The organism is Paradesulfitobacterium ferrireducens (genome assembly GCF_017310645.1).
GTDB lineage: Bacteria > Bacillota > Desulfitobacteriia > Desulfitobacteriales > Desulfitobacteriaceae > Paradesulfitobacterium > Paradesulfitobacterium ferrireducens.
In genome coordinates, this window is sequence record NZ_JAFLRH010000040.1 from 1 (window position 1) to 57,671 (window position 57,671).

General features: G+C 49.2%; 59 protein-coding genes and 2 rRNA genes (1 of these 61 running past the window's edge). 48 read left to right on the forward strand and 13 right to left on the reverse strand.

What is annotated here, in order from left to right:
* Together J0X21_RS12695 and rrf are read left to right on the forward strand one after the other, a co-directional pair.
* Positions 1–119: ribosomal RNA gene (locus tag J0X21_RS12695) — 23S ribosomal RNA — on the forward strand; the annotation flags it as partial.
* A gap of 230 nt (positions 120–349) precedes the next feature.
* Positions 350–466: ribosomal RNA gene (gene rrf / locus J0X21_RS12700) — 5S ribosomal RNA — on the forward strand.
* A 456-nt stretch (positions 467–922) separates the two neighbouring features.
* Here rrf and hypF read toward each other — a convergent pair.
* From hypF to J0X21_RS12760, 12 genes are all read right to left on the reverse strand, one after another.
* A complete protein-coding gene (gene hypF, locus J0X21_RS12705; protein ID WP_328812883.1) occupies positions 923–3,247 on the reverse strand; it encodes a carbamoyltransferase HypF in 2,325 nt (774 codons plus the stop codon).
* A 50-nt stretch (positions 3,248–3,297) separates the two neighbouring features.
* A complete protein-coding gene (gene hypB / locus J0X21_RS12710) occupies positions 3,298–3,969 on the reverse strand; it encodes a hydrogenase nickel incorporation protein HypB (RefSeq protein WP_206812579.1) in 672 nt (223 codons plus the stop codon).
* Position 3,970: 1 nt separating this feature from the next.
* The gene (locus J0X21_RS12715; RefSeq protein WP_206812580.1) at positions 3,971–4,324 is read right to left on the reverse strand and encodes a hydrogenase maturation nickel metallochaperone HypA/HybF; all 354 of its coding nucleotides are present in this window, start codon (positions 4,322–4,324) and stop codon (positions 3,971–3,973) included.
* Positions 4,325–4,446: 122 nt separating this feature from the next.
* Positions 4,447–5,484, reverse strand: coding sequence for a hydrogenase expression/formation protein HypE (gene hypE / locus J0X21_RS12720; protein WP_206812581.1), 1,038 nt, complete (start codon positions 5,482–5,484; stop codon positions 4,447–4,449).
* On the reverse strand, positions 5,453–6,649 hold the full coding sequence (gene hypD, locus J0X21_RS12725) for a hydrogenase formation protein HypD (protein WP_236006249.1): 1,197 nt from the start codon (positions 6,647–6,649) through the stop codon (positions 5,453–5,455). Before hypD ends, hypE begins: the two co-directional genes overlap by 32 nt.
* Positions 6,630–6,857, reverse strand: a complete 228-nt coding sequence (locus J0X21_RS12730; RefSeq protein WP_206812582.1) for a HypC/HybG/HupF family hydrogenase formation chaperone — start codon at positions 6,855–6,857, stop codon at positions 6,630–6,632. The genes hypD and J0X21_RS12730 overlap by 20 nt, the downstream gene beginning before the upstream one ends.
* A 20-nt stretch (positions 6,858–6,877) precedes the next feature.
* Positions 6,878–7,348, reverse strand: a complete 471-nt coding sequence (locus J0X21_RS12735; RefSeq protein WP_206812583.1) for a HyaD/HybD family hydrogenase maturation endopeptidase — start codon at positions 7,346–7,348, stop codon at positions 6,878–6,880.
* A gap of 48 nt (positions 7,349–7,396) precedes the next feature.
* Complete coding sequence (gene cybH, locus J0X21_RS12740) at positions 7,397–7,999, reverse strand: Ni/Fe-hydrogenase, b-type cytochrome subunit (protein ID WP_206812584.1); 603 nt, start codon at positions 7,997–7,999, stop codon at positions 7,397–7,399.
* 21 nt (positions 8,000–8,020) lie between these two features.
* A complete protein-coding gene (locus J0X21_RS12745; protein WP_206812585.1) occupies positions 8,021–9,580 on the reverse strand; it encodes a nickel-dependent hydrogenase large subunit in 1,560 nt (519 codons plus the stop codon).
* Positions 9,580–10,677, reverse strand: a complete 1,098-nt coding sequence (locus tag J0X21_RS12750; RefSeq protein WP_206812586.1) for a hydrogenase small subunit — start codon at positions 10,675–10,677, stop codon at positions 9,580–9,582. The genes J0X21_RS12745 and J0X21_RS12750 overlap by 1 nt, the downstream gene beginning before the upstream one ends.
* A gap of 485 nt (positions 10,678–11,162) precedes the next feature.
* Positions 11,163–13,373, reverse strand: coding sequence for a sigma 54-interacting transcriptional regulator (locus J0X21_RS12755; protein WP_206812587.1), 2,211 nt, complete (start codon positions 13,371–13,373; stop codon positions 11,163–11,165).
* Between the two features lie 154 nt (positions 13,374–13,527).
* Positions 13,528–13,746, reverse strand: coding sequence for an alpha/beta-type small acid-soluble spore protein (locus J0X21_RS12760; protein ID WP_206812588.1), 219 nt, complete (start codon positions 13,744–13,746; stop codon positions 13,528–13,530).
* 487 nt (positions 13,747–14,233) lie between these two features.
* Here J0X21_RS12760 and J0X21_RS12765 point away from each other — a divergent pair, with 487 nt between their 5' ends.
* The 27 genes from J0X21_RS12765 to hemZ all read left to right on the forward strand — a co-directional run bounded on the left by J0X21_RS12765 (position 14,234) and on the right by hemZ (position 40,878).
* Positions 14,234–14,659, forward strand: a complete 426-nt coding sequence (locus J0X21_RS12765; protein ID WP_206812589.1) for a DUF3842 family protein — start codon at positions 14,234–14,236, stop codon at positions 14,657–14,659.
* A 111-nt stretch (positions 14,660–14,770) separates the two neighbouring features.
* Entirely contained in the window at positions 14,771–15,685 is a 915-nt protein-coding gene (cysK, locus tag J0X21_RS12770) for a cysteine synthase A (protein ID WP_206812590.1), read from the forward strand.
* Positions 15,686–15,747: 62 nt separating this feature from the next.
* Positions 15,748–16,503 carry a YebC/PmpR family DNA-binding transcriptional regulator gene (locus J0X21_RS12775; RefSeq protein ID WP_206812591.1) on the forward strand — a complete coding sequence of 252 codons (756 nt, stop codon included), beginning with the start codon at positions 15,748–15,750 and terminating at the stop codon, positions 16,501–16,503.
* 215 nt (positions 16,504–16,718) lie between these two features.
* Complete coding sequence (gene ruvC, locus J0X21_RS12780) at positions 16,719–17,216, forward strand: crossover junction endodeoxyribonuclease RuvC (RefSeq protein ID WP_206812592.1); 498 nt, start codon at positions 16,719–16,721, stop codon at positions 17,214–17,216.
* Complete coding sequence (gene ruvA / locus J0X21_RS12785; RefSeq protein ID WP_206812593.1) at positions 17,213–17,818, forward strand: Holliday junction branch migration protein RuvA; 606 nt, start codon at positions 17,213–17,215, stop codon at positions 17,816–17,818. The genes ruvC and ruvA overlap by 4 nt, the downstream gene beginning before the upstream one ends.
* A gap of 13 nt (positions 17,819–17,831) precedes the next feature.
* Positions 17,832–18,854, forward strand: a complete 1,023-nt coding sequence (gene ruvB / locus J0X21_RS12790) for a Holliday junction branch migration DNA helicase RuvB (RefSeq protein ID WP_206812594.1) — start codon at positions 17,832–17,834, stop codon at positions 18,852–18,854.
* 86 nt (positions 18,855–18,940) lie between these two features.
* Positions 18,941–20,266, forward strand: coding sequence for a SpoIID/LytB domain-containing protein (locus tag J0X21_RS12795; protein ID WP_328812893.1), 1,326 nt, complete (start codon positions 18,941–18,943; stop codon positions 20,264–20,266).
* Between the two features lie 82 nt (positions 20,267–20,348).
* Positions 20,349–21,374 (forward strand): tRNA preQ1(34) S-adenosylmethionine ribosyltransferase-isomerase QueA, encoded by a 1,026-nt coding sequence (gene queA / locus J0X21_RS12800; RefSeq protein WP_206812595.1) that lies wholly within the window; start codon positions 20,349–20,351, stop codon positions 21,372–21,374.
* Between the two features lie 52 nt (positions 21,375–21,426).
* The gene (gene tgt, locus J0X21_RS12805; protein WP_206812596.1) at positions 21,427–22,581 is read left to right on the forward strand and encodes a tRNA guanosine(34) transglycosylase Tgt; all 1,155 of its coding nucleotides are present in this window, start codon (positions 21,427–21,429) and stop codon (positions 22,579–22,581) included.
* A 101-nt stretch (positions 22,582–22,682) separates the two neighbouring features.
* Positions 22,683–23,039 carry a preprotein translocase subunit YajC gene (gene yajC / locus J0X21_RS12810; protein WP_206812597.1) on the forward strand — a complete coding sequence of 119 codons (357 nt, stop codon included), beginning with the start codon at positions 22,683–22,685 and terminating at the stop codon, positions 23,037–23,039.
* 125 nt (positions 23,040–23,164) lie between these two features.
* Positions 23,165–23,920: an EcsC family protein gene (locus J0X21_RS12815; protein WP_236006250.1), complete on the forward strand. Its 756-nt coding sequence runs from the start codon at positions 23,165–23,167 to the stop codon at positions 23,918–23,920.
* Complete coding sequence (locus J0X21_RS12820; protein WP_206812599.1) at positions 23,913–24,575, forward strand: HD domain-containing protein; 663 nt, start codon at positions 23,913–23,915, stop codon at positions 24,573–24,575. The genes J0X21_RS12815 and J0X21_RS12820 overlap by 8 nt, the downstream gene beginning before the upstream one ends.
* An 84-nt stretch (positions 24,576–24,659) precedes the next feature.
* Positions 24,660–25,892, forward strand: a complete 1,233-nt coding sequence (gene secD, locus J0X21_RS12825) for a protein translocase subunit SecD (protein WP_206812600.1) — start codon at positions 24,660–24,662, stop codon at positions 25,890–25,892.
* Positions 25,892–26,866 carry a protein translocase subunit SecF gene (gene secF, locus J0X21_RS12830; RefSeq protein WP_206812601.1) on the forward strand — a complete coding sequence of 325 codons (975 nt, stop codon included), beginning with the start codon at positions 25,892–25,894 and terminating at the stop codon, positions 26,864–26,866. Before secD ends, secF begins: the two co-directional genes overlap by 1 nt.
* Positions 26,867–27,077: 211 nt before the next feature.
* The gene (ilvB, locus tag J0X21_RS12835) at positions 27,078–28,772 is read left to right on the forward strand and encodes a biosynthetic-type acetolactate synthase large subunit (RefSeq protein ID WP_206812602.1); all 1,695 of its coding nucleotides are present in this window, start codon (positions 27,078–27,080) and stop codon (positions 28,770–28,772) included.
* 3 nt (positions 28,773–28,775) lie between these two features.
* Entirely contained in the window at positions 28,776–29,270 is a 495-nt protein-coding gene (gene ilvN, locus J0X21_RS12840; protein ID WP_206812603.1) for an acetolactate synthase small subunit, read from the forward strand.
* Positions 29,271–29,411: 141 nt separating this feature from the next.
* The gene (locus J0X21_RS12845; RefSeq protein ID WP_206812604.1) at positions 29,412–30,062 is read left to right on the forward strand and encodes a DUF1638 domain-containing protein; all 651 of its coding nucleotides are present in this window, start codon (positions 29,412–29,414) and stop codon (positions 30,060–30,062) included.
* Between the two features lie 328 nt (positions 30,063–30,390).
* Positions 30,391–30,528, forward strand: a complete 138-nt coding sequence (locus J0X21_RS12850) for a hypothetical protein (protein ID WP_206812605.1) — start codon at positions 30,391–30,393, stop codon at positions 30,526–30,528.
* 655 nt (positions 30,529–31,183) lie between these two features.
* Positions 31,184–31,630: a hypothetical protein gene (locus J0X21_RS12855; protein WP_206812606.1), complete on the forward strand. Its 447-nt coding sequence runs from the start codon at positions 31,184–31,186 to the stop codon at positions 31,628–31,630.
* Between the two features lie 217 nt (positions 31,631–31,847).
* Positions 31,848–32,774, forward strand: coding sequence for a cation diffusion facilitator family transporter (locus J0X21_RS12860; protein WP_206812607.1), 927 nt, complete (start codon positions 31,848–31,850; stop codon positions 32,772–32,774).
* A gap of 12 nt (positions 32,775–32,786) precedes the next feature.
* Positions 32,787–33,056, forward strand: a complete 270-nt coding sequence (locus J0X21_RS12865) for a LapA family protein (RefSeq protein ID WP_206812608.1) — start codon at positions 32,787–32,789, stop codon at positions 33,054–33,056.
* A gap of 95 nt (positions 33,057–33,151) precedes the next feature.
* Entirely contained in the window at positions 33,152–35,155 is a 2,004-nt protein-coding gene (gene recJ, locus J0X21_RS12870) for a single-stranded-DNA-specific exonuclease RecJ (RefSeq protein WP_206812869.1), read from the forward strand.
* A gap of 20 nt (positions 35,156–35,175) precedes the next feature.
* A complete protein-coding gene (locus J0X21_RS12875; protein WP_206812609.1) occupies positions 35,176–35,688 on the forward strand; it encodes an adenine phosphoribosyltransferase in 513 nt (170 codons plus the stop codon).
* A 118-nt stretch (positions 35,689–35,806) separates the two neighbouring features.
* Positions 35,807–37,987, forward strand: a complete 2,181-nt coding sequence (locus tag J0X21_RS12880; RefSeq protein ID WP_206812870.1) for a RelA/SpoT family protein — start codon at positions 35,807–35,809, stop codon at positions 37,985–37,987.
* Position 37,988: 1 nt separating this feature from the next.
* Positions 37,989–38,438 (forward strand): D-aminoacyl-tRNA deacylase, encoded by a 450-nt coding sequence (gene dtd, locus J0X21_RS12885; RefSeq protein WP_206812610.1) that lies wholly within the window; start codon positions 37,989–37,991, stop codon positions 38,436–38,438.
* Between the two features lie 125 nt (positions 38,439–38,563).
* Positions 38,564–39,181 carry an MBL fold metallo-hydrolase gene (locus J0X21_RS12890; protein ID WP_206812611.1) on the forward strand — a complete coding sequence of 206 codons (618 nt, stop codon included), beginning with the start codon at positions 38,564–38,566 and terminating at the stop codon, positions 39,179–39,181.
* A gap of 134 nt (positions 39,182–39,315) precedes the next feature.
* Positions 39,316–40,878 carry a coproporphyrinogen dehydrogenase HemZ gene (gene hemZ, locus J0X21_RS12895; RefSeq protein WP_206812612.1) on the forward strand — a complete coding sequence of 521 codons (1,563 nt, stop codon included), beginning with the start codon at positions 39,316–39,318 and terminating at the stop codon, positions 40,876–40,878.
* A 219-nt stretch (positions 40,879–41,097) separates the two neighbouring features.
* Here the strand turns inward: hemZ and J0X21_RS12900 are convergent, their stop codons facing one another.
* The gene (locus tag J0X21_RS12900; protein WP_206812613.1) at positions 41,098–41,352 is read right to left on the reverse strand and encodes a hypothetical protein; all 255 of its coding nucleotides are present in this window, start codon (positions 41,350–41,352) and stop codon (positions 41,098–41,100) included.
* Between the two features lie 338 nt (positions 41,353–41,690).
* Here J0X21_RS12900 and J0X21_RS12905 point away from each other — a divergent pair, with 338 nt between their 5' ends.
* The 19 genes from J0X21_RS12905 to cysC form a co-directional block, all read left to right on the forward strand.
* Entirely contained in the window at positions 41,691–42,401 is a 711-nt protein-coding gene (locus tag J0X21_RS12905) for a PspA/IM30 family protein (RefSeq protein ID WP_206812614.1), read from the forward strand.
* A gap of 1 nt (position 42,402) precedes the next feature.
* Positions 42,403–43,074: a PspA/IM30 family protein gene (locus J0X21_RS12910; protein WP_206812615.1), complete on the forward strand. Its 672-nt coding sequence runs from the start codon at positions 42,403–42,405 to the stop codon at positions 43,072–43,074.
* A gap of 117 nt (positions 43,075–43,191) precedes the next feature.
* Positions 43,192–44,283 (forward strand): PepSY domain-containing protein, encoded by a 1,092-nt coding sequence (locus J0X21_RS12915; protein WP_206812616.1) that lies wholly within the window; start codon positions 43,192–43,194, stop codon positions 44,281–44,283.
* Positions 44,284–44,324: 41 nt separating this feature from the next.
* Positions 44,325–44,600 carry a CopZ family metallochaperone gene (locus tag J0X21_RS12920; RefSeq protein ID WP_206812617.1) on the forward strand — a complete coding sequence of 92 codons (276 nt, stop codon included), beginning with the start codon at positions 44,325–44,327 and terminating at the stop codon, positions 44,598–44,600.
* Positions 44,601–44,830: 230 nt separating this feature from the next.
* Positions 44,831–45,601, forward strand: coding sequence for a helix-turn-helix domain-containing protein (locus J0X21_RS12925; RefSeq protein ID WP_206812618.1), 771 nt, complete (start codon positions 44,831–44,833; stop codon positions 45,599–45,601).
* A gap of 371 nt (positions 45,602–45,972) precedes the next feature.
* Positions 45,973–48,678 (forward strand): FAD-binding and (Fe-S)-binding domain-containing protein, encoded by a 2,706-nt coding sequence (locus J0X21_RS12930; protein ID WP_206812619.1) that lies wholly within the window; start codon positions 45,973–45,975, stop codon positions 48,676–48,678.
* 204 nt (positions 48,679–48,882) lie between these two features.
* Positions 48,883–49,296, forward strand: coding sequence for a helix-turn-helix domain-containing protein (locus tag J0X21_RS12935; protein ID WP_206812620.1), 414 nt, complete (start codon positions 48,883–48,885; stop codon positions 49,294–49,296).
* A 72-nt stretch (positions 49,297–49,368) separates the two neighbouring features.
* Positions 49,369–49,857: a hypothetical protein gene (locus tag J0X21_RS12940; protein WP_206812621.1), complete on the forward strand. Its 489-nt coding sequence runs from the start codon at positions 49,369–49,371 to the stop codon at positions 49,855–49,857.
* Positions 49,858–49,872: 15 nt separating this feature from the next.
* Positions 49,873–50,625: a cytochrome c biogenesis CcdA family protein gene (locus J0X21_RS12945; protein WP_206812622.1), complete on the forward strand. Its 753-nt coding sequence runs from the start codon at positions 49,873–49,875 to the stop codon at positions 50,623–50,625.
* Between the two features lie 48 nt (positions 50,626–50,673).
* Positions 50,674–50,871: a hypothetical protein gene (locus tag J0X21_RS12950; RefSeq protein ID WP_206812623.1), complete on the forward strand. Its 198-nt coding sequence runs from the start codon at positions 50,674–50,676 to the stop codon at positions 50,869–50,871.
* Between the two features lie 223 nt (positions 50,872–51,094).
* Entirely contained in the window at positions 51,095–51,889 is a 795-nt protein-coding gene (locus J0X21_RS12955) for an FTR1 family iron permease (protein WP_206812624.1), read from the forward strand.
* A 307-nt stretch (positions 51,890–52,196) separates the two neighbouring features.
* Positions 52,197–52,985: an ABC transporter permease gene (locus J0X21_RS12960; RefSeq protein ID WP_236006251.1), complete on the forward strand. Its 789-nt coding sequence runs from the start codon at positions 52,197–52,199 to the stop codon at positions 52,983–52,985.
* 29 nt (positions 52,986–53,014) lie between these two features.
* Positions 53,015–53,227 (forward strand): sulfur carrier protein ThiS, encoded by a 213-nt coding sequence (gene thiS, locus J0X21_RS12965; RefSeq protein WP_206812625.1) that lies wholly within the window; start codon positions 53,015–53,017, stop codon positions 53,225–53,227.
* Positions 53,227–54,033 (forward strand): molybdopterin-synthase adenylyltransferase MoeB, encoded by an 807-nt coding sequence (moeB, locus tag J0X21_RS12970; RefSeq protein WP_206812626.1) that lies wholly within the window; start codon positions 53,227–53,229, stop codon positions 54,031–54,033. The genes thiS and moeB overlap by 1 nt, the downstream gene beginning before the upstream one ends.
* 21 nt (positions 54,034–54,054) lie before the next feature.
* On the forward strand, positions 54,055–54,501 hold the full coding sequence (locus J0X21_RS12975; protein ID WP_206812627.1) for a M67 family metallopeptidase: 447 nt from the start codon (positions 54,055–54,057) through the stop codon (positions 54,499–54,501).
* 24 nt (positions 54,502–54,525) lie between these two features.
* Positions 54,526–55,392, forward strand: a complete 867-nt coding sequence (locus J0X21_RS12980) for a 4Fe-4S binding protein (protein ID WP_206812628.1) — start codon at positions 54,526–54,528, stop codon at positions 55,390–55,392.
* A gap of 199 nt (positions 55,393–55,591) precedes the next feature.
* Complete coding sequence (locus tag J0X21_RS12985) at positions 55,592–55,831, forward strand: sulfurtransferase TusA family protein (RefSeq protein ID WP_206812629.1); 240 nt, start codon at positions 55,592–55,594, stop codon at positions 55,829–55,831.
* Positions 55,831–57,060: an O-acetylhomoserine aminocarboxypropyltransferase/cysteine synthase family protein gene (locus J0X21_RS12990; protein ID WP_206812630.1), complete on the forward strand. Its 1,230-nt coding sequence runs from the start codon at positions 55,831–55,833 to the stop codon at positions 57,058–57,060. Before J0X21_RS12985 ends, J0X21_RS12990 begins: the two co-directional genes overlap by 1 nt.
* Positions 57,061–57,078: 18 nt before the next feature.
* Positions 57,079–57,671, forward strand: the 5' portion of a protein-coding gene (gene cysC / locus J0X21_RS12995; protein WP_206812631.1) for an adenylyl-sulfate kinase. The gene runs 16 nt beyond the window's last position; 593 of the gene's 609 nt are visible here — the first part of the coding sequence; its start codon is at positions 57,079–57,081; its stop codon lies off the right edge, out of view.

Sequence of the window (57,671 nt, forward strand, 5' to 3'; positions counted from 1 at the left end):
AGATTTCCCACAGCATAAGCTGGTAAGACCCCTGAATGATGATCAGGTTGATAGGCCCGATGTGGAAGTCCCGTGAGGGATGGAGCTGACGGGTACTAATCGGTCGAGGGCTTGACCTAGATCGAAGTCCGTGGTCTGAGGTCCGAAGTCCGAGAGGACTGAAGGCGGAAGACGAAAGACTTCGAAAGACAACACGAAATAAGGTTTGGCTCACTGGGGCTCAAACGAAAGTGAGTGCGTGATCCTTTGATAAGAAAGATCTGTGCAGTTTTGAGAGAATGCCTCTCAAAAACTAAAAAGAATACTCAAGTTCGGACTTCGGACGACGGATTTCGGACTGCGAGTAAGATCTGGTGACAATGCCGGAGGGGTTCCACCCGTTCCCATCCCGAACACGGAAGTTAAGACCTCCAGGGCCGATGATACTTGGACCGAAGGGTCCTGGGAAAGTAGGTCGTTGCCAGGTAAACAAAAGAGACTATCTTTAAGAGATAGTCTCTTTGTCTTTCACAACGTGAAAACTTAATTACGTGCAAGAGACTCTGGGGTCGTTCCACCCGTACATCCTCCGCGCGAAGTGATTCTCACCAGAACAGCGCTCCGGCGAAATGATCCACTGGATCATTTCGTATCCCGAACACGGAAGTCAAGCATCCTCAGCCGTCTAGAAAGTTTTGTAGCAGGCGGCTTCGGCGATGCTCTGACCGGAGAGCATTGTCTCCAGGGCCGATACGAAACCATCCAGTGGATGGTTTTGCGGCGAGCGCGCTGCCAACAGATATTTACTGAGGCGCGCCGCCTTACTTGGACCGAAGGGTCCTGGGAAAGTAGGTCGTTGCCAGGTAACACGAAGAGTACTTATCTTATCCAGATAAGTACTCTTTAATTATTTTAAGGAAGTTCGAGTAAGATGGTTCCCATGTCAGTTCTTGGATAGCCACATATGGTACGCTGCGGCAGCTTGTCCTAAGGCAAGCCCTCCATCATTTGCAGGTACTTTACGATGAGTAAATACCGAAAAGCCCCGTTTTATCAAAGCTTCCGATCCTAATTCCAAAAGCAAAGGGTTTTGCCAGACTCCACCGCTTAAAACCACTCGTTTAAGATTGGTTGCGGAATGTGCGTGCTGAATGCTCGCGACAATCATTTCCGCGATGGTGTAATGAAATTTCAAAGCGATGTGTTTTGCAGAATGTTTACGGTATCGGTCCTGGATTATTTCCCGCAACAGTCCGCTAATTTCAAGAATGCCTTGATTAAGATAAAAAGGATATGGGGTTTTGATCCAGTTTGCTTGGCTTAAGGGCATCTTCCTATAAACTGTACGGGCCAATTCTCCCAACTCTATGGCTGCTTGACCGTCATACGTATTTTCTAAACATACCCCTAAAAGAGCCGCCACAGCATCAAATAATCTGCCTGCGCTTGAAGCGCCAGGGGTATTGATATGTTCAATAATCATGCGTTCCAGCATGGGGATCTTTGCGGCATGATCAGGAAATAGTCTGGTTACCAGGCTTTTTCCTTCTTTACCTAAGTTCGTTAAAAGGTAAGCTGTAGCCACAATCCAAGGATTACGAATGGCTTTTTCTCCTCCGGGAAGTGGGACATTGGCGAGGTGAATAAGCCTGGTAAAGTGGGTGTAATTTCCGACAAGGATTTCAAAACCCCAAAGTGTATTGTCTAATCCGTAACCGGTGCCATCCAAAATAGCCCCAATGACATCTCCTTCTAAGCCGTTGTCAGCCATAACGGAAGCCATATGGGCATGATGGTGCTGAATCGGGAATGTTGCCAGCGGTTTTTTCGAAAGGTCTGCTTTAGCTGTCATTTCTTTTAAGATCATATGCAGCGTGGAGTTGGGGTGTGGGTCATAGCCGATTACCAATGGTTCGATCTCGAATAATGTCTTCAGATGGTGAAGAATTTCTTGGTAGTTAGCCAGGTTTTCCAGACTGCTCATCTCTCCGATATGCTGGCTTAAGAAAGCATTGTTGTCTTTGAGTAAGCAAAGTGTATTTTTTATTTCGCTGCCCATGCCCAAAACATGCGCATTTACAGAAAACGCCAATTGAAATGGACTGGGTACATAACCTCTTGATCGTCTAAGATACTGTATTCCTCCTGAGATTTCACGTACAACTGAGTCATCACAGCGGCTGATAATTTCGCGGTCGTGCATCAAAAAATAGTCTGCAAATGGTGCAAGATGCCTGAATGCTTCATCATTGTCTTTTACTATTGGCAATCCGCGAGCATTTCCGCTTGTCATGACTAAAAGATCGACATGCTCAGAAAAAAGCAGGAGGTGCAAAGGACTATAAGGTAGCATGAGGCCGAGGGTTGGATTGTTGGGGGCGAGTACAGGTATAGTTCCTTCGATGGTATCCAGTATTACAATTGGGGCAGCAGGACTGGTTAGAAGAGCAGCTTCTTCCCGAGAGACATGGCAATAACGTTTTGCGGTCTCTAAATCCTTGGCCATAACAGCGAATGGGCGAAAAGGACGTTTTTTGGCCCTGCGCAGGCTTTGAACTGCATCTGTGTTTAAGGCAGAACAGACCAGGTGAAAACCGCCGATGCCTTTGACCGCTACAATTTTTCCATCTTCAATAAACTGATGGAGGTTTGCGAGCCAGTCTCCGCTTACCGGAAAGCCATGCTTATTAAATAAAGTGACTTGAGGGCCGCAGAAATTACATGCCGTGGGTTGGGCATGAAAACGCCTGTGCCCTGGATTGTGATAGTCTTGATGACACTCCGGACACATCGGAAATTCGGCCATTGAAGTGCGATCCCTGTCATAAGGCAAACTCTTAATGACTGTAAAGCGAGGACCACAGTGGGTGCAATTCGTGAAAGGATAGTAGTGATAACGTTCAGCCTCGGCCAAAACCTCGGCACGACATTCGGGGCAGATGGCCAAATCCGGAGGCACAAGCACTTGGGAATCCCCAGTTCTTTGGCTTTCAAGAATGCGAAAGTCCGAGTAGTCGTTGAGGGGGACACTCTTGTAATTAAAACTCACAATCTCGGCTAATGGGGGTTTCTTTGCGGGCAAATCGCGGCAAAAACCCTCAATGCTCATGGCAGGACCTTGAATCTCAATGGTGACACCTTGACCGGAGTTAAGAACCCAGCCTTTTAACCCCCAGGTTTGAGCGAGGCGGTAAATGTATGGACGAAATCCTAAACCTTGGACCATCCCTGTGACCACAATTTGCCGGCAAGTTGCTTCGGCCATCATTCCGCTCCTTTCCGCTAATCTTATATCTTTTTCTAAATAACCATGCTTGGTTAAGATTCAGATCGCCGGTGATTTCTTACAATACTAATAAGACGGTTGCTCCAAGCTTCAATGCCTAGACCCAGGCGGGCGGATACATGAAATACTTCCAACTCAGAATTTATGGTCCTCAGATCTTTCTCTAATTCTGCCAAATTGAAATCCGTATAAGGTAAAAGATCGATTTTATTCAGAAGAAACATTTGCGCATCTCTAAACATTACAGGATATTTAACGATCTTATCATTACCTTCAGTTATGCTTAAAAGAACGATACGGAGGTTTTCGCCGAGGTCAAATTCTGCTGGGCAGACCAGGTTGCCTATGTTTTCAACGAGAATTAAGTCTAAAGCGCTTAAGTCCAGTTTTTGGAAAGCTTGATAAACCATACGGGCATCTAAATGGCAGGCACCATTTGTATTGAGTTGTACGGCGTTGATACCTTGCGCAGAGATGCGGTCGGCATCGCGGGTCGTGGCGATGTCTCCCTCAATAACCGCGACTTTTATGTGTGTTTTTAAAAAGTTTAGACTCTTTTCCAAGAGCGTGGTTTTACCGGCTCCCGGTGAGCTCATGATATTCACAAGAAAGATATTGTTGTCTTGGCATAAATAGCGAATCTCTGCGGCCATTTCTTCGTTACGAGCCAACAAAGAAGTGCCAAGTTCCACCCTGATGGTCATATTAGGCCTCCTCTCCTTCGAAACTGGCGATATACAATTCTCTTCCGGAAATGATTTCTATGCGAAGCCCCTGACAAGTGGGGCAGATAAAGAGATAATTGTCCGGAGCGGAAAAGGTGCTTCCGCAGGTACGGCACTTAGCGATGGTTTCACGTTGCTCAATAGTCAACTCAGCGGAGGGGGCAAATATATCCTCGGTTTTGAAAACATCAAAGGCCATCGTTAAAGCGTCAGGAAGAGCCATAGTCATTTTCCCCACCACAAGGTGTACTTTAATGATTTTGTCAATATTGTTCTCCCGCGCGCTGCAGCCTAACAATTCGATCATTTCAGCCATCAGGCTCATTTCATGCATTTTTTTTGCTCCTTGTCTGACAACCAACTTAAAATGATTCGAGGTATGTGATACTCTTGAGAGCAAATGGCCGGAAAACTCCGGCCATGCTCACTATGTCCATACTTAGCCATAGATCCACACTAGCATATACGCGGTAAAGGAGCCCCGGCCAGCATATCCAGGATTCGGGTGCCTCCCAGGGGAGTTTGTAAGAATACCTGCCCCTGACCGATTCGGACTTCTCCGATAATGGCCGCGTCCTTGCCTTCCGGCAATTGATGCATAAAGCGAACGATTTCTGCTGCCCGCTCGGGAGCGGCAATGGTCAAGACTTTTCCCTCGTTAGCCAAGTAGAGCGGGTCAAGCCCCAAAAATTCTGTGGCACCCCGAACCTCATCCCGCACGGGAATGGCGGTTTCCTCCAGCCATAGATCGCAGCTGCCGGATAAGGCAATTTCCTTAGCTGTTGTGGCCAAACCCCCGCGGGTCGGATCGCGCATAAACTTGATGTCTGTCCCAAACTGATCCAACAGTGGAGTGATTAGGGCATTTAAGGGCATACAGTCGCTCTGAATGCTTTCGCTAAACCGAAATTGGTTCCGCTCTATCAAGACGGCCAGGCCATGTTCCCCAATGCCGCCGTTGAGGATAATTTTGTCTCCGGGTTGAATCCTGTGATAACCAAGTTCCTTCTTGCGCACGAGGCCTAAGCCGGTTGTATTGATATAGATCCCGTCTCCTTTACCCCGTTCCACGACTTTAGTATCTCCGGTGACAATACTGACTCCGGCGGTCCGGGCGGTGGAAGCCATCGAGGCAACAACCTTTTCCAGGAGGGAAATCTCCAGGCCTTCTTCGAGGATGAAAGCGGCTGTTAGGTATTTTGCTTGGGCACCGCTGACGGCCAGGTCGTTGACCGTACCGGCGATCGCCAGTTTGCCGATATCCCCGCCGGGAAAAAACAGGGGATTAACCACGAAGGAATCTGTGGTGAGAGCCAAATCCGGGGCACCGGATAAGACTGCTGCATCCGTGAGGGCCATAAGTTCCGGCGCCCTGAAATATTTTTGAAAAAGGCCCTGTATCAGTTGATGGGTGAGAATCCCTCCGTCCCCATGGGCGAGAAGGAGTCTTTCCTCAGCCGGTTCATTCAGCAGCGAGGGCGGTGTGTGTGTCATAGCCGCTGCCATCCCTTCTCTCATATTTGTAATAAGTGGAGCAGGTTCCCTCCCCGGACACCATGCATGGGCCCACAGGATGGACGGGAGTGCAGGAAACGGCAAAATGCCTGCAATCAAACGGTAGGTTTTTTCCTTTGAGCACATTGCCGCAAAGGCAACCCTTGGGGGTATGCGATGCCGGCAGGGTCAGAGGAAAACGTTTGCTGGCGTCGAAACGGGCGTACGGTGGGCGCAAGACTAGTCCGCTTTCCGGAATTTCGCCTAAACCTCGCCATTTGACGGTATCCCCTGTAAAGAAGCGTTCGACTAAGCCCCAGGCTTTGCGGTTGCCATTTTCCCGCACAACCCGGGGGTAGCAGTTAGTTACCCGAGGCGTGAGCTGGGAATACTGGTCGAGGATATCTTTGAGCCCGGCTAAGATGTCTAAAGCATCAAAGCCCGTTATGGCTGCCGGCAAGGCGTATTGATCGGCCACAAATGAAAAGTAGGATCGTCCGGTTATCACTGAAACATGACCGGGGAGTATGAGACCATCCAGCTTGAGCTCCGGATCCTGAAGAAGTGTCTCGACAGCAGGAGCGGTGAGCTTGTGCGCGGCGTAAACGCTGAAATTATCCAGGTTCTCGGCTTCGGCTCTTTCCAGGGCTGCCGCAATGGTGGGAACGGTGGTTTCAAAACCGATGCCCATAAAGACAACGTGGCGTTGTGGTTCGGATTTAGCTATCTCCACAGCCTCAAGCGGAGAATAGACAACTTTGACATCTGCGCCATTGGCTTTGGCCCGGGCTAAATCACCCCGGCTGCCCGGAACGCGCATCATGTCGCCGAATGTTGTGACTGTAACCCCGGGCAGGGTAGAGAGTTCCAGCATATAATCGATATCGGCTTGGTCGGTTACACACACGGGACAGCCGGGGCCGCTGCGCAAGTCTACCCAAGGACGCAGGGCATCCCTGATGCCGCTTTTAGAAAGAGCTACAGTATGGGTGCCGCAGACTTCCATGAGAACCAGCTTGCGTCCATGCTCTTCCTGCCAACTATTTAAGCGTTCTTTAATCTCGGTAAGCATATTTTTGCCGATTTGCACGTGGTTAAAGCGCATACCGGGATTGACGGATGCTTGTGTTCCTTTAGATTGACTATTAGATGGAATCTGCTGCATAGAGTTCCCTCCAGAGAGCCAGGCTTTCTGCGGCCGATTGATTATCCACGATTTCAATGGCGAAGCCGGCGTGAACCAAAACATAGTCATCCAACTTAACATCCTCAATCAGACTTGTATTGACTTGGGCGATGTTGCCGAATGTTTCAACCTCTACCGTAAAATCATTTAGAATGTTTATCACCTTCGCAGGTACAGCCAGGCACATTTAAGTTATTCCCCCTATAGTTATGAATTAAGCTCACGATAAACTAAATCTGTGAAGTGACGCAAACGGCTCTGTATTTCCGGTGAGAGTTGCAGGCCCCAAGCAATGCTTGCCGGTTGCATGGCAAAAACCTCCGCCTCAAACTCCCGTCCCAAGAAGTCAGCTACTTGCAGGACTTCCAAAAGCCCGACATCATGAATTGAAGCCGTATAATCCCGGGGAAAGGAACCTAAATCTCCAGGCTTAAAACGGAAAATGGAACCGGGAGCAGCTTGGGCATCGATGCAATCAAGTACGATTAAACGTTCCACATCATCCAGGTAGGACAGGAGCTGAGGCCCTGCCGTACCACCTTCAATGACATCCACTTCCGGAGGGAGGCCGTAGGTCTGCAACAGGCGCACGGCGTGGATTCCGAGCCCTTCATCCTGAAGAAGTTCGTTTCCAACTCCTAGGATCAAGGTTCTTTTCTTAGGTTTCCCTGCAAACATGACTTCATCTCCTTGAGCTCAGGCGAACCACTTAAGCGTAATCCTTTGTTAGATCCTTTCCCGCGCTACTTTTTTGTTCAAACCGGTGTTTAAGTTTGTTTCCTTTCCACGCCAAAACATTTCAACCAAGGCTTGCGGTGCTTCGGTGAAAATGAGGTAGAGGTGAATAATTATAAAGGTAATAAACACCCAGGTGAACAGGTAGTGAATGGCACGGATTTCGGCCAGGCCAAGCAGGTTCACCAAAAAGGCCATGGCCCCGCCCGGCCAGCCCAGCGCAAAACCGGTTATTCCCTGAAGAACGATGAGCAAGACTACTCCCAGATAGGCAAGACGTTGCAGAGGGTTGTAAAGGCCGTCTTTTACTTCATGTTTAGTTAAGAAAAAATAATATTTGATTTGTTGGAGTAAACCGCGCCAGTTAGGCTTGAATTCCTGATAGTCCCGGTAGCGTCCGAAAAAAGCATAGTAGACGCGAACGGCCAAATTCAGCAGGAGGACAAAACCTGCTATATAATGCAGGTAGCGAACCTGGCCCATGAGACCCGGGGAGGAAGGCCTGTGGATATAAAAGCCGCTGGCAGTGAGCGCTAAAATAGCCAGGAGATTTAGTGCGTGGGCAACCCTTTGGGGAAAGTGATGGGTGTTCATTACGCATTCCTCCTTCATAAATTAACCAATTTGGAATTCCAGTATCCGGTTGGATTCGGGTTGGATGATGTGGATGGCGCAGGCCAGGCAGGGGTCATAGGAGCGAACGACGCGCACAACGTTCACTGGGTTTTCCGGGTCGGGTACGGGCACTCCGATGAGAGCCTGTTCGAGGGGGCCGGGTTGGTCGTGTTCGTCGCGGGGGGAATGGTTCCAGGTAGTAGGGACAACCATCTGGTAGTTGGCAATTTTATGACCGGAAATTTGAATCCAATGGCCAAGAGCGCCCCTTGGGGCGTCAATTAAGCCGCTGCCTTCACCAGTTGCCGGGGGATCCCAGTGCTCGGTGTCGTGGATTCTCGTTTCCCCGTGTTTAATTAGATCTTCCAACTCATCTAACCAGGCCGGCATGGCTTTGGCCAGGAGGACCGTTTCATAGGCGCGGGCAGCATGGCGGGCTACGGCCCCTGGTTTAATCCCGTATCTTGTCACAAGATCCATGAAGGGCTGAGGTTTAAGCACAAGCATTCGCGCTAACGGGCCGACTTCCATTGGTTTTCCGTTATAACGGGGAGCCTTGACAAAAGAATAGGCTTCAGGCTTATTGAGATCAAAGATGGTTTCGCCCTCACTAGGATTTTTGGATCCTGTTTGCTCCGAGTACCAGGAATATTTTACGGCCTCCGAGATTTGAGCGGGGTCGACTGGGAGGACATTGCCAAACTGATTGTCGAAAATCACTCCTGCAGGGAACAGGAATTTACCTTTATCGTCCAGAGGGAATCCTCCATAGGTAAGGTAATGCCCATGACCACCGCCTACTCCTGCACGGGCCAAGGGCAGAAGCGGTCCGGCCCCGAAAGTAAGTACATCCTGCCAATAAACTTTTTCGACATAGTCGCTTTGTTCAGCCAAAAGGCTGCGGAATTGCTCAATTTTACTAAGATCAGGGAGCATGGTCACGCCACCTGCCACAATACTGGATTGATGCGGCTGTTTGCCGGAGAAAATTGCCGACATCTTTTTGGCTTTGGCTTGCATTTCTAAGGCCATCAGATAGTGCGACACAGCAGTGGTAACCAGATCTGGGTCGTTAACGCTGAATTCATCCGGTTTGTACCGGGGGAGGAGAGGGGAAGTATCCCCGGCTTTAACCAGTTTCACAATTTTATCTTTGACAGCGAGCAATTTGGGATCTTGGCCTTGGTAATATGCTACCATAGTCACATCCAGATAATCCAAGGCGGAGAGGTGATAAAAATGCAAAGGATGATCATGAAGCCACATCGCTCCCAGAATAAGATTGCGCAGAACCCGGGCCGTTTGCGGCAGCTTTGCTCCTTGGGCGTTTTCCACAGCCACTGAGGAAACCCAACCGTGCGATCCGGCACACACTCCGCAGACCCGTTCCGTGACATAGGTTGCATCCCTCGGATCCTTGCCTTTGAGTAAAGTTTCAATTCCCCGGGCCATTGTCCCGCTGGCTTTAGCATTCACGACTTTGCCATTTTCTATTTCCACTTCGACTTTGAGGTGCCCCTCAATGCGAGTAATGGGATCAATCACGATTTTCTGGGCCATTATTTATCCCGCCTTCCTTCTTCTGCTTTTTCTTGCTTGAGTCGTCCGGTTGCTATATTTCCAACCAGATGAATGCCTGCGCCGGCAACCGAAGCTCCAGCCATTACTTTTCCTGCAGTTTCCGGATTAACCCCGCCGATTCCCGGCAGGCTCATCGTGTCAGTCCGCACATACAGGGGAGCTAAGCCTGCACGGTTATCAGATAAACCTGCGGCGTAGAACTCGGGTTGGGTGCATCCGGCACAGGGAGAGGAAGCGTTTATGCAGAAGTTGACACCGTCATTCCACCAGCTCTGGGCGCAATCCGTATAGGTTTTTGGTCCTTTGCAACCACGCAGAAGCAAGCAAAAATCCTTTTGAGCCGGATCGTTCCAATCCGTGAGAAATTCTCCCTTTTCAAAGTGGCCCCGGCGCGGGCAGTTGTCGTGGAGCAGACCCCCGAAATATGCCAGAGGGCGCTTATTGCTGTCCAACTCTGGAACTTGATTAAATACCAAATAATGGAGAATTGTTCCCAAGAGCCAGTTGGGTTTAACGGGGCACCCTGGTAAATTGATAATTGGTTTGCCGCTGATAATGTCCTGGACCCCTTTGGCTTCTGTCGGGCCGGCAGCCGGGATGCCTCCATAGCAGGCACAGGCTCCGATAGGTACCACAGCAGCCGCATTGGCGGCAGCTTCTTGCAGAATTTGTCGGAAGGGTCGTCCTCCGATGGTTAGAAAACGGTCATCTGCAGTCGGAATGGAACCTTCAACAACGAGCAGGTAGCCACCTTGTTTAATGTTTTCGGCCAGCCAGGATTCTGCTGTTTCACCTGCTCCGGCCATGATGGTTTCATGGTAACGGATGGAGAGTAAATCAAGAACGATTTCCGTAGGGCCGGGATTGAATGAGGACAAGATGGACTCGGTACATCCTGTGCAGTCTTGACCCTCCAGCCAAATTACAGCGGGTTTGTTGGCGGCATTTTCGACCGCTTGCGCGATACGCGGCTGATAGATCGCGGGTAATTGTAGAGCAGCAGTAACGGTTCCAATTAATTTGATAAAATCGCGCCTGCTTAACCCTCTCGCTTCAAGACGAGATTGAAAATCCATTGGCACACCTCCTAAAAATTAACCCCTCAATAGCAATTATTAATTTTCTGAATTGTCTGCTATTTGAGTTATCTGATTATTGCATTCAAGCAAGAACCATACCAATGAATGAAATTGTGTAGCTACTCACGAGTTAGGAGTGAGGAGGCAGACACAAGGAGGGAGAAACCAGGAGTCTGCATGAGAGACGGTTTATCCTTACCTGGATAAGAGTTATAGCTAAATCGTAGATTTAGCTATAACTCTTTATCAAGAACATAAGAACAATCTTATCGTCTGGAAATATTCTGACTACTGGATCCTTAATACCTGAAAGAAAGGGTTTCCTCATAAAAATCTGTCAAAAAACTAGACACATAAGAGTGCCCATGAATGAATTTCCCGGTTGCAAAGCCCGGAAAACAAAAACTGTCTAACTTCTAGACATGTCAAAAAGTTAGACAGTAGAAAATGCAGAATGATTGATTTTGAATTTAAGTAAGTTTTTAATTCTTTTCCAACAAGCCATATTCTTTAAGTTTTAAATAGAGGGTTGCCCGGGGCATGCCGAGGTTTTGAGCTGCGGCGGCGCGATTGCCGCCACAGGACTTCAAAGCTTGGATAATCATTCTTCGTTCCAGGTCCTGTACGGCCTCTTTTAAGGGTTTTAGTTCTGTAGATGGACGGTTTTCCGTATGTTTAATCAAGAAAGCGGGTAAATGGTAAATCGAGATAACATTTTCGTCCACAGTATATAATAGGCGTTCGATTATATTTTCTAATTCACGAACATTGCCGGGCCAATCGTATTGCATAAAACATTCGACAGCTTCTTCACTGAAAATTTTGGGAAGAATTTTCCGGGCTTGGGCCATTTTTTGGGAAAAATGGGTTACCAGATGGGGAATGTCCTCTTTGTGTTCGCGTAGAGAAGGAATGGAAATGTTAATTACATTAAGGCGATAAAAGAGGTCGGCCCGGAATTTTCCTTCGTGAACAAGACGGCGTAAGTCACGATTGCTGGCAGCCATTATACGAGCCTCAAGCCGGATGGTATGTGTGCCGCCGACCCGTTCGAATTCGCGCTCTTGGAGAACCCTCAAAAGCTTAGCCTGCATGGATAAGGGCATGTCTCCCACTTCATCCAGCAAAATGCTTCCTCCTTTGGCCAACTCAAACTTACCTGGTTTTCCACCTTTTTTAGCTCCGGTGAACGCTCCCTCATCGTAACCGAAGAGCTCTGACTCCAGAAGATTTTCCGGTAAGGCCGTACAGTTAATGCCTAAGAATGGTTTATCCCTGCGATTGCTGAGTTTATGCACAAATTGAGCAAAAACTTCTTTGCCAACCCCACTTTCACCTTGGATCAGAATATTGGCATCGTTGCGGCTGGCTTTGACGGCCAAACGGCGAAGTTCCTGATTGGCTGTGCTGATGCCAATGAGAAACTGCTCGTTTTCATGGTAGGTTTCTTTAAAACGCAAACGCTCTTTGTAGACTTCAATTTCTCCGTGAGATTGTTCAATAAGATAGGGCAGGCACATGTCGATTTCCGCTAAGCCCTGGTACACAGCGACCGCCTTTTCACGGCAGGTGTTATACCCACAGGAGCCGCAGTTCAATTCATCTTCAGGTTTGAATTTGTTTGTATAACGAAGTATTTCTTTTATCTCGGATTCGCTTGGCTCCTGAAGCAATTGGTGCTTATCCGTAAATTCTCGGTGCAAATCAAGAGGTAAGGTGACTTCCAACTCATCGCGTATTTTCCGCTGGGCATATTTATATATTTGATATTTCCGGCTGAACAGATCGAGCGGGCTGTCCATTTCCGGTCCATCAATACATCCCCTGCAAAGCAAGATGTCAATGAATCGGGCATGGACGAGGCCGTCGCGCAAGTTGCCCAGGAACTCCAGGGAGTCCTCTTTGCCGTCAACAACAGCAATTTCTTCTTCTCGGAAAAGCGTCCCTTCCGGATCCAGGTTGCGGGCCAACCCGCCGCTTAAAGGAAACAAAGGAGGAAGAGAATTCCCGTGAGGGCGTGGGGGGATCGAACGGTCAAGCAAATGGTGCAGTCCCCTGGCTTCCAGCATCTCTTTCAATTCTTTGAAAGTAAGTACCGCATCAAGCACACCCTGGCCGAACTCAGTCATTTCTTCCTTTTTAGCGATGCAGGGGCCGATAAAAACTATCTTGGCCTTGGGATATATCTGACGGACGTATTTGGCGCTGGCCAAGACAGCAGAGTCCACCGGGACCAAGTAAGGAATGAGGGTGGGGAAGTGCCTTTCAATCATTCCAACGATGGCTGGGCAGTAGGAACTGATAGCCATTTCAGGATTGTTGCTAAAGAATTCCCGGTAAGCAGGGACAGTGAGTTCGATGCCATGAGTTACTTCAAGCACTTTGGTAAACCCCAGGTCTTCGAGGGTGGCAAAGAACTGTTCCGGTTCCAGGTAATAGAAAGAAGCTGGAAAAGAAGGAGCCAGGAGAGCGACCACCTCTTCTTGAAGCAGGTAGCCTTCGGTATCCTTGACATAACTTACGATCTGTTTAGCGTTTTGGGAACAGACCCGCACACAGTTGCCGCAGCTAATACAGCGGTCTTCGACAACAGTGGCTTGCCCCAGTTCTACTTTGATGGCTTTTACCGGACAGTTGCGCACACAGGAATAACAGGCTTTGCATTTATCTTCGATCGTTCTGACGACTGGCATCTTAATCCCTCCGGTGGTTGTCTAAAAGATGGACAGCATTATCTTCAGTATCCGGATGAATATTTAGTTTGTCAATTATTATTTTCAAAACGCGACAGTAAATGAGAGCGGCCAGGAATACCTGACCGCTCTCCGGATGACTTCATTTATTTATTTAATCCCTGATATCTTCACCGTGAGCCATTTGTTCCTCGGCATACTCAACCATTTTCTTTACCATATTGCCCCCGATTTGCCCAACTTCACGAGTAGTCATATTGGCATACCCGCGCTCTTCAATATCATCATCGAGATTAAGCTCTTGGGCCACTTCCCATTTTAATTTGTCCAATTGGGCTTCGGATTCAGGAACTTCCGGTTTATTTCGGCTCATATAACCATCCTCCTCTGCTATTTCCGGAATGAAGGAAGAATTCCAAGTGCAATTATAGCTTGTGCATGTTACATCTAATTATGATCATAAAAATTTTCATAATAAGAAAGGGCCATCCAAATAAAGCGGTTTTTAGCTTTTATTTGCCGGTTACTAAGTTAATAAATTTTCCTTATAAAGAGAAAAAAGCAGCCCACCTCAAAGGCGGGCATAGAGCAGAGGGGTTAGATTGAGGAGGAGTGAGATGAGAAGGTAACCAGTGTATTCGAACACTAGTTGTGAAAGTTGGTGCTTTTCACAATTAGATTGTAACCTATTTCTCAAAGTTTGACTACCCCTTTTTACAAATTCAGAATATTAAATTATTTATACTCTTGCACTTTTATTGACTCCTCTAAAATGATCGAGTTTTGAAGAATTTGTCCTATCTTACTGGAATTCTTTACAAGAATACGTTAAACTGAAAAGTGATGAAAGGAGTGGTGAGATGCGCATAGCGGTCATAGATGGACAAGGTGGCGGTATTGGTAAGCATATCGTAGAACAACTGCGTAAGCGCATTCCCAATCTGGAAATTCTGGCACTGGGCACCAATGCCTTGGCTACCGGAGCTATGCTTAGAGCCGGCGCGAATGAAGGGGCATCCGGAGAATCAGCGATCTGTTATAATGCAGGCAGAGTGGATTTGGTTGCTGGATCGATTGCGATCATGATGGTAAACGGTTTATTAGGTGAAGTCACGGCTCCAATGGCAGCGGCCATTTCGACTAGCCCGGCAGATAAACTCTTACTTCCGATCCAAAGAGAGAATGTGCAAATTGTTGGGGTGGCTAAAGCACCATTGCCGCATCAAGTGGAAGCCCTCGTTCTTGAAATAGAGAAGCGTGTTCAGGCTAAAGGTACATATGAATGACGTATAGCCATAATAAGAAAACTATTCAGTATAAGAAAAATGAATTGACAGGAAATATAAAAGCACTTAAAATTAATTCATACTAAATCTATTGGAAATGGGGTAATTAAAATGAGGATCGCTGGTTCCATCATTGATTTAATTGGGGAAACCCCTGTGGTTCGCTTAAACCGGATTACTGAGCCAGGTTTGGCGGAGGTTTATGTAAAACTTGAATATTTTAATCCGGGAGGAAGTGTTAAAGACCGGATTGCCTGGGGCATGATTAAGGATGCGGAAGAACGGGGCTTGCTTCAAGAGGGCGGAACGATTGTTGAGCCTACCAGCGGCAATACCGGGATAGGTTTGGCGATGATAGCCGCAACTCGTGGTTACCGTCTAATTATTGTAATGCCGGAGACGATGAGCATTGAACGGAGGATGCTCATGGCTGCTTTTGGTGCGGAGATTGTGCTGACTCCGGGAGCGTACGGCATGAAAGGTGCAATTGAAGAAGCCAGTCGGCTGGTTCAGGCTAATCCCGGGTATTTTATACCGCAGCAATTTGAAAACCCGGCAAATCCGGCGACCCATAGAGAAACCACTGCACTGGAAATTTTACGCCAGTTGCCCGATCTTGACGCCGTGGTGGCGGGAGTAGGGACCGGGGGTACCATCACAGGCGTCGCTGAGGTTTTGAAAAAAGAAAAACCAGGTGTAAAGATTTTTGCAGTGGAGCCTGCGGCGTCGGCTGTATTATCCGGTAAAAATCCGGGTCCGCACAAAATCCAGGGAATTGGTGCGGGGTTTGTCCCAGAAGTGTTGCGACGGGATTTAATTGATGAGATTATTCCGGTCTCAAATGAAGATGCGTTGGGGATGGCACGCAGGCTTCCGCGCGAAGAAGGAATTTTAGCGGGGATTTCTTCCGGAGCTGCCGTGGCCGGAGCCCTGCAAGCCGTCCGGAAATTGGGGGCGGGAAAGAAAGTGTTGGCGATTGCTCCGGATACGGGCGAGCGTTATTTGAGCACGGAACTATTTAGTTAACTTTACAAAAGAAAAACCCCTATGCTACAATGATTTGTGGACTAATGCAAGGGGGAGTCATCGTGTCTGGACATTCAAAATGGGCTAATATTAAGCATAAAAAAGCCAAGGTGGATGCGCAGAAGGGAAAAATCTTCACCAAACTTGGAAGAGAGCTGATTGTAGCGGCGAAGGCCGGCGGTCCGGATCCTGCCAATAATTTCCGCTTAAAAATTGCCATAGACAATGCGAAAGCTGCCAATATGCCGAATGACAATATCCAAAGGGCCATTCAAAAAGGTGCCGGCGGCGGGGAAGGCTCCAACTATGAGGAGCTGCAATACGAGGGATACGGGCCCGGCGGTGTTGCAGTGATGGCCACGATCTTGACGGATAACCGCAACCGGACAGCGGGAGAAGTTCGCCACATTTTTTCCAAAAACGGCGGCAATCTCGGGGAAACCGGCTGTGTCAGCTGGATGTTTGAGGAGAAAGGTCAGTTAACCGTTCCGCGTTCTGAGCTAAAGGTGAGTGAAGATGATTTAATGCTCATGGTGCTAGAAGCCGGAGCGGAAGATATGCAAAGCGAGGATGAAAGCTTTCAGGTTTACACGGAGTCAACCGAGATGGAAAGTGTACGGCAAGCCCTGCTCGACCAGGGAATTCCGATTTCGGAAGCGGCTGTGACCCTAATCCCGCAAAACACGGTGGAAATTGCGGATGCCGAGCAGGCGCAAAAGATCATCCGCTTGATTGAAACGCTTGAGGAGCACGATGATATTCAAAATGTCTACACCAATTTTGATTTGGCGGATTCTCTGTCCGAAGCGGATCTCTAATTTCTGTGGACACCCATGAGCACCAATCAACGGCGGATAAGTTATGAACAAATAGGAAAAACCCTCCCGAAGACGGGTGATGATCTTTCTCGGGAGGGTTCTTATATTAGAGGAATCATCCACCAGCTGTCGAACTACTACAGGTAAATCTTATCCCATTGTGCATACCGGTGAGCAAGGCAGGTTGCCAGGGAAGACGTGACCGGAGGAAGAGGATGATTATTTTAGGCATAGACCCGGGAACCGCGATCATGGGTTATGGGCTGATCGAGAAAAAGGGAAATGTCTTAAAGGCCCTGGACTATTCCGCTTGGCGGACTGAGGCCAATACCCCGTTGCCGGAACGCCTGCTGCTCTTACATCAGGAATTAACCGGATTGATAAGCAGCCGGCGGCCGGACGAAATCGCAGTGGAACAACTTTTTTTTAACCGCAATACCACCACTGCCCTGGCAGTCGGACATGCCCGGGGGATTGTGCTTTTGGCTGCAGCCCAACACGACATTCCTGTGTTTGAATATACCCCGCTCCAGGTCAAACAGGCGGTTGTCGGCTATGGCAAAGCGGAAAAGCAGCAAGTCCAGCATATGGTAAAAGCCCTGCTCGCCTTGTCAGCCATTCCCAAGCCGGACGATACCGCGGATGCCTTGGCGATTGCGATTTGCCATGCGCACAGTTTAAAAATGAATAATAAACTGGGGGGATCACCGTGATTGGAATGCTGCGCGGAAAGGTCTGGGAGGCAGCAGGGGAGCGCTTGGTTTTAGATGTCAATGGGGTCGGGTACATACTCTCCGTTCCCAATGTCTTGTTAAATAAAACGAAAGTCGGACAGGACTTAACGCTCTATACACACCTTATTCCTAAGGAAGATGAGTTTTTGTTCTTTGGTTTTGGAACGATGGCTGAAAAGCAATTGTTTTTGGCCATGCTTTCTGTGAATGGTATCGGCCCGAAGACTGCCTTATCCATTCTCTCTACTTTCACCGTAGAACAAGTCGAAAGTGCGATTGCCCAAGAGAATGTGGGTTTGCTCACTAAAGTTCCGGGGCTTGGCAAAAAGACGGCCCAACGGGCGGTTCTCGAGTTAAAGGAGAAGTTTAAAATCCGTTCGGGAGACAAATTCATCTTGGAACCGGCTGTCGCTGGTTCCGACGTTTTAGACAGCATGCTTGCCTTGGGATTTAGCCTGGAGGAAGCGCGCTGGGCCCTCTCTCAAGTTCAAGGGCAGGGTTTGGAAGAAGCGCAGAATCTAAGCACAGAGCAGCAATTAAAGCTGGCCTTGCGTTATCTCAGCGCAGCGAATACGCGCTAGAGGGGAGAAGATGATGGAAGAACGTTTGGTAGCTCCTCAGGAACAAATGCTGGATCAGGAAGGTGAGGTTCTAAGACCCCACCGCTTGCAAGAGTACATCGGACAAACCAAAGTCAAAGAAAACCTGCAAATCTTTATCCAGGCCGCCAGCAGCCGGGGAGAAGCCTTGGACCATGTCCTCTTATACGGCCCTCCCGGTCTGGGCAAGACGACCCTGGCCAATATTATTGCCGCCGAAATGGGTGTGAACATTCGTACCACCTCAGGCCCAGCCATTGAGCGTCCCGGGGATCTGGCCGCGATTCTAACGACCCTGGAGCCGCGCGATGTTCTCTTTATCGATGAAATCCACCGTTTAAGCCGGACTGCTGAGGAAGTTCTTTATTCTGCCATGGAGGATACCTGTTTAGATATTGTGATCGGGAAGGGCCCGAGTGCCCGCTCTGTCCGCCTGGCTTTGTCTCCTTTTACGTTAGTGGGGGCAACGACCCGTGCCGGGCAGCTCACTTCCCCGCTCAGGGACCGGTTTGGGGTCATCAGCCGTTTGGAGTTTTATACTGTAGAAGATTTGATGACGATTATTTTGCGGACCGCCAATATTTTGCGTTTACCGATCTCGGAAGAAGGGGCTTATGAAATCGCCTGCCGTTCGCGGGGCACACCCCGGATTGCCAACCGCCTGCTTAAACGAGTGCGGGATTATGCGCAAGTTTGGGAAAACGGGGTAGTGAGCCGTCAGCTGGCCCGGGAGGCCTTGGACCGCTTGGAGGTTGACCCCAAAGGCTTGGATCAGATCGATCGTAAAACCATGAGTACGATTATCCATACCTTTGCCGGCGGTCCGGTAGGACTCGAGACCCTGGCAGCCACCATTGGAGAAGAGGCGGAGACGATCGAGGATGTGGTCGAGCCGTTCCTGCTGCAAATGGGTTTTTTGCAGCGCACCCCTCGTGGGCGTATGGCCACGCAGAAGGCGTACGAACATTTGGGGATTCCCGTACCGCAGACGGAAAAGGGATTATTCGGGGATGAATAACCAGTGTCTACGTAACATGAAGTGAGCCGGGAAAGAATATAAGGAAGGAAAAACGGGCAATCTGTTCAGAGAGTGAGGTGTATTGTGTGCGCCTGAAATTGAGCAGAATGCCTTTTCTTGTAACTTTGTTATCGGTTTTCGGCATTGTTATTTTGACATTATCCCTATTAGCCCAGCCGGTGTTCGCGAAAGAAATTAAAGTGAAACTTGTGTGGAAGTTTGCACAAGCCGGGTGGTTAGAAATAGCGATTACCGGAGGTGCTTATACACTGAGCGGGTATCCCCCGGCCGCCGTTATGCCCCCGGGCTCGGTACTTCAAGTCGGCTGGGGAGGATTAAGCCCGGTGATACGATTGAATCATGGGGATTATGCGATCTTTGCCAACGAGACTTTGGAACTTAAGCCGCAGGGTTCCGGAACTTTTAAAATTAAAGATCCTTCCGGCACGGAAGTGGTTTACCGTGGCAGCCTTGCCCTGACCTGGCAGGGGGCTCATTGGAATCTGATGAACACACTGGAGGAAGAAGATTATCTTAAAGGCGTGGTGCCGATGGAAATGAGCAATGAATGGGCCGAGGGAGCATTTGAGGCTTTGAAGGCCCAAAGTGTGGCAGCCCGCACCTTTATGGCCAGGCACACCCAAAATAATCAAGCGATAACAGATTCTCCGGATATTGACCAGGCTTATTTAGGGAAGACTGTAGAAGGGGCAGCTTCTGCCGCTGTAGAAGAAACCAAGGGGGAGATATTGATTGATGCCCGCTCCCGCCAGCCGATAGATGCCCTTTACTCTTCTCATAACGGCGGCTATACCGAAGATGCGAAAAACGTCTGGGGCAATACCGATGCCCATTACTCTTCCCGCCCTGATCCGTTTTCCCAAGGGGTCGGAGGAGCGGTAGACCGATGGCATTTTGTCATTTCTGCGCCGGCTTTAGGCAAAACATTTGGCTTAGGCCCGATCAGAAGATTGTCCCTTGACAAATTGCCCTCCGGTAGGGTAAAAATGGTGAAGATGGAAGACTGGCTGGGACAAGCGCGTGACATTTCAGGACGTGAATTTGTGAAGGCTTTTTATCCATTTGGCCAGCCGATTAAAGAAGAAGCAGTGCTGGGAAGCCTGTTCAGTGTGGAATTCATTAGGTCGGGCTCCCGGGAAACAGGAAGCACGGGCTTGATGCTTTCTAAAGGATTAAGCCCGGGGCCCCGACTAGACCGGATGATAAGTTCTTACCAAGGAATAGCTCCTCAAAGTCAGCCGTTCGGAGTGTATGTGATCAATGGCCGCGGCTGGGGGCACGGTGTCGGGATGTCCCAGTGGGGTGCCTACCGCATGGCCCAACTCGGCAATAGCTACAGGGATATTCTCACTTATTATTATGAGAATACGATTATTGTTCAAAGAGAGTAGACTTCTGCCCTGTTACATTCATCAGTGTTCAGCGGAGCAGCATGGATGTCTGAGTACTTTTTTAGAGATAGGAGACTCACGCTTGAAGACTTCGGATTTCGATTTTCATCTACCGGAAGAACTCATCGCCCAAACTCCGGTAGAACCTAGGGATTCGTCCCGCCTCTTGGTTTTAGATCGGGAACGGCAGACTGTAAACCATAAAATCTTTCATGATTTGCCCGGCTTGCTAAAAGCCGGGGATTTGCTCGTGCTTAATCATACCAGAGTGCTGCCGGCCCGCCTGATTGGAGTGAAACAGGAGACAGAGGCCAAGATTGAACTGCTGCTCCTACGCAGGGAAGAACGGGATGTCTGGGAAGTTCTGATCAAGCCCGCCAAACGCCTCAAGATTGGGAATAAGGTATTATTCGGCGAGGGAATGCTTGCGGCTGAAGTGATTGAGGTCTTGCCGGACGGCAACCGCAAAGTCCGCTTCCAGTACGAAGGTGTCTTCGAGGAGTTATTAGACTGTCTGGGGCGTATGCCGTTGCCCCCCTATATTCGGGAGCAATTGGAGGATCAGGAGCGCTACCAGACTGTCTATGCCAAAGAAAGCGGCTCGGCGGCTGCCCCGACAGCCGGGCTTCACTTTACCCCGGAATTGCTCGCAAAGCTGCAAGAACGGGGAGTGGAAACCGCAGAGATATTGCTGCACGTGGGGCTGGGCACGTTCAGGCCGGTTAAGGCGGAAAGGATCGAAGAGCATGTGATGCACTCGGAATACTACCGGGTGCTGCCTGAAGCCGCTGAGCAGATTAACCGGGCCAAAGCTGAGAAACGGAGGGTCATTGCGGTGGGTACGACCGTGACCCGGACCTTAGAGTCCATTGCTGATGCCGAGGGCTTAGTGAGAGCGGGAGAAGGGTGGACCGACATCTTTATTTATCCGCCCTATCGCTTCAAAGCAGTGGATGCTTTAATTACGAACTTTCATTTCCCCAAATCAACCTTGGTCATGCTTGTCAGTGCCTTTGCCGGGAGGGAATTTCTGCTTCAGGCTTACGAAACAGCGGTGCGGGAGCGTTACCGCTTTTACAGCTTTGGGGATTCCATGTTGATTATTTAAGGCAAATTATTATAGTAAAGTTATCTTAAATTGGCGTTAGGATGTGAAGGGTTTGCCTGCGATTCATTTGGAAATACTGAAAGAAGATACGCGCACGCGTGCTCGCTTGGGAAAACTGCATACCCCCCATGGCGTGATTGATACGCCCGTTTTTATGCCGGTCGGGACCCAGGCCACGGTCAAGACCATGACCCCGGAGGAGCTTACAGACTTGGGTGCCGGCATTATTTTAAGCAATACTTATCATCTTTTTTTACGCCCCGGACAAGATTTAATCAAAGAGGCCGGGGGGCTTCACGCCTTCATGCATTGGGACGGGGCCATTCTAACGGACAGCGGCGGGTTTCAGGTGTTTAGCCTGGGTGACCTGCGAAAGATCAAGGAAGAGGGCGTGGAATTCCGCTCCCATTTAGACGGTTCCCGCCAATTCTTAAGCCCGGAAATCGCAACCCAGGTTCAGATGGCCTTGGGTTCAGACATTGTCATGGCTTTTGATGAATGCGCTCCATACCCCTGCACGCATCAATATGCCAAGGATTCCCTGGAGCGGACCACCCGCTGGGCCAAACGCTGCCGCGACACCTTGACCACGACCGACCGCCAGGCCTTGTTTGGCATAGTGCAGGGCGGGGTGTACCGGGATTTGCGCGAACAAAGCGCAGCTGAAATTACTGGGCTGGATTTGCCTGGGTATGCAGTTGGCGGGTTAAGTGTCGGGGAGCCTAAGGAAATTATGTATGAGGTGCTGGAGTACACGGTTCCGCTCTTGCCCCGGGATAAGCCCCGTTATTTAATGGGAGTGGGTTCACCCGATGCCTTAATTGAGGGAGTAATGCGCGGGATCGATATGTTTGACTGCGTCCTGCCCACGCGCATTGCCCGCAATGGCACGGCCATGACCCGTTTTGGCAAGCTGGTGGTGCGTAATGCCAATGTCGCCAGGGATTTCACGCCGATTGACCCGACGTGCGACTGCTATACCTGCCGCAATTATTCGCGGGCCTATGTCCGTCATCTGCTGAAAGCGGATGAAATCCTGGGGCTGCGCCTGATGACTATTCACAACCTGCGCTTCCTCCAAATTCTTATGAGAGAAATCCGCGAAGCCATTGCCCAGGAGCGACTGCCGGAATACCGGGAGCGGTTCTTTGCGGACTACGGCTATGACAGCCGGGATCAAGCTGCGGAAAATGGGGAGAGTTGTTGAATAAAATTTGTTTGTTATTGGCAGGATTTTGACCAGGGTGTGCTGAATAGTTGAGTAATTTGGGAAAAATACAAGTGTGAGAGAAAAAAGGAGGACCATTAATGCCAAGTTCAACCGTTACCCTAGTCCTTTATTTTGCAGTGTTTTTCGGTATCGTGTACTTTCTCATGATCCGGCCCCAGCAAAAGCAGCAGAAACAACGCCAGGCCTTATTAAGCAGCTTGAAAGTCAAAGACAAAGTCATTACGGTCGGCGGAATCCATGGCAAAATCATGAAAGTCAAAGACAAATCCGTCATCCTGCAAATCGCGGACAAAGTGGAAATTGAAATCGCCAAAGCCGGGATTGCCAGTGTGGAAAACCGGGAAATCACTGCGGATGACAAGAAGAATAAAGAGGATAAAAACAATAGTGATGAGAGTGGAGAAAAGGCGGAGCAGGAAAAAGCAGAAGCTTAAGTATGTGAGCAATAGTATAAAAAGCTAGCTTAAAATGAAAAGCTAGCTTAAAATCAAAAGCAAGTGGTAAAGCCGCTTGCTTTTGAATTAGAATTCCTTAGGGATTACCACTAATGGGGGCCAATATGGGGAAAGATGCTTATGAAGAAAAAGTGCGCGCCGAGCTCAAGGCCTGGGGGAGGCAAAACTTAAAGCCTCCGGGCCTGTGGGAGCGGGCATCCAAGGGCATGCAGGCGAAAATTAACGATATGATTCCGGATAAGGTCCATACGCTTTTGACTGCAACCGTGAAAGGATTGGTTAAGACCGTGCTTTTTGGGCTGGAGTTCGTTCCGAAAAACGCGCCTGCGCAAGGGTTGTCTTTAGCGGAACGGGACCGATGGGCTTTGAATTTGTTATCCGACTATAAAAAGATTGCAGCGGCTGAAGGGGCCGGTACGGGAGCCGGCGGCTTTGTTCTGGGGATGGCAGATTTCCCGGCCTTAATGGCGATTAAGATGAAATTCTTGTTTGAACTGGCACATGTTTATGGGTTTTCAACACAAGATTATCATGAACGCCTTTTTCTGCTCTATGTCTTCCAACTGGCTTTTTCCAGTCAAGAACAAAAGCCGAATTTGTACCATGCCATTGCTCACTGGGAAGAGACCGTGGAAAAATGGCCTTCCGGAACAAAATACCTGGAACAGATTGATTGGGAAAAGTTTCAGCGGGAGTACCGGGATACGATCGATTTGCGCAAGATGCTGCAGATGCTTCCCGGAGTGGGAGCCGTCGTAGGTGCGTGGGCCAATTACGGTCTCTTAGAGGAGCTGGGCCAGGTAGGAATGAACTGCTATCGACTGCGCCTGCTGCCGGTGGAGGAAAGAGTGCATGAATAAGGTGACCATCGAAGAAATTAAGGCGGATGCTCTGGTTCAGGGATATATCGAAGGCGGGAACCGCCATCTGGAAGCTCTTGGCTACACCGAACACGGGTACAGGCATGTGGGTTTGGTTGCTCATATTGCCTCCAACATTCTGCAAAAACTTGAGCATAGTGAGCGGGAGCTGGAGTTGGCGGCGATTGCTTCCTATCTCCACGACATTGGTAATGTGATCAATAGAAACAGGCATGCCCAGATTGGCGCGGTGCTGGCGGCTCAGATTCTGGAGCGGTACGCGCTGCTTCCGGAGGAAATTGCGGTCATCATCGGTGCAATCGGAAATCATGACGAGAGTGACGGGCATCCGGTCAGTGCCGTGTCGGCGGCGCTGATTCTTGCGGATAAATCGGATGTTCACCGTTCCCGTGTCCGCAATCATGATCCGGCTACGTTTGATATTCACGACCGGGTAAACTATGCGGTAGAGCATTCCTTTTTACGCGTTTACGGCAAAGATAGAATTGCCCTTGAATTAACCATTGACACGAAGATTTGCCCGGTGATGGATTATTTTGAAATTTTCCTGGCGCGCATGCTTTTATGCCGGAAAGCTGCTGAATTTTTAGGCGCAAATTTTGAACTATGGATTAACAGTGTGAAACTGCTGTGAATAAATTGACACTGGGACAAGCCAAGCCTTATAATTAATTTTGGCATGGGCAAGTCCCATTATTGTTAAAAGGGAGGAACATAGATGAGACGGGGAAACATCATCAAGCTCGCAGCACTCGTGCTGCTCGCAGCCTTAGCCGTGGCATTTTCGATTCAACCCCTCACAAATACCACTAATGGTATTCCATTGGGACTTGACTTGCGCGGCGGTGTCCACTTAGTGTTGCAGGCTCAGCCGGGTGCCGACGGAAAGGCAATCACCCGGGAAGATATGGACAAAGCCAAGGCGATCATTTCAAAACGGGTCAATGATTTAGGAGTTTCAGAACCTTATATTCAGACGGATTATGATAAAAAGAGAATTATTGTCGATTTAGCCGGGGTTCAAGATCCTGACAAAGCCGTGTCGGTGCTTAAAACTACGGCCAAGCTTACTTTCCGCGATCCGCAGGGTAATGTGGTGCTGGAGGGGGATGAGCTGAAAGATGCTCGTGCCGGACAGAATCAACGGGGAGAATTTGTGGTTAATTTGACGTTCTCACCCGAAGGCGCCAAGAAATTCGCTGATTTAACGACGAAATATGTGGGACAACGTATCAGTATTAACCTTGATGAAAAAATACTGACAAATCCTCAAGTTAATGAACCGATTCCCAATGGTCAAGCAGAGGTTACCGGATATTCCTCCATGGAGGATGCGGCCAACGATGCCGTGCTTATCCGCTCCGGTTCATTGCCTGTAAGTATGAGCATCGCGGAGAAACGGCAAGTGGGCGCTTCTCTAGGTGTTGATTCTCTGAATAAAAGCATCCAGGCGAGTATTTACGGCTTAGTCTTTATTGTGCTATTTATGCTGCTCTTCTACAGGCTGCCCGGATTGGTGGCCAACTTCAGCCTGGTGGTATTTGCCTTGATTATGCTCTGGGCCTTATGGCTGTTCCGAGCAGTCTTAACCTTACCCGGAATTGCCGGCTTCATCTTGTCGGTGGGGATGGCGGTGGACTTAAACATTATCGTCTACGAGCGTATTAAAGAAGAGCTGCGCCTGGGCAAATCCCTGCGCGCCGCGGTTGAAGCGGGATTCAGCCGGGCCTTCATTACCGTATTTGACTCCAACCTTACCACCATGTTTGCAGCGGCTACCCTGTTCTTCCTCGGAACGGGGTCGATCAAAGGGTTTGCGATTACCCTGGGTCTGGGTATTATCGCCAGCTTGTTTACGGCCATCACCTTTACGCGTATGATTCTCCGCTGGATCGTGGGTATCAGCCCGCGCATGAGTACTTTCTGGTTTGGCGTAAGGAGGGAAGCATAATGGCTCAGAAAAATACATCCCAGACCCCCTCAACGCCCGCGGCCAAGGCGGAAACCTATGAACAAGTGCAAAAGATGCATCCTCTCTATTTTAATATCGTTAAAAGACGGTACTGGTGGTTTGCCATCTCGCTTATTGTCATTATTCCGGGGATAATCTCCCTCTTTGTGCAGGGTTTGAACCTGGGGATTGACTTCAAAGGCGGCACCATGCTTGATATGAAGTTTAATAAACCCGTGACCCAAACTGCGATTACCGACAGTTTGAATGCCGTAGGGTTGGATGGGAGCGTTCAGCTGTCAAATGGAGCTACCGTTGCTCTCATCAGAACAGATGCTCTGGAAGAAGATAAACGCAACCAACTCCTAACCGCGATCCAGCAAAAGGCAGGGGATTTTGACCGCGCTTCTCTCAAAGAAGATAAAGTCGGCCCGGCTATGGGGAGAGAACTCACCAGCAATGCGTTTTGGGCTTTGATTATTGCCTCGGCCTTGATGCTTGCCTATATCTCTTTCCGCTTCCAATTCGCCTTCGCGATTTCAGGAATCATCGCCTTGCTGCACGATGTCTTGGTTACCGTCGGGATCTTCTCGATTTTCCAGATCCAGATTGATTCGACCTTTGTGGCCGCTGTCTTAACCGTTTTTGGTTATTCAATTAATGATACCGTTGTTATTTTCGACCGTATCCGTGAAAATGAAACCCGCATGAAACGCGGAGAAAGCTATGAAGATGTGGTCGATAAATCGGTGTGGCAGACCATGGGTCGTTCTATTAAGACCGTCGTAACAGTTTTAATTGCCCTTCTTTCCATCTTTCTTCTGGGTGGAGAATCGACAAAGGTCTTTGCCCTGGCTATGCTGATCGGGGTGTTCAGCGGAGCTTACTCTTCAATCTTTAATGCCAGCCAAATCCTGGTTGAGATTCGGAAGCATTTCGGCAAAGGTGGAAGAGTGGTCAAGGCACGGGCCTAGCTCAAAGAGAAATATTGATAGCTTAGAAAAAGAAAATACCTTGTTGAGTCAAAGATATTAACGCAAACTTACCCTTGGACAAGTCCTGGGGTAAGTTTTCCTTTAGCTAATCAGGAAGTTTTCTTTATCCTAAACCGGCGTATATTTGTATAATGACAAGGTTTAGCGCTGTGTACTATAATAGGTACATAACCTTAGAGGAGGGTGACCTGTGAGAATTACGGGAGCAGAAGCAATTATTGAAAGTTTAAGAAGAGAAAATGTCGAAGTTGTATTTGGTTATCCGGGGGGAGCCGTGCTCACCCTTTATGACGCTTTGCATAAGGCTGACTTCCATCATATCCTTACCCGCCATGAGCAGGGGGCAATCCATGCAGCTGACGGGTATGCGCGGGCTACCGGCAAAGTGGGAGTGTGTATGGCCACTTCCGGCCCGGGGGCCACGAACTTAGTGACCGGAATCGCCACCGCCTATATGGATTCGATACCGATTGTGGCCTTTACCGGACAGGTGGCGGTTCCTTTAATCGGACGGGATTCTTTTCAGGAAGCGGATATCCGCGGAATTACCACCCCGATTACCAAACACAACTACCTGGTGAAAAAGGTTGAAGACCTGCCGCGTGTGATTAAAGAGGCTTTTTTTATTGCCCGCACCGGGCGTCCGGGTCCGGTGGTGATTGATGTGGCCAAAGATGTGTTCGCGGCAACCTTTGAGTACGAGTATCCTGAAAGTGTGAACCTGCGGGGTTACCGCCCCATCTTCGAAGGGGATCAAAGCGCGATAGACCAAGCGTTTGAGGCCATAGCTGAAGCCAAGAAACCGCTTATTTTTGTCGGGGGTGGGGTAAACCTGGCCAATATGGCGCGCGAAATCACGGAACTGGCGGACTTAACCGGCTTCCCGGTTACTTCGAGCTTGATGGGGCTTGGCACGGTGCCGGCTGACCATCCTCAGCATCTGGGCATGGTAGGGATGCACGGCACCTATGCCGCCAATATTGCGACTACAGAATGTGATCTCCTCATCGGAATCGGGGTTCGCTTTGATGACAGGGTTACCGGGTTGCTGGCGGATTTCGCGTCTAAGGCCAAAGTGATTCACTTTGACATTGACCCGGCCGAGATTAATAAAAATGTTTTAAGTGATATCCGGGTCGTGGGTGATTTGCGCTGGTCGCTGCCAGCGTTGCTAACCAAAGCCGGAAACAGGAAACCCGGGGAATGGAGAGCTCCTATCGCGGACTGGGGCCGGCAAGTTAAAACATGGGCCCAGGATAAACCGCTTAGCTATGAACAGAGAACCGATGTGATAATGCCTCAGGCTGTCATCGAAAAAGTGAGCGAATTGACTCAGGGAGAAGCTGTGATTGTCACGGATGTGGGGCAGCATCAAATGTGGACGGCCCAGTACTACCGTTTTAAAAACCCCCGTTCATTTCTCACCTCAGGTGGGCTTGGAACCATGGGCTATGGACTTCCTTCCGCTATTGGAGCGCAAATGGGCAAGCCGGATCAGACCGTCTTTCTCTTTGCCGGAGACGGCGGGATCATGATGAATTGCCAGGAGATTGCGACCGCCGCCAATAATAATCTCCCGATCAAAGTGATTATCTTGAATAACCAGGTCTTAGGGATGGTGGCCCAGTGGCAGCGCATGTTTTATGAGGGTCGTTTAGCCCATACCAGCCTCAAAGGGCGCACTGACTTTGTCAAGCTCGCTGAGGCTATGGGTGCTACGGGTTTGCGCGTAAGCAAGCCGGAAGAATTAGAGCCAACCTTAAGGAAAGCCATGGAGATTCCAGGACCGGTCTTTATTGATGTGATCGTGCCCTCGACGGAAGATGTTTTGCCCATGGTTCCTCCAGGAGCCCGTCTGGACCAGATCATTATGGGGGGTGAATAAAACATGAAACACACCTTAGCAGTGTTGGTAGAAAACAGGCCGGGGGTTTTGACCCATATTTCCGGACTGATCAGCCGCCGGGCGTTTAATATTGAGAGTATCGCCGCCGGGTATACGGAAGAACCGGATACCACCCGGATCACCATTGTGGTGGAAGCGGATGAAATTGAATTAGAGCAAGTCGTAAACCAGCTCTCAAAACTGGTCGATGTCATTAAGATCAGCAATTTGACGGCGGGAGATTCCATCCACCGGGAGCTGGCGTTGATAAAGGTGAAAGCCAGTGCAGAGAATCGTTCCAATGTGGTGGACATCGTCGATATCTTCCGTGCCAAAATCGTGGATGTGAACCGGGAAACCATGGTGATTGAGCTCACCGGGGAAGAAACTAAAATTGACGCCTTGTGCGAAGTGCTAAAAGACTATGGCATTATTGAAATCGTGCGTACAGGTAAAATCGCCCTCTCTCGCGGGCCGGTTCCTGCGAAAGAACTATAAAGATTTCCATACTCCCCTACCCAGTTGAAATAATCTTTGAAATTTCTGATTGACACATACCGGTATAGGGTATTAAACTCAGAATAACATAAAGATTAAGACGCAGACGGGTTCCAAGAAAAAGGTTGGGGGGGAAAAGATATGGGTCAAGAAGTATCGTTTAAGGATTATGCAATTGTAGCTTGCGGCACGATGATTCCGGAGTTAAATTATCTCAAAGAAACAGGCTTCTTGGACGCTAAGCTTCTGTATACGACACCCGGACTTCACCAGGTGCCGGAAGAATTGGAAAAACAATTGCAGAAGCAGCTTGATCTGGCCAAAAAACAGGCTAAAAAAATTATTGTGGTCTACGGCGGAAAATATTGCTACATTAATATGCGTGATTCCTACCGAACCATTGATACCGTGATTGATGAGATGCGGGAAGACGGATACTATATTGCCCGTACTCAGGTAGAAAACTGCATTGATATGGTTGCGACTGTCGAGGAACGGGAACGGATCGCCCAAGGGCGGAAAATCTGGTGGTGTACTCCAGGGTGGCTTAAATACCGGGAACTCGAATTTAAGGGTTGGGATAAGGCCAATGCCAATGAAAACTTTGGACAATATACCGACGGTGGCCTGATGCTTGATTCGATCAACTTTTTTGATGAGTACGCCCTAGAACATGTGGAAGAAATTCTGGATTTCTCGGATTGGGCTTCGATACCGCTTGTGGCGGAGCCGGTAGGCTTAGAGCGCCTAAAAGAAGTTTTGATCAGCGCTCTGGCCGAAGAGGACCGCTAAAAGGAAAATAGACCGAAATGATTTGCCGTGGAATTTAATAGGGTTTAGAATCACCGGCTCGTTCTTCTGAAGAAGGACGGGCCTTTTTTATACTTAATTTTTTTCGGAAACAATGAGCACTTTTGACATAAGGGCATATTTTGTATTAGACCCATATAATTCCAGTGAGAAAGGAGAAGGCAATATGGCGTTTGCGGGACCGGCAGTTGACGGCTGCGGACCGAACTTCTTACCGGGAATTGCGATAGTAGTGGTAATTATCCTCTTGCTTATTGCAATGGGTATTGTATTCTAAAGGAATTAAAACTCAATTTTAGGAGGTAAAGACATGTACGGATTTGGATACGGAGCAGGAGCTTATGCCGGTTATGGATGCGGCGTTGGAGTAGGGTATGGCTGGGGCGTTGGTGTAGGCATCATCGCGATTGCTATTCTGATTCTGATTGCTCTGGGTGTAATCTTCTAATTAAGCGAATAGACAGTGGACTCTGGACTCTCTCTTAACTGATTAAAGCACATCATCTTATGTTTTGAAGGAGGTATATTATTATGGCATACGGAGCAGGTGTTGGTACGGGTTGGGGAGCAGGTATTGCGATCGTCGTTGTAATCATTCTTCTCCTCATCGCGCTCGGTATTGTATTCTAAAGATAGATTCGGCGGCCTTAGGGTCGCCTTTATTATTTCTAAGGCTGACCAGTGCGTTAATGAATTAACGGAGAAAAGCTGCTGTTTCCTCAAATCATGCCTTAAAAGTAAGAACTGCCCGGATCCGGAAATCCATGGGCAGTCTTTTGTGCATAGAATCTTGATAATGAGCGAGATTAAGATAGCAAGATCTGAGAAAGAACGAGATTAAGAGCAGGGATTTACCACCACCAACGACGCCAGCCCCACCATGGCCAGCCCCAGCCAAAGCCCCACCAGGGCCAGCCCCAAAACCAACGACCCCACATAGGTTGCCCCTCCTTAGTCTGATAGTTTAGGCGAGTGCGGACACTACCTAGTACACAATATGTATATTAATGGATAGATGTTCCTCGAGTGGATTATTAAGGAAATATAGATTAGAACTTAGGCCTGTGGGACATACTATGCAAAAAGACAGGGAAGGATGCTCATTGGGACTTGTTCCGATGATTTTGTTGGAGGCGCTGGTACTGCTATGTGCCGGGCTGGCGTTTGTCGCCGGGATCCGGGGGACGATTGTGGCCGTTTTTATGCTATCCATCCTGAATTGGATGATGCATGATTCGGCGGTTTTTTGGCGCTGGGAAATTCCCTTAATAATTGGGGCAGTCCTCGGAATCGGTGTTTTATTTGGCCTAAACCGTAAAGCCGGCCGGAGCAATTTTACCACTGGCTTTGTGGGAGGGATTATTAGTCTGGTTGTATTTGCTGCCTTTATTACGCCAATCTTAGCGGTTGTGATCTGGCTGCTTATATTCGGGACCGGTCTTATACCTGCCCCCAAGAAGGGGCAGGTGGCTTGGGGATTGGCCCCTTCCGCCTGGCGCTTGCTCTTGGGCGTGGCTTTTATTATATATGGCAATTTTCTAGCATTTTAGGAATAACCATAGTTCCTGCTTGCACAAACGTAACTTATTTGTTATCTTATACATAGAATAACAATGTGTCAGGCTAAAACGGCTGGGCCCAAATGCTGGGCAGCGGAGCTTGAATTCCGTGGGACTTCCTTTACTGGTGGAAGTTCCTTTTTTACGTTATTTTGAGATAACAACGGGAAAACTTTTTAGGAGTGCAAGGCAGATAGGAGTGTCAGGGATGGAGGAGAAAACAAAGGTCGCTTCCATGTCAGTAATATCCAATTCTTTTTTGACCGTAAGCAAAATGGTCATCGGAGTTTCCAGCGGTTCCGTAAGTATCCTGTCGGAAGGGATCCATTCTGGTATTGATTTGTTTGCTGCCATTATCGCTTTTTTTGCAGTGCGTGAATCCGGTAAACCGGCTGATGCTAAACACGCCTACGGTCACGGCAAGATTGAGAATGTATCCGGAACCGTGGAAGCCTTGCTGATTTTTGTGGCAGCCACTTGGATTATGATCGAGGCCTTTCATAAATTAACGACCGGCTCGCAGGTTGAAAGCCTTGGCTGGGGCCTTGTCATTATGGGCCTTTCCGCCGGGCTCAACTTATTCGTATCGACCATGCTGATGAGGGTGGCGAAAAAGACGGATTCGGTTGCCCTGGAAGCAGATGCCCTGCACTTGCGTACGGATGTCTATACTTCGGCGGGGGTATTTATCGGACTCCTTCTCATTTATCTTACCGGTTGGAGTATGTTTGACCCGTTGGTGGCGATAGTGGTGGCCGTGCTGATTATCAGGGCAGCGATTCGCTTAACCCAGGAAGCTTTCCTGCCTCTGGTGGATGCGAGCTTGCCTGCTGAAGAAACGGAAATCATTGCCTCTATTATCAATAAGCATGGGCATGAGTTTGTGGAGTTTCACAAATTGCGCACCCGCAAGGCCGGGGCTGAACGTCACATTGACTTACACCTGGTGGTTCCGAAAGATACCTCGGTTGCCCAGGTCCACGATTTGTGCAACCGGATTGAAAATGAGATTAAGGGAGAACTGCACGAAGCCCATGTCCTGATTCATTCCGAGCCGTGCACCGACCGCATGACATCCTGCGCCGAATGCCAGGAGACGGAGCGGAAATGCAATCATAAAAAAGGTCAAGGATAAGGAGTTGAGAACTTGTATATTTTAATGCTTTCATTAATTTTTGCCCTGCTGGTGGCAATTTTTGCAGTCCAAAATGCGGCTCCGGTAACCATTAACATATTTTGGAGTGTTAAAGAAGTGCCGCTGGTTTTGGTTATATTCGCTTCCGCGGTTGCAGGAGCCTTGATCGTGTTTCTGCTTGCGCTCTGGCGCGAGTTTAAGCGTAAGAAAGGGGTGCCTGATCCCAAAAGCGCGTCGCCTGATCCCGAAACAGATCGTAATGTAAAGAACCAAAAAGACTAAGGAGACAGCCCTTCTCATGGGTATAAGTTGCTGTCCCAGTCCCCTTTGCTTTATAATGAATAGGTCTGGAGGAAATAAGCGTGCGCAAAATTTGGATGGTTTCCAGTTCTGACAGATCGATTGCCCGGGAACTTGTCGAAACGCTCGGGATTTCGACCGTTCTCGCGGACATTTTAGCGAAGCGCGGGATTAAAACTCCCCGGGAAGCGGTCTCTTTTTTAAGACCGAGCTTACTTAGCCTTCCGTCTCCTTTCTTATTTCGTGACATAACGAAAGCGCTTGAGCGCTTGGCTTTAGCCCGCGAAAGGGAAGAGAAGGTGCTTGTTTACGGGGATTATGATGTTGACGGTGTGACCAGTACGGCCCTTGTTTATCGGGTTCTCATTGATCTGGGATTTAAGGCTGTGACCTACATACCCAGCAGGCAGGAAGAAGGATACGGGCTTCATCAAGAAGCAATCGCGCGGGCTGCTCAGGCAGGGGTAAAAGTCCTGATCACAGTGGATTGCGGTATTACTGCCACCGAGGAAGTTGCGTATGCCACTGCCGCCGGAATCGATGTCATCATTACGGACCATCACGAACCGCCTGAGATTTTACCGGCGGCCTTAGCTGTGCTTAACCCCAAATGTGAACCCGCTTACCCGTTTCAGGAGCTGGCCGGGGTCGGGGTTGCATTTAAGCTAGTGCAGGCTTTGCTGGAGGAGATTGGCAGACCCGGTGCGGAGAAAGAAGTCCTGGACTTAGTAGCCTTGGGTACAATTGCGGATGTGGTGCCCCTGATAGGGGAAAACCGGATCTTAGTTCATTATGGCTTAAAAAAGATGCAAGAGGCGCCGCTGCTTGGGCTCGAGGTTTTGCTTGAGGAATGTGGGCTTAGGGGGAAAGAACTCAAAGCAGGCCAGATTGCGTTTATGGTAGCACCCCGGATTAATGCGGCCGGCCGGCTGGACAGCGCCCGTAAAGGATTGGAGCTTTTGCTCACCGGAAAAGGGGAGCGCGCCTTAGAACTGGCCCGGGAGCTAACGAAGGAAAACCTGGCCCGCCAGCGTCTGGAACAAGAAATTTTGGCCAAAGCAGTGGAACAGATCGAACAAGGCCCGTTACCCAAAGTCATTGTCATCTCAGGGTCCGGGTGGCATCATGGGGTAATAGGAATTGTAGCTTCCCGCCTGGTTGAGCGCTATTATCGCCCGGTTTTCATTATGGGAGAAGAAGGGGAAGAGGCTAAGGGGTCGGCACGGGGGATTCCGGGCTATCACGTGCTCGAACAGCTAAAGACGCAGGCGCATTTATTACATAAATTCGGCGGTCACCGTCAGGCTGCCGGTTTTTCCCTGGCAGTCAAAGATATTGCGCATTTGCGGGCTGCCCTTAATGAACAAGCTGAGTTCTTGGCGCAAGAGGTTTTTCAGGAAGTGCTCAAGATAGACTGCGTTCTTAAACCCACAGTGCTTACTGTTGGCTTAGAGCAGGAGTTAGAAAAACTCGCACCCTATGGTTTCGGCAATCCCTCTCCGGTTCTTGCTGTTAAAGAGATGCCGGTACACCGGATAGAGGCGGTGGGTCAGGAAGGAAAACACCTGAAACTTCATCTGGGCGAGGACGGTTATCTCGGGGGGATTGCTTTTCGCCAGGGGGAGCGCTTGGAAGAATTAGCAGACAAGCCGGCTTTGGATCTGGCCTTTAACCTGGAATTGAATACGTTCCAAGGGCAGGAAAGAGTACAAGTCGTTGTGAAAGATATCGAGGACGCTGCCATTTGGTCGGGGGAAGGGCTTGCCGCATCCGAAGCAGCGGCTGCACTCGATAGCCCCGGTCCCGGCTTTCATGATCCGGATGTTAATGGGACAAGTTATGCCTATCAAGGGCGGGAGGGGTTGGCTCAGTTCTATTGTCTGCTCCAAGCTGCAGCCAAGATGGAAAACCCGTTCCTTTGGGACGTGCAGGAAGAGCAGCGGCAAGCGCTGCAGATTTTCGAAGAATTGGGGTTTATCCGCTGTCTGGGCGGAAGCAGGAGGATCATGCTGGAGCTGTTGCCGGTCAAAGGGAAGCTGTCTTTGGAATCCTCCCTGCGGTATCGCTGTAGTAAAGTATGATTTGGAAGGAAGGGAAGAGCATGGATATTAAAGAGCATATCCGGGTGATCGAGGATTTCCCTAAAGCAGGAATTTCATTCAAAGACATTACGACGTTGCTTAAAGATGGCAAAGCTTTTCAGGCAGCGATCGATGAGTTGATTAAGACGCTCAAACCTTGGCAGCCGGAGGTGATCATCGGCCCGGAAGCCCGGGGGTTTTTGTTCGGAGCACCGGTGGCTTATGCCCTGGGTCTGGGTTTTGTACCCGTGCGCAAGCCGGGGAAACTTCCGGCTGCAACCGTAAGCCAGACGTATGATCTGGAGTATGGAACCGATACCCTGGAAGTGCATGCAGATGCCCTTCACCCCGGACAAAGAGTGGCGATTGTCGACGATCTGCTCGCGACTGGGGGTACGACCCTGGCCACGGCCAAATTGGTGGAAAAAACCGGAGCCCAGGTGGTGGGCATGGCCTATTTAATTGAACTTAGCTTTTTAGAGGGAAGAGAGCGGCTTAAAGATTATGAGGTCTTTTCTTTAGTCCAGTATTAGGACGGTCTTTTTTTAGCGAATCAGAAAGCATAAGTCTGAGGGCGCATAAGTGCAACTAAGGCTTCCGCCTGCGGCGCAAGCCAAGTTTTCTTTAAGTTTGGAGGAGAGGAGCTATGGCATGTCTCTGGAGGAGTTAATGGCAAAACTGCCCCCAAACCTTCCTGCGTCACATCTTAATATCATCACCAAGGCCTATCAATTTGCGGAGAAGGCGCATTGGGGACAGCATCGCATCTCCGGAGAGAACTATATTCAACATCCTCTCGAAGTGGCGCTGATTCTGGCCGGGTTTGAACTGGATGAAAGTACGATTGCGGCAGCCCTTTTGCATGATGTGGTGGAAGACACTGCCTATACGTTGGCTGATGTGGAGCGGGAATTCGGTTCGGAAATTGCGATGCTGGTCGATGGGGTGACCAAGCTCGGCCGGATTGAATACAAGACGAAAGTAGAGCTTCAGGTTGAAAATCTGCGCAAGATGTTTTTGGCTATGGCCAAAGACATCCGGGTCATTCTCATTAAACTGGCGGACAGGCTGCATAATATGAGAACGCTTAAGTACCACTCTCCGCAAAAGCAGAAGGAGATTGCCCAGGAGACACTGGAGATTTTCGCTCCTTTGGCCAACCGCCTGGGTATCTTCCGCTTCAAGTGGGAACTTGAAGATTTAGCCTTCCGTTACTTAAAACCGCAGGAATATTATGATTTGGTCGAAGGAATCGCCCTCAAAAGGCGGGAGCGCGAAGCGCAAATTAACGAAGTCATTGAGCAGCTGCGCCTGCGCCTGGATGAAGTGGGAATCCATGCCGATATTTCCGGGCGGCCCAAACATTTTTACAGCATTTATCGTAAAATGGTGACGCAAAATAAGGAATTAAATGAGATCTATGATCTCACTGCAGTCAGAGTCATTGTAGATTCTGTCAACGACTGCTATGGAGCTTTGGGCATTGTGCATACCTTATGGAAGCCGATTCCCGGGCGCTTTAAAGATTATATTGCCATGCCCAAACCGAATATGTATCAATCCCTGCATACCACCTTAATCGGGGCGCATGGTGAGCCGTTTGAGATTCAGATTCGGACCTGGGAGATGCACCGCACCGCTGAATACGGGATTGCCGCCCACTGGAAATACAAAGAAGGGGGTAAATCTCCGGCTGGGAATTTCGAGCAAAAACTTTCCTGGCTGCGCCAACTTTTAGAATGGCAGTATGACTCCCGCGATGCCGGGGAGTTCATGGAATCTTTGAAAATCGACCTCTTCGCGGATACGGTGTTTGTGTTCACTCCCAAAGGAGATGTAGTCGAGCTTCCGGCAGAATCCTGCCCCATCGATTTTGCTTACCGGGTGCACACGGACGTGGGGCACCGCTGTATCGGAGCTAAAATTAACGGCCGGATTGTGCCCTTGGATACCAAGCTTCATAATGGAGATATTGTTGAAATATTAACCTCTAAGCAGGCGGCCGGACCCAGCAGGGACTGGTTGTCCTTTGTTAAGACTTCCCAGGCTAAAAACCGGATTAGAGCCTGGTTCAAAAAAGAGCAGCGCGAGGATAATATCAACCGGGGCCGGGAGAGCCTGGAACGGGAAGTGAAAAAGCTTGGCCTGGAACCGGCCGGCGTCCTGAAACTGGATTATTTGCTGGAACTGGCTAAAAACAATAATTATACCACAGTCGAGGATCTATTTTCCGCAATCGGGGATGGCACCCTTAGCGCCAACCGGGTTCTGGGGCGCTTGAAAGATGAGGTAACGAAAGAAGAACGGGAAAGGCAACAGCTTATTAACCTGCAGCAGGGAGAACCCAAAAGCCTGAGCGCCTATGGCAAAGCCTCCCATGGCGTGCGGGTCAAAGGGGTGGACAATGTGCTGGTGCGTTTTTCCCGCTGCTGCAACCCTTTGCCCGGGGACAAAATCGTCGGGTATATAACGCGGGGCAGGGGAGTATCGATTCACCGCAGTGATTGTGAGAATGTCCAGTCCCAGATCGGGGAGGAACACCAACGCCTGGTTGAAGTGATGTGGGATGGACAAACCCAGGCATCGTACCCGGTGGATATCCAGATTCTCGGCCTGGACCGGGCCCGGCTGGTCACAGATGTGATCAACGCGGTCATGGATACCCGTACTTGTATTTTAGGGATCAATGCGCGCGTGGGCAAAGACAAATCTGCTTATATCCAACTGAGTATTGAAATCAGCAATCTGGATCACTTAAACCATGTTCTGCAGAAAATCCGCCGGGTTAAAGATGTGGCTGAGGTAAACCGAATGCATTCCGGAGGGAAATAATGTGCGTAGTGTGGTGCAGCGGGTAAAAAAAGCCGCAGTAAGGGTAGACGGAGAAGTTGTCGGACAGATCAGGTCCGGGTTTTTAGTCTTGCTGGGGGTAGGGGAAAAAGACACGGATGCGGATGCAGCCTGGATGGTAGAGAAAATCGCAGGCTTAAGAGTTTTTGAAGATGCAGACGGGAAAATGAATCTCTCGCTGCTGGATGTGAACGGGGAAGTGCTGCTGGTATCCCAGTTTACGCTTTACGGGGATTGCCGCAAAGGAAAACGCCCCAGCTTTTCTACTGCGGCCCCGCCTACGCAGGCCCGTGCTTTGTTTGAGCAAGTAGTGGGAGCGATGAGAGCAAAGGGATTTATAGTTGAGACAGGGATTTTTCAGGCAGACATGGACGTAGAGCTGGTCAACAACGGGCCGGTGACTTTGCTGTTGGATAGTGAGAAGAAGTTTTAAAAGAGTAGTCAGGAGTCAGTACTCAGTAGTCAGAATAGAGAACCGGAGAAAATATATCTCGGGGCATTCTGAATTCTGACTCCTGACTCATGAATTCTAACAAAATTTACGAGGAGGTAAGGATAATGATTGAAGGTCGTCCGGTAGGAGTGATGGGGGCTAATTGTTACTTGGTCTACTGCCGAGAGACAAAAAAAGCGGCAGTAATTGACCCGGGAGCAGAAGGGAAAAAGATTTACCGTTGGGTCTTGGAGAAGGAACTGAAAGTGGAGTACATTTTGCTAACCCATGGCCACGCGGATCATATCGGGGCGGTGGATGAGCTTAAGGAACTTTTGGGAGCCAAGGTTGGAATTCACTCCGCCGATGCCGACATGCTCACGGACGACCGCCAGAATCTTTCCTATTATTTCGCTCCGGTGATCAAGATGCAGCCAGCTGACATGTTGCTCTATGATGGACAAGAATTAACCGTGGGGCACGAGAAAATCACGGTGCTGGCTACCCCGGGACATTCACGCGGCAGTGTATCATTCCTTACAGCTGACGGTGTGATTAGTGGAGATACCTTGTTTGCCGGTTCCATCGGGCGCACTGATTTTCCCGGCGGCTCTCTCGAACAATTGCTACAGGGTGTAGAGCAGAAGCTTTTGGTCTTGCCGGATGACACGCCTGTGTATCCCGGGCATGGGGAAGCTACGACGATCGGCACGGAAAAGCGGGTCAATCCGTTTTTAGTATAGTTCAAGAATTTTAATTAGGTTTTTTAGAGTTGTTCGTCCACACATTTTGGCATTGCTCACACGGTTGAAATAGAAGAGTCCCTGTTCAGCAGGCCCTGGCTAAAGGTCAATTATGGAGATGGAGGTAGCCCTGCATGCATGAGATAACTGCTATAATTTTAATAAGTTCTACTTTTTTGAGGGAAGAACTGCAGGGCGCGCGGGAGTTGGTCAAAGCTTTTTTCCCGGAGGCTATGGTTAAGATCGGGGACGCAGATCCTGCGCTGAATCGGATAGGAACGGATAGCCTTGAAGGACCAGGAAAAAGAGCGGAAGCAGCTGCTTCGATAGGGGTAATAAGGATTGAAAGGGAGGGGGATGGCCCCCTCTTTGCTTTCTGGGGGGCCAAAGCAATTTCCCTAACAGCAGAAGACATGACTAAGATTTTAACCACTCCGAATATCGGAACAGAAGCCCCGCGTAAATTTCTTCTAAAACATGCAGTCTTGCGTTTGCTTTCTCAAGTATGTGCCACGGAATTGCCATGGGGAATTTTAACCGGAATTCGCCCGAGCAAACTCGTACATATGATGGATGATCAAGCGTTTCCGCCGGGGCAGCAGCTCAAGATATTGACCGAGCGTTACGCCATCCGTGCCGATAGGGCTCGGTTATTGCAAGAAATCGCCGCAGTTCAACGCCCTTACTTAGAGGAATTTGCGGTCAACTCCGGTCACATAGCGCTCTATCTTGCCATTCCTTTCTGTCCCACGCGCTGCAGTTACTGTTCATTTCCGGCCTATTCGCTTGACCGGGAGCGGCAGGCTCTGGCTGTATATTTGCAGGCCCTTCGCGCCGAGATCGCACAAGTGGGTGAAATGATGGCCAGGCTTGGCTTCAGTGCGGATTCTCTGTATTTGGGGGGCGGTACTCCTACGGTACTAACCGTTGAAGAGTTAAATATACTTTTCGAGGAAATAAAAAATCGCCTGCCGCTGGCACCCGGCCTGGAATTTACCGTGGAGGCTGGACGTCCGGATACTCTCACGCCCGTAAAGTTTGCCCTCATGCGGGACGCGGGCGTAAACCGCCTCAGTGTCAATCCCCAAACGATGCAGGCCGAGACCCTCAAACGCATTGGCCGGGCGCACCGGGTCGAAGATGTCCTTGCCGCTTATGAGATGGCCCGGGAATATTCAAATTGGGTTATAAACATGGATCTGATTTTAGGCCTTCCGGGAGAAGGGATCGCAGAAGTCGAGGGGACTCTCGATCTTCTTCAACCTCTTGAACCGGATAACCTTACCGTGCATACGCTCGCACTCAAACGGGGCTCCCGCGAATGGGAGCAGGGTTACCGTCACGCATCCGCTGCGGTTATTGAAGATATGCAGAACTTAACCCGAAATGTGGTCCGGGGATGGGGGCTGAGGCCGTATTATCTTTACCGTCAGAAGCATATCGCCGGGAACTTGGAAAACATCGGGTATGCCAAGCCCGGCCTGGAGTGCCGCTATAACATCGCGATCATGGAGGAGCGCCAAAGTATAATCGGCCTGGGTGCCGGCGCATCCAGCAAAGTGGTTAATCCGGATAACTATAGTTTAACGAACTTTCAGCATCGCTCAGATTGGAAGAGCTATGCCGCTACATGGCAGGCTGGGCAGGCCAAGAGAGCGCAGGCTTTCGCAGCTGTGGCTCTAAGAGGTACGAAGTAACTTGGATTAATTAAGGAAATGTGCATACGGGTTCATCAAGATTGGTCATATTCAATGCTCCCCTGGATCTGTTAGCATCTTAAACGCTGAACAGCTCGAACGGGCATAGTGATACGAATTTCAAGTTGTGGGGTTTAGGTGTAATGGGATAATTATGACAGAACAGGCTTAACGCAGGCTCCTCGCTTGAGCCGTGGAGAGTAGGTCAGTGACATGGGCTTACCGTTTCTCCGGCGTCCCGGCCATTCCCAGCATGAAACCGATGCCTAGGGCTGTGCCGACTCCGGTACGGGTAAAAAAGTCAGTATCGAAAAGCCATGAGATCAGCAAAAGAAGAGAAAACAGCCCGACCATGCTGAAGAACCCGACAGCAAATCTTTTGTCCTTCGGAACAAACCTTTTGAGCTTGTATCCCGCCAAGTAAGCCAGGGGTACAGCGATAATTGCTGACAAAACCGGCCACAGATAACCCATGCTTCATACCCTCCACTGATCTTATATGATGACTTTTGCTTTTAGATCCTGTTTAAGACACAAATCTAAGACACTGCTCTTAGAGATCAAAAAACTCTTCGACAGAGAGGGGATTTTTACCTGCTCCTAGAAGCAATAGATTTTTCGTTTATCCGGTATTAGCTGTTCAATCCTGATAAAACGGTTTTTGTGCTCAGAAATTCCGATGTTCGGAATCTGGGCGCTTTTTTATTAGGTATATATTCATAACAAATTCATAACTCCTTCATCAGTTGCTCAAATGGCAAGTTTATACTGAAGTCGTAAGCTCACATGAGCAAAAAAAGGAGGAATTACACATGGGACTAGTTAGTCGGTTAAAAAATATTTTTGAAGCCAAAGTAGAGAAAGGAATTGACGCGCTCGAAGATCCCAAAGAAATGCTCGACTACAGCTTGACCAAAATGGAAGACAGCTTGCAGTCCATGGCCCGCAATGCAGTGGAGCTGGGAACTGCTAAGATAAGAGTGGAACTTGAGCGGAATACTGCTTTGGAAACTGCCCGCAAGTACGAAGAACAAGCGGAGAAAGCTCTGGAATTAGGGCAGGAGGATCTTGCCAAAGAAGCTCTCCTGCGCAAAGTGGATGCTGAAAGCCGTGCCCTTGAGCTGGCTGCGCACATAGAGAAGATGGCTGAGCAACTGCAAACGATTTCTAAAAGACAGGATGAGTTGCGTAATAAGATCCGCACTTTCCGCAGCAAAAAAGAAGAGTTAAAAGCAACTTATGCAGCTTCCAAGGCTCAGCTTAAAGTTAAGGAACTCGTCACCACGATTGGTTCGGAGTCTGAGAACATTGCCAGGACCGTGGAAAGAGCAGAAGCCCGAATTCAGGAAATGCAGGCTAAAGTGCTGGCTGTTGACGAACTGGAAGAGCAAGGAATTATCAGCGAAGTGTTCGCCGATAGCAAAGATGATATTGAGCGCAAGCTCAAACGAATGAGTGTTGATTCCCAAGTAGAGCTTGAGCTGGCAAGGCTTAAGGCCACAAAAGTGTCGGGAGGGAGATAAGATGTGCGGAGGCAGAGGCTGGGGCAGTATGTTTGGTTTTGGCTGCGGCGGGGGTCTTTTTGATCCATACCCGGGCCGTGACCGCGAATATTATGAGCCAAGAACAAGAAATCAGGAATACGGGAATCTGCGCGCTGAGATTCGTAATCTGTACGCCAGCGGAGAAATCACGCAAAATCAGTATTACGATGCCCTGGATCGGTTGGACAGAGGGTCTTTTACCCGCTTTGATTTAGAGGAAATGCGCAGACGTGGTCAGGCGGTTGGGAGACCATATAGAGCAGATAACGGGCCTGCAGGGCGTATACCTTACGATATCCGGAGGGAGATCGAAAGCCTGGAGGGAAAACAAAAGGAAATCGTCAAGGCGAAAGAGGAGACGAATAAGGTCATTGCCGATATTAACAATTCCCTGTCTGCGTTAACGCAGCAAATGGCGCTTGTCCAGGAGTTAGCCAAACAAACCGTTGATGCGGACGAGACAAGAGCACGCTCGTATCTCAAGCAACGGCAGGAACTGGCGGAGCAGGCAGCGGCATTAGAAGTTAGGCTGAAAGAACTGAAGGAAGACTTGGATAAACTGGAGCAGGCAGAAACAACGCTTAAGGCCAAGCTCTTGGAGTTAAAAGCTGTGGGACAAAGGGAAAGGCTGACTGCCTTGCTTTCCGATTGAAAACAGTAGAATTGATCTAACATTCGATCAAGCAACACGAGAAAATTCAGGTGTTTCGAGATAAATTGAGTTTAAGCATAGAAGCGGATTTTAAGCAAAGAATGGAGGAATAAAAGAATGAAAAGGAATAAATGGACGCTGGGAATGGTTCTAGCAGGTACTCTGGTGCTTTCCGGCGGTGCTTTAGCCTTGGCCTCCGGGACAAACTTTTCCTTGGGCCAAAGCTTGAAGGCCAAAACACAGACAGTCGCTTCTGAGAACAAGGGAGCTAACCCAGGTGTTCAAGTTTCCGGTTCTGGACAAAAGAGTGAGACTGCGCAACCGGGCCAGACTCTCCCTGATTCAGCTGCACAAACCGGTGCGCCTGGGGCCAGCGCACCCTCGTCCAACGAACAGGGCGGTCAGCAGCAGTCGAATACCCAAAATCCTGCAGCAAAAGAAAATACATCTTCCACAGCAAAAGCTGTGATTTCCAGCACGCCTAATTCTTCCCCAAACAGTTCTATAGGCGGGCAGTACGGGTTCGGCGGCTATGGGATGATGGGAGGTTTCACTGGGCCTAACGATTTAGGGTACGGAACTGGCTATGGCATGATGGGCGGCGCTTACGGTGCAGGCTATGGGATGATGGGAGGCTTTGGCGGGCCCAACGGAGCAGGATTAGCCAGAGGCTACGGCATGATGGGTGGAGGGTATAACGCCCAAAACCTAGGGGTTGATCTTAGCAACGGACAAGTAGCTGCAGCCGAGCAAGCCGAAGCACTGGCTAATGCCTATCTGCAAAAAACAAGTCCGGACTTGGCTGTTGACGAACTCCACGAATTCGCAGATTCCTTTGAAGTAGAAGCGAAGGATGCCAGTACCGGCGCCAAAGCTTATGAGTTCGTAATCTCTAAAAACGGCGGCTACGTGTACGCTGAGATGGGGCCAAACGTGATGTGGAATACGAAATACGGCCATATGAATTGGGGCAACAGCGGGAGCCTCACGGTTAGTGCCGACCAGGCGAGACAAACCGCGCAAAGCTTTGTGCAAAAACTGGGTCAAGAATATAGCCTGGAAGGCCCGGAGACGGCTCCCGGCTACTACGAATTCATGGTAATGAAAGACGGCAAAGATTATGCTGAACTCAACGTCAATGGTTACAGCGGGCAAGTCTGGTTCGAAACATGGCACGGACCGATTGTCAGCACTGTTAAAGTGAAATAACCCGTACACCTTGAAACTGACTAGTGCAAGGAGTGAGTTCAATGCCCAGAGGCAGCTATGGACAGTCGTATGGCGGACATAGTCTAAGGAGAAATCCGACACTTTTAAGCCGGGACAGAATAGTCTTAAGGATTAAAGGCATGACTTGCGGCCATTGCAAGGCAGCGGTAGAGAGGGCTTTGCTCAGCGTTCCCGGAGTGACCGGGGCTCAAGTCAACTTGCTGCGCCAGCAAGCGGTAGTATTGGGGCTGGTGGACAGAGCTTTGTTAATCCAGGCTGTCGACGATGCCGGATATTTCGTAACAGGTTTAGTGTAAAGATTATGCCGTCAGCATCTAATCGGCTTTTAAGGGATAAGCCATTGGAACCCTGGGTTTTGCAGCCTGGCTGTATAGGACACCTATCACGAGGATGGGTGTCCTTTTGACATTTACGCTGAATCGACATAGGCAGTTGCTTCGGATGCAGGTTCTACCTTTTCTCATAACTATGTGATATAGTCATGTTGAATGCAACGATTAAAACTGAGAGACAGGGTGAATGCAGCATGGGCTTGGGCAAAACGATCCGCGATTTTCGCAAACAGAGAGGACTAACTTTACAGGCGCTCTCCGATCAATTAGGGGTATCGTGTTCTTTTTTAAGCGCGATTGAGCGCGAAGTAAAAAAACCCTCTGTCAGCATGGTTAAAAAACTTTCTGATGTTCTAAACATTTCTCCGACATACCTTTTCGGGAGCGGGAGCGAGAGGGTATATGGAGAGAAAATTCGCTTTATTCGCCGGGGAAGGAGCCTGAGCATTGAGGATCTCAGCGAACTTTCCGGAATACCGGTAGAGCAAATTGAAGCCTATGAAGACGGAAGCCAGGAGCCTGATCTGGAGACTCTGGACCGTTTGGCTGAGGCTCTCAGTGTGACTGTACGCTATTTCCTTGAAAAGTCCGCTGATATCGTATCCATCGGGGAAAGAGTGCGGCGGGAGCGGGAGAAAAGAGGGCTTACGGGTGCAGCCCTGGCAGATAAAGCTGGGATCAGCCCGGGGATGGTAAGCCAAATCGAAAATGATCAGGCCGAGCCTTCCTTGGATACCTTAGAAAATGTCGCCAAAGCCTTGGGCGTTTCTGTTTGCTATTTTCTTTTAGAGCAGGAAGACGTAGAAAACTTGGTATCATCCCTAAACTCAGAGGTTTTGGCCTTGCTGGGGGACCCACGGGTGCAGGCGGTGCTGAGGGCGGTTAGGGATTTAGAAGCAGGGGATCTGAAATTCATCCTCAATTACATTCAGTTCTACAAGCGTAATCGGGCTCTTTTGGAGTAGGGGTCTTGACAAAGGCAGCTTCACTTTATGAAAAAAAGTTCAAATTTATTAAAACAATAGCAGGATATTGTTTTGCGACGTCGAACTAATAAGCGAGAATTAAGAATAGGTTCATTTATTTTGAACCAAGGTTCAAAAGGAGGCCGGGACCACTAACTGCAAGATCTTGCTGCGCCCAAATGCTCAATATTTTTTTGAACCTAAATTTAGTATTAGGGCAACAGTTATAAACCAATGTCTCGGTGTTCGTACTTGTGATACTTAACACAAGGGGGTGGCTAGTTGGGATTATTTAACTTAGCTCTAAGGCGCGCAAGTTTGCAGCAAAAGGCAGGAGTTTTTACCGATAACAACGAGAGGAGAGAAGTTTTATGAAAAACAACTTAACAACTGCTCAGATGGGCCGAATAAAAAAGATTTTCGAGGACCGCGTCCGTTTCAACAAGGTTGAGCGAATCGTCTACTCCCATGACATGGGCATTATGCCGGAACAAATACGGGCCATGATTCAGTGTACACCGGACGGTGTGCTCCAGCCGGTCAGTGCTGAAGAAGTCGTTGCGCTGGTGAAAATCGCCCGTGAAGAACAGATCCCGCTCGTTCCGCGGGGCGCTGGCAGTGCGGGCTTTGGCGGCAGTGTCCCTGCCAAGGCCGGACTTGTGGTGGATTTTGTGCGCATGAACAAAATCCTGGAGATTGATACGGTCAATCAGACCGCTACGGTCGAGCCTGGTGTTATTTGGATTAATCTGGAAAAGGAACTAAGCGAGCGCGGCCTGGCTCTGCGCGCCTTTCCCTCCAGTTCCAACAGCTCGACGGTGGGCGGTTGGGTTGCGCAAGGAGGCAGTGGGTATGGGAGCTACGAATACGGAGACTGTGGTCAGAATATCGTCTCGGTTGAGGTGGTCTTGCCTGACGGTGAAATCAAAACTTTTTCCGGCTCAGACTTGCGTAAGGTGTACAGCCTGTGTGGAATCACCGGTCTCATTGTCCGGATTACGGTCAAAGTGCGGGAGAAAGATGAGGAGAGTGTAATTCTATCTGCCTTCCCGGACTTAGAGAGCGCGTCCGGTTTCCTGCGTGACTTATCCCGGGAACGGGTCCAAGTCTGGAATGTGAGCTTGGCGACCCCCGCTTTTACGGGTTTGAAACAGAAGGCTCTTGAGCACTACGTTCTGCCGGAAGACGAATATCTTGTGACCATGGTGTTTCCGAAACCGCGCCGTTCAGCCGTGGAAAACCATATCCTGCGTCTGACCACTGCTCACAACGGGAAAATCATGCGCGAGAAATTGGCTGTTGAGGAATGGGAGGATAAATTCTACCCGATGCGCTTTAAGAAGCTCGGACCCACCCTGGTCGCCAGTGAAGTGGTGGTGCCGGTGAAAGAAGTAGCCAACTTTGTCGGGGAAGTAGAGCGGAAGTTCAAGGGGGAATTCGCTCTTGAGGGCACAATGGTCGGACCCGACCATATCTCGATCCTCGGCTTTATGCTCGCTGACGAGCGCAAGCTCGGATTCCCCCTGGCTTACGCCTGTGCTCTCGATGTCATTGATACGGGGGAAAAACTCGGCGGCAAGGTCTTTGCGGTAGGGATGTACTTCACAGACAGGGCGAAAACCTTTTACGGGGAGAAGGGCCTGCAAGAAATTTGGGAGTATAAGCAAGCGGTTGATGTGAAGGGAATTATGAACCCGGGTAAAATCGTTCCTCCCTCCTTAGATAAGCAGTCTCCCACCAAAATGCTGACGGCCGCTATGAAAGTTGCAAATGCGGGCAGCGGCTTGATTGGCCTAGCCGGGCGCTTGCTCAGCAAATGGCAGTCCGACAATTTTAGCTCTCCGTTAGATGAACACCTTACGGACGATACTTTTTCCTGTGCGATGTGCGGTTACTGCCGCAATGTGTGCACTGTGTTTGATGCCGTTCCCTGGGAAAGCAATTCTCCCCGCGGCAAGTATTTTATCCTGAACCAATATATTAAAGGGAAAATTCCCATGGACGATGAAGTAGGCCGCGCGCTTTACCCGTGCACCACCTGCAAGAAATGCGACACCGTCTGTCAGATCAGGGCTCACAATGCCCATCACTGGATGTCTTTGCGCTATGAGTTTAATAAGAACAAACTCCAAAACACGGGTTTGGACATTATCCGCACCAATGTGCTCACTACCGGCAACTTCTGGGGTGTCCCGGCGGAAGAGAGACTCAAATGGCTGGATGTTCCCACCGGAACTCACGGCAAGATCGCTTACTGGTCCGGCTGTTGGGCGGGTACTATCATGGACAACATGGCCCAAAACGCAACCCGGATTCTTAATCACTTGAACATTCCTTTTGTGCACTTTGGGGAGCGGGAGCGCTGCTGCGGCCTCTATCTGGCCTTGGGCGGATACAAGAAGGACTTCCAGGCCTTGGTCCGGCGCAACTTGGAAATGTTCAATGAAGCAGGGATTGATACGATCGTCTTTTCGTGCCCGGGCTGTTATGCCACTTTTAATGAGAACTACCCGCACATGGCTTTGGAGATGGGGCTGGAATGCAATATTCGTTTCAAGCATATCGTCGTCTACCTGAGCGAACTGATTGCCGATGGCCGTCTGAAGTTTAGCGCGCCCCTCAACCATAGCATCACTTATCACGATTCATGCCATGTTGGACGCTGGTTTGGACATTATGATGAACCACGCAGCGTGATCCGCGCGATCCCAGGGATTGAACTCCGGGAAATGGAGCATATCAAAGAGGAAGGACTGTGCTGCGGCCTGGTTTCGGCCTTTGATTCGCTGCCTTCTGTGGCGCATAGCGGGATGAAACGGGTCGAAGAAGCGGTGGCGACTGGAGCGGAATATCTGGTGACCAACTGTGCCGGCTGCGGTTCCCAGTTCAACGCGACTTGTCATGCCATGGGCACCGCAGTTCAGCAAATGGATTTGACCGAACTGGTAGCTAAAGCTCTCGGAATTGAAACCAAAGATCCGTCTGAGAAAATCGGCGCGTATATGGCCCAGTGTGTTGAGCTTCTTAAAGACAGCGTTTTGGCCCCGATAGTTGTGCCCGCTGAGGCAAGTAAGTAAGCTTAAATCACGAGAGAGATTTAGAAAGCGTTTAATCAAAGTAGTGATTATACGTTTAAGCACAAACTTTGCAATTCTTGAGGATGTAAGGTTCTTAAGGGCGTAAGGTTTGTGTTTCTTTTTTTCATCAAAAATTCATATTTTATTCATTCCTAATTCAAACGGAAAAGGTACACTATTTGAAAAGAGAAAGGAGAAGCAAACATGATTAATGTGAATCGGCAAAAACCTTCTGCCAAACAGTCCATGGAAGGTTTGAAAAGACTGGGACAGTATCTTTTTGAATTGCGTCTGCGCCGTGATCTCTCCCTGGCCCAGGTTAGCTGCAAGGTGGGCACCAATGCTTCCTATCTTTCGGAAATTGAGCATGGCCGTAAGATGCCCGACGACAACCTCATGCGTGAGCTAGCTGAGTTTTACGGTTTGGATGAGAATAACCTTTTTGAAATGGTGGGAAAGGTACCTTTAAGCGTCCGCGAAGAGTTGGAGAGTAATGTTTTGTTGCAGCGAATCTTAAAAGAAATTGCCGGGATGTCGTTTAATTCAGAAACCAAGCAGGAACTGTATCTAAAGTTTTACCAGACATTCAGGAAATTTGCCTATACCGGCGTGCAATGAACTTCTTTTTTTAGGGCTTCTAAATAGGGTGGGCCCCTATACTACCAAATAGAGTAATGGAGGCATGTGCTTGTGAAAGTAAAGGTAATCATTGCCTGTCTGGTGACGGTAGCTTTAGTTGGAGTCTGGTGGGCACTAACGGCTGCAAAAGCGGGCAGCACAGGCTCAAATGCTTTGTCCGGCACGGGCACGGCGCAAACACCAGCCCCGGTTTCCCAGGCGAATCCGGTGATCGATGAACAAGGAGGAATTCAGGTCGTTGTTAAGTGGGAGAGGCAAGATGCTCAAGCTGGAATGCAAAAATTTAGAATCGAGTTGAATAATCATGCCCTGAACCTCGATGGCTTCGATTTCTCCCGCAATCTTAAGCTGCAACTTGACGGCATTGAAATTCCGGCAAGCATTAAGGCTGCCAACACAAGCGGGGAAGGTCATCACGTCTCAGCAGAGATTACAGCCCAAGCCTCAGAACTGACAAAGCTCAAAACGGGCAGCCGTTTGTCCATAATTTTAGAAAATGTGGGCAATACTCAGGCCAGAACTTTCTCCTGGGTCTATTAGGAGGGAGAAGGACAAGTGAGTGTGACATTATTGGTTCTGGCATTTGCTGCCGGTGTCCTGTCCTTTCTTTCACCCTGCATCATTCCGATGCTGGGAGTCTACTTCTCCCTAATTACAGGCTTAACCGTCTCCGAACTGAAAGATGCGACCCTTGACAGCGCTCTCCGGCGCAGGGTGATGAAGAACACCTTTGCTTTTGTGGCTGGTTTTGCCTTGGTTTTCATTGCAGCGGGAGCTTTGGCCGGTGAATTTGCATCCTGGTTAAACCGCTGGCAATGGCTGCTCAGTCTTCTGGGAGGTTCGGTTGTCTTAATTCTGGCACTCAAAATGTTGGGCTTGTTTGACCTGCCTTTCCTCAGCCGTTTGCACTGGGAACCTGCCTTCTTCGAAAAAATTCGGACCAAGTCTACCCGGAGCGCGTGGGCGTCCTTTGTTGTGGGGTTGTTGTTCGCGATCGCCTGTTCGCACTGCATTGCCCCCACCCTGCTTACCATTCTGGCGTTAGCCGGGGCTACCCAAAACCCTTTAAGCGGAATGGTTGTGATGTTCTTCTTTTCAGTGGGGTTGGCAATTCCCTATACCTTGGCAGGCCTGTCCTTTACGAAAGTTACGCAGGTCTTAAAACGGTTTCGTTCCAAGCAAGTGGTTGCTGAGAGGGTGGCGGGCTTGCTTATGCTTTATATCGCCTACATCCTATATACCAATCAGCTGACCGAAGTAACCGGTTTCCTGGCCCGTTTCATGCCCCGTCTGCCAATCGGCATGTAAACAGTATTAGGTAATAGTTATGAATGTGCTTAAGGAGGTGGAAAGACTATGGTAGAATTTTTGAGCCAATATTGGTGGGTGATACTAATGTTTGTAGTTATGCTCTTTATGCACCGTTCCGGTGCGGGCGGATGTTGCGGCGGCCATGGCAGTCACGGCGGCCACGGCGGGCATGATCAACACGACAGATACAAACGTGGAGAACAAGCGGATCACGATGGGCATACAAGCCATGGAGGGAAGTAGGATTATTAACTCACAGTACGTTGAATAATTGAGTAAATTTACTCGACTAAATAACACGTCCGGGTAACCGGACGTTTATTTAGCTTCAATACGCTTAGCTTGAGATATCCCCAGTAAACAAATAGGTATACATAAAAATTCACAACTTCTTCATTAAATCTTCATATCTTTCTCTTATAATCATATATGAGAATGATTATCATAACCAAGGAGGAGAGAGATAATGCTTGCAGGGATTCTGATTACCATTCGGGAAGGGTTGGAAGCTTTTTTAGTCGTTGGCATCTTGTTAGGGTATTTAACCAAGATTAATCAGCAGAAGTATTATAAGTATGTGTGGCTTGGTTCGGCCGCCGGAATGATTTCAAGTGTAGTGGCTGCTTTCATTATCCAAGCGGCCAAAATTCAGTTTGAAGGCGTGGCTTCCGAAATATTTGAGGTGACGGTAGCCGTTATTGCGATCAGTGTGCTTTCGTACATGGTGGTTTGGATGCAAAAACAGAGCAAGAACATTAAAGGAGAGCTGCAGACGAAACTGGACGCAGCTTTATCGGACAATCAGGTGTGGGGTATCGCAGTTTTAGCTTTTGTCACGATTATCCGGGAAGGGATAGAAACCGCGCTCTTTTTAGGGGCGGTTGAAGGGGAAGGTTTGCTGGCTGGAGCGGTTATCGGCTTAGTGATTGCGGCATTTTTGTCCGCCTTGCTATTCAAGACAACGGTAAAGTTAGATTTAAGAAAGTTCTTCCTGATCACGGGCTGGCTCCTAATCTTTGTGGCCGCCGGCTTGGTTTCACACACGATTCATGGTTTGGGAGAATTGGGCATTGTGCCGCAGATTATTGAATCGGTATGGAGCCTGGAATGGCTGATTTCAGATGGCAGCCTCCTTGGAAAGCTCCTCCATGCTTTTATTGGCTATGAAAGCACTCCATCCTTGATGCAAATGCTCGCCTATGCTCTGTATTTGGTCCTGGTGGGCAAGATGTTTATGCAACGCAAAATATCCACACACTAAAGATAAATAAGGTTTCTAATGCGAGAACTCTAATTATATCGTTGAGCGGTTTCGCGTATATCCCACCGCATCAGGCACATTTTGCACGGATGCGGTTTTTTTCTATTACCCATTGACTAACAAAGTTACGTTTATTATAATGTCATAAAAACCGATAGGAATTATATACTATCCCATAAGGAGGTGAATCTCCTTATATTTTTAACCCTTAAAACACAGTAAACAAATCGGAGTACTTACACGGTTGTAATTGGAGTAAAGGCTATAAGTTTGGTTCTTGACGGTGTAGGCAAGAGAGGTGAAAGGGTTGCCAAGGTCGAGTATGACAGCGATTGGGATCTGGAGAAAGATAATATTTTACTTTGTCCTGATCACTATATGGGAATTGGCTTATAGGTTGGGCGTCGGTTATCTCAAGGCCTGGCAGCCGGATGGATTTCCATCCCCAATTAAGATTATGCGAGTTTTTCTAACACTGATACAGGATCATACCCTCGGAAGCGCGGTCCTGACAAGTGTTATACGTTTAGCCTTTGGCTTCGGTATTTCCCTGGTACTGGGGTTTTTCTTAGCGCTCATCCTGTTGAGATATAAATCTTTACAGGAAAACCTAAGTCCTTTGCTGCTGGGATTACAAGCTCTACCGAATGTTACCTGGGTTCCCATGGCCATTTTCTGGTTCGGACTAGGAGAAAGCACTATATTATTTGTGGTCGTGATCGGTTCCACATTCGCGATCACCCTTGCCGTTGAATCAGGAATCAAAAATGTTAAATCCATCTATTTGAAAGCCGCCCAAACAATGGGGTCCAAAGGCTTGAAAACATATCGCAACGTAGTTTTCCCGGCTGCTTTGCCGGAAATAATCGGGGGCCTGAAGCAGGGGTGGGCCTTCGCTTGGAGGGGACTGATTGCCGGAGAGATGCTGACACAGGTTAATGGCTTGGGTGAAATTTTGGTGGCGGGGAGGGAGAGGGCGGACATTAACCAGATCATTGCCATTATGGTGGTGATCATCATTCTCGGTTTAACGGTTAACAAGCTTGTTTTCGAGAGATTGGAAGCCAATATCCGTTACCGCTGGGGACTGGACTAGGATGAAATTCAGAGAGGAAGGTAGAAAAAGTGATCGTTAAAGTGAATGGCAATGAAGTTGTATTGGAAAAGGCAATCTCGTTAAAAGAATTGCTGGTGGTGCAACAAGTGCGGACGCCGGAATATGTGACGGTTCAACTCAATAATGAATTTATCTCTGCCGGCAGTTTTGAAGACACCTTAATCAAAGACGGGGATGAAATTGAGTTTCTGTATTTTATGGGAGGGGGGCAAGCACTCTGATGAAATTCACTAATGAACAAATGGAGCGCTATTCCAGAAACATCATTTTGAACGAAGTAGGAGTGAAAGGTCAAATCAAGCTTCTGGAGTCAAAAGTTTTAATTGTCGGCACCGGCGGACTGGGAGCGCCGGCGGCCCTGTACCTGGCAGCGGCGGGTGTTGGCACCATCGGGCTGGTAGATGCCGATGCGGTGGATTTATCCAATCTGCAGCGGCAAATTATCCACTCGACCACCAAAGTAGGAAAACCGAAAGTAGCATCAGGCCGGGAAGCGATCAATGATCTGAACCCGGATGTCAACGTGGTGACGTATCAGGAATGGGTTAGCTCAGCCAATATAACCGATATCATAAAAGATGAGGACTATGATTTTATAATTGACGGAACCGATAATTTTCCGGCCAAATTTCTTATTAACGATGCCTGTGTCCTTTTACACAAACCGTTTTCCCATGCCGGGATTATCAAGTTCTTCGGGCAGACCATGACTTATGTTCCCGGTCAAGGCCCCTGTTACCGCTGTGTCTTCTTAAATCCTCCGCCGCCCAACACGGTTCCCACCTGTAAGGAGGCCGGTGTTCTGGGTGTAATGGGAGGCATCATTGGGACGGTGCAAGCGACCGAGGCTGTTAAATATCTGCTCGGAATCGGAGAGCTTTTAACCGGAAGGCTTTTGGTCTTCGATGCTTTGGAAATGGAATTTAGAACCGTGACTCTTGCCTCCCGCAAGAATTGTGTGGTCTGCGGGGAAAATCCCACACTCAAGGATTTAATCGATTATGAACAGCGTGCGTGTGAATTATAAAGGACAGAAACGGGTGCGAAGATGATTATTCTTACCAAGGAACATTACCGGCGGATTTTAGCCCATGCTTTGGACTCCCTGCCGCTGGAAGCCTGTGGCCTGTTGGTTGGGAGTATTGAAGAAGATGTAAAAATTGTAAAGAAGGTGTATGGCTTAACCAATATGGATCAAAGCCCGGAGCACTTTACCATGGATCCCCGTGAGCAGTTTGACGTCATGAAGGATGCGCGAAAAAGCGGTTTGGTTGTGTTAGGCAACTTTCACAGCCACCCGGCTACTCCGGCACGGCCCTCGGCCGAAGATATGCGCCTGGCTTATGATCCGGAGGCCAGTTACCTGATCTTATCCCTACGTGACCAAGAGAAACCGGTGCTGAAGAGTTTCAGAATCCGGGAGAGAGAGGTAGAGGAAGAACCGATAACGATCCTTTCGGGAAACGACAGCTTTGAGGAAAAAGCTTTCAGTTAGATTTAGACGAAAGAGGTGTGAGTGATGGGCAAGGTAGATTATAAAGCCTTAAAAGCCGGCGGCTTTATGAGGCAGGTGCAGAAGGACTGCTTCTCCATGCGGCTAAGGACAGTGGGGGGGAAAATCGGGGCGGAACAGTTAAACAAAATTTATGAAATTGCCCGGGACTATGGCCAGGGATATGTCCATCTTACAGCCAGGCAGGGAATAGAGATCCCGTTTATCAAGCTCGAGGATATTGAAACGGTTAAAGCTGAACTGGCCAAGGCGGGACTGGAGCCGGGAGCCTGCGGTCCCAGGGTGAGAACGGTGACCGCCTGCCAGGGCAGTGCGATCTGCCCCAGCGGCTGGATTGATACGACAGCCCTGGCCAAGGAGCTGGATGCAAAATATTTTGCCAAGGAACTCTCGCATAAGTTCAAACTTGCCGTCACCGGATGCAGTAATAATTGCTTGAAAGCAGAGGAAAACGACTTTGGCATTAAAGGGGGCGTCCAGCCTGTCTGGAACGAGTCCAGGTGCAGTTTTTGCGGCTTGTGTGAAGCGGTTTGCCCTGTAAAAGCGATCAAAGTAGCTAAAGAGGATGGGAATTTATTTTTTGACCAAGAACAGTGCATTTACTGCGGCAAATGTGTCAAATCCTGCCCGGTAAGCGCTTGGCACGGGAAATCCGGATTTCTCGTTTATTTCGGTGGAACATTCGGCAATAAAATTGCTGTAGCCAAGCAAATCCTGCCGCTTATTTCTTCGAAAGAGAAGCTATTTAGCATTATCGACGCCACGATGGGCTTTTTCGCCAAGTATGCCAAGCCGGGAGAACGTTTCCGGGTCACTTTAGAGAGAGTAGGATGGGAGCTGTTGGAGCAAGAATTGCGTGAGATAGAAGAATAGGAAATTGAGAGTATCATCTGAGAAGTCAGGCAAGATGCCTTGTAGAGTGAACCGTCGAGCAGAGCGTAAGTCTCCAGTGGAGAGTTACGCCGAAGCCGCAAACTACAAAGACTGCTTTCGCGGCGAAGGCGATACGCTCCGGTGGAGCGTATCGGGCAAGGCAGCTTGCCGATAAGTTTTAAAAGCAGGAGGTATCCCAATGTCTAAAAGAGACGGCTTTATTGATATCACCGATGTCATTTGTCCCATCACCTTTGTCAAGGCTAAGATCGCCATGGAGGAACTGACGTCCGGGGAGATTTTAGAAGTAAGAATGAATGACGGGGAGCCGATTCAAAATGTGCCCCGGAGTTTTAAAGATGAAGGGCACAAGGTGATTGATGTCATAAAAAATGAAGATGGAACGTTCACCGTCTTTATCGAAAAGGATGGATTATAATGCGGTTTAATACCCGGCTTCTTCACGGCCAATACAGCGCTGACCCAGGAACCGGAGCTACGGCGGCTCCAATTTATCAGTCCTCGGCCTTTGCCCACGCGAGCGCTGAGGAATTGGAGCGTATTTTCAGAGGCAGGGAGTTTGGCTATCTTTACACGCGCTTAAATAATCCTACGGTTGAGGCTTTGGAAAAAAGGGTGGCTCACCTGGAACAAGGCTTGGGCGCCGTGGCGTGTGCTTCCGGGATGGCCGCAATTACCCTGGCTGTGATGAACATTCTGAAGAGCGGTGAGGAAATTGTTTGCGGCAGCGGAATCTTTGGCGGGACGTTTTCTTTGTTTTCTGAGTTGGATCAGTTCGGGATTACCACGAGATATGCCCGGGACAACAAGATAGAAAGCTATGCCGGCCTGATCAATGCTAAGACCCGGGCCGTGTATATCGAAACGATCGGCAACCCCAAACTGGATGTCCCGGATATTGAAAAGTTGGCCCGACTGGCGCATGAGCACGGCATCCCCCTCATTGTCGACAATACTGTGACCACACCTTATCTGGTACAGCCTCTTACCTTGGGAGCGGATATTGTGCTCCATTCGACATCGAAATACATTAACGGAAGTGGGAATTCAATCGGGGGTATCATCATTGACAGCGGAAAATTCAAGTGGGATTTTGCCAAATACCCGGCCTTAAAGGATTACTCGAAGTTTGGTCCGTTTGTCTACCTGGCGAAACTGCGCCAAGGGCTGTTCAAAGATTTTGGAGCCTGTTTGTCCCCGTTTAACGCCTATCTAAACCTGATCGGCCTCGAGACATTGGGACTCAGGATGGAACGAATATGCGCCAATGCCGCTCAGCTCGCAGAGTATTTGCACAAACATGCCAAAGCCGGGGCTGTAAATTATCCCGGCCTGGATGATCATCCCGATCACGATCAAGCAACAGACCAGTTTGCCGGCAGATACGGAGGACTGCTTACGGTTCGGATGGGGAGTAAAGAAAACGCATTTAAGCTGATTAACAACCTGAAGTATGCTGCCAATCTGGCGAATATCGGAGACGCTAGGACCTTGGTTATTCATCCGGCTTCCACCATTAATGCCGCGAATTCCCCGGCAGACCAAGAATCCATGGGTGTGTATGAGGATTTGGTCCGCATCAGCGTAGGAATCGAGGATGGGGAAGATCTGGTGGAAGATTTTGCTCAGGCGTTAAGTCAAATCTAAGGGGAATGAGGATAAAGGATGGAAGGTACTAATATCTTCTGGCATGAAAGCCGTGTTTGCAGGGAGGACAGGGAGCAGATCCTGGGTCAAAGAGGGGTCGTATTATGGTTTACCGGCCTGTCCGGCTCCGGCAAGTCAACTCTGGCGAATGCTGTGGCCGGACAACTGAATGCTCAGGGCAGGCTTACTTATACCCTGGACGGAGATAATTTGCGGCAAGGGTTGAATAAAGACCTGGGGTTCAGTACCGCCGAGCGCAAGGAAAATATCCGTAGAACGGGGGAAGTTGCCCGCTTATTGGTGGATGCAGGGCTGATTGTGCTGGCCGCGTTTATCTCTCCCCTGCGTGCAGACCGGGCCCAGCTCAGGCAGCTGCTGGGCAAAGACTATGTTGAAATTTTTGTGGACTGTGACTTGGCTGTGTGTGAAGCCAGAGACCCAAAAAACTTGTATCAAAAGGCCCGGGCGGGGGAAATTGCGGAGTTTACAGGGATCAGCTCACCTTATGAAAGGCCGGAGAATCCGGAGCTGGTTGTGCATACGGATCAAGAATCTTTGGCGGAATGCGTCAGTAAGGTGCTCCGATGGCTAAGTGCCACATCGGAACGCTA

What these genes read in the sequence shown, in the direction of transcription:
- hypF (WP_328812883.1), bottom strand. Translation starts at nt 3,247, where the DNA reads ATGATGGCCGAAGCAACTTGCCGGCAAATTGTGGTCACAGGGATGGTC.
- hypB (WP_206812579.1), bottom strand. Translation starts at nt 3,969, where the DNA reads ATGACCATCAGGGTGGAACTTGGCACTTCTTTGTTGGCTCGTAACGAA.
- J0X21_RS12715 (WP_206812580.1), bottom strand. Translation starts at nt 4,324, where the DNA reads ATGCATGAAATGAGCCTGATGGCTGAAATGATCGAATTGTTAGGCTGC.
- hypE (WP_206812581.1), bottom strand. Translation starts at nt 5,484, where the DNA reads ATGACACACACACCGCCCTCGCTGCTGAATGAACCGGCTGAGGAAAGA.
- hypD (WP_236006249.1), bottom strand. Translation starts at nt 6,649, where the DNA reads ATGCAGCAGATTCCATCTAATAGTCAATCTAAAGGAACACAAGCATCC.
- J0X21_RS12730 (WP_206812582.1), bottom strand. Translation starts at nt 6,857, where the DNA reads ATGTGCCTGGCTGTACCTGCGAAGGTGATAAACATTCTAAATGATTTT.
- J0X21_RS12735 (WP_206812583.1), bottom strand. Translation starts at nt 7,348, where the DNA reads ATGTTTGCAGGGAAACCTAAGAAAAGAACCTTGATCCTAGGAGTTGGA.
- cybH (WP_206812584.1), bottom strand. Translation starts at nt 7,999, where the DNA reads ATGAACACCCATCACTTTCCCCAAAGGGTTGCCCACGCACTAAATCTC.
- J0X21_RS12745 (WP_206812585.1), bottom strand. Translation starts at nt 9,580, where the DNA reads ATGGCCCAGAAAATCGTGATTGATCCCATTACTCGCATTGAGGGGCAC.
- J0X21_RS12750 (WP_206812586.1), bottom strand. Translation starts at nt 10,677, where the DNA reads ATGGATTTTCAATCTCGTCTTGAAGCGAGAGGGTTAAGCAGGCGCGAT.
- J0X21_RS12755 (WP_206812587.1), bottom strand. Translation starts at nt 13,373, where the DNA reads ATGCCAGTCGTCAGAACGATCGAAGATAAATGCAAAGCCTGTTATTCC.
- J0X21_RS12760 (WP_206812588.1), bottom strand. Translation starts at nt 13,746, where the DNA reads ATGAGCCGAAATAAACCGGAAGTTCCTGAATCCGAAGCCCAATTGGAC.
- J0X21_RS12765 (WP_206812589.1), top strand. Translation starts at nt 14,234, where the DNA reads ATGCGCATAGCGGTCATAGATGGACAAGGTGGCGGTATTGGTAAGCAT.
- cysK (WP_206812590.1), top strand. Translation starts at nt 14,771, where the DNA reads ATGAGGATCGCTGGTTCCATCATTGATTTAATTGGGGAAACCCCTGTG.
- ruvC (WP_206812592.1), top strand. Translation starts at nt 16,719, where the DNA reads ATGATTATTTTAGGCATAGACCCGGGAACCGCGATCATGGGTTATGGG.
- ruvB (WP_206812594.1), top strand. Translation starts at nt 17,832, where the DNA reads ATGGAAGAACGTTTGGTAGCTCCTCAGGAACAAATGCTGGATCAGGAA.
- yajC (WP_206812597.1), top strand. Translation starts at nt 22,683, where the DNA reads ATGCCAAGTTCAACCGTTACCCTAGTCCTTTATTTTGCAGTGTTTTTC.
- J0X21_RS12815 (WP_236006250.1), top strand. Translation starts at nt 23,165, where the DNA reads ATGGGGAAAGATGCTTATGAAGAAAAAGTGCGCGCCGAGCTCAAGGCC.
- J0X21_RS12820 (WP_206812599.1), top strand. Translation starts at nt 23,913, where the DNA reads ATGAATAAGGTGACCATCGAAGAAATTAAGGCGGATGCTCTGGTTCAG.
- secD (WP_206812600.1), top strand. Translation starts at nt 24,660, where the DNA reads ATGAGACGGGGAAACATCATCAAGCTCGCAGCACTCGTGCTGCTCGCA.
- secF (WP_206812601.1), top strand. Translation starts at nt 25,892, where the DNA reads ATGGCTCAGAAAAATACATCCCAGACCCCCTCAACGCCCGCGGCCAAG.
- ilvN (WP_206812603.1), top strand. Translation starts at nt 28,776, where the DNA reads ATGAAACACACCTTAGCAGTGTTGGTAGAAAACAGGCCGGGGGTTTTG.
- J0X21_RS12845 (WP_206812604.1), top strand. Translation starts at nt 29,412, where the DNA reads ATGGGTCAAGAAGTATCGTTTAAGGATTATGCAATTGTAGCTTGCGGC.
- J0X21_RS12850 (WP_206812605.1), top strand. Translation starts at nt 30,391, where the DNA reads ATGTACGGATTTGGATACGGAGCAGGAGCTTATGCCGGTTATGGATGC.
- J0X21_RS12860 (WP_206812607.1), top strand. Translation starts at nt 31,848, where the DNA reads ATGGAGGAGAAAACAAAGGTCGCTTCCATGTCAGTAATATCCAATTCT.
- recJ (WP_206812869.1), top strand. Translation starts at nt 33,152, where the DNA reads ATGGTTTCCAGTTCTGACAGATCGATTGCCCGGGAACTTGTCGAAACG.
- J0X21_RS12875 (WP_206812609.1), top strand. Translation starts at nt 35,176, where the DNA reads ATGGATATTAAAGAGCATATCCGGGTGATCGAGGATTTCCCTAAAGCA.
- J0X21_RS12880 (WP_206812870.1), top strand. Translation starts at nt 35,807, where the DNA reads ATGTCTCTGGAGGAGTTAATGGCAAAACTGCCCCCAAACCTTCCTGCG.
- J0X21_RS12890 (WP_206812611.1), top strand. Translation starts at nt 38,564, where the DNA reads ATGATTGAAGGTCGTCCGGTAGGAGTGATGGGGGCTAATTGTTACTTG.
- hemZ (WP_206812612.1), top strand. Translation starts at nt 39,316, where the DNA reads ATGCATGAGATAACTGCTATAATTTTAATAAGTTCTACTTTTTTGAGG.
- J0X21_RS12900 (WP_206812613.1), bottom strand. Translation starts at nt 41,352, where the DNA reads ATGGGTTATCTGTGGCCGGTTTTGTCAGCAATTATCGCTGTACCCCTG.
- J0X21_RS12905 (WP_206812614.1), top strand. Translation starts at nt 41,691, where the DNA reads ATGGGACTAGTTAGTCGGTTAAAAAATATTTTTGAAGCCAAAGTAGAG.
- J0X21_RS12910 (WP_206812615.1), top strand. Translation starts at nt 42,403, where the DNA reads ATGTGCGGAGGCAGAGGCTGGGGCAGTATGTTTGGTTTTGGCTGCGGC.
- J0X21_RS12915 (WP_206812616.1), top strand. Translation starts at nt 43,192, where the DNA reads ATGAAAAGGAATAAATGGACGCTGGGAATGGTTCTAGCAGGTACTCTG.
- J0X21_RS12920 (WP_206812617.1), top strand. Translation starts at nt 44,325, where the DNA reads ATGCCCAGAGGCAGCTATGGACAGTCGTATGGCGGACATAGTCTAAGG.
- J0X21_RS12925 (WP_206812618.1), top strand. Translation starts at nt 44,831, where the DNA reads ATGGGCTTGGGCAAAACGATCCGCGATTTTCGCAAACAGAGAGGACTA.
- J0X21_RS12930 (WP_206812619.1), top strand. Translation starts at nt 45,973, where the DNA reads ATGAAAAACAACTTAACAACTGCTCAGATGGGCCGAATAAAAAAGATT.
- J0X21_RS12935 (WP_206812620.1), top strand. Translation starts at nt 48,883, where the DNA reads ATGATTAATGTGAATCGGCAAAAACCTTCTGCCAAACAGTCCATGGAA.
- J0X21_RS12950 (WP_206812623.1), top strand. Translation starts at nt 50,674, where the DNA reads ATGGTAGAATTTTTGAGCCAATATTGGTGGGTGATACTAATGTTTGTA.
- J0X21_RS12955 (WP_206812624.1), top strand. Translation starts at nt 51,095, where the DNA reads ATGCTTGCAGGGATTCTGATTACCATTCGGGAAGGGTTGGAAGCTTTT.
- moeB (WP_206812626.1), top strand. Translation starts at nt 53,227, where the DNA reads ATGAAATTCACTAATGAACAAATGGAGCGCTATTCCAGAAACATCATT.
- J0X21_RS12975 (WP_206812627.1), top strand. Translation starts at nt 54,055, where the DNA reads ATGATTATTCTTACCAAGGAACATTACCGGCGGATTTTAGCCCATGCT.
- J0X21_RS12980 (WP_206812628.1), top strand. Translation starts at nt 54,526, where the DNA reads ATGGGCAAGGTAGATTATAAAGCCTTAAAAGCCGGCGGCTTTATGAGG.
- J0X21_RS12985 (WP_206812629.1), top strand. Translation starts at nt 55,592, where the DNA reads ATGTCTAAAAGAGACGGCTTTATTGATATCACCGATGTCATTTGTCCC.
- J0X21_RS12990 (WP_206812630.1), top strand. Translation starts at nt 55,831, where the DNA reads ATGCGGTTTAATACCCGGCTTCTTCACGGCCAATACAGCGCTGACCCA.